General features: G+C 64.9%; 50 protein-coding genes (1 of these 50 running past the window's edge). 24 read left to right on the forward strand and 26 right to left on the reverse strand.

Annotation, left to right across the window (positions count from 1 at the left end):
• Positions 1-120 precede the first annotated feature (120 nt).
• Entirely contained in the window at positions 121-1,614 is a 1,494-nt protein-coding gene (locus N7650_RS00005) for a CoA-acylating methylmalonate-semialdehyde dehydrogenase (RefSeq protein WP_009400834.1), read from the reverse strand.
• 62 nt (positions 1,615-1,676) lie between these two features.
• Positions 1,677-3,023 (reverse strand): aspartate aminotransferase family protein, encoded by a 1,347-nt coding sequence (locus N7650_RS00010; protein WP_009400833.1) that lies wholly within the window; start codon positions 3,021-3,023, stop codon positions 1,677-1,679.
• Positions 3,024-3,140: 117 nt separating this feature from the next.
• Between N7650_RS00010 and N7650_RS00015 the strand changes: the two genes are divergently transcribed.
• The 3 genes from N7650_RS00015 to N7650_RS00025 all read left to right on the forward strand — a co-directional run bounded on the left by N7650_RS00015 (position 3,141) and on the right by N7650_RS00025 (position 5,412).
• Positions 3,141-4,058 (forward strand): LysR family transcriptional regulator, encoded by a 918-nt coding sequence (locus tag N7650_RS00015; RefSeq protein ID WP_009400832.1) that lies wholly within the window; start codon positions 3,141-3,143, stop codon positions 4,056-4,058.
• 99 nt (positions 4,059-4,157) lie between these two features.
• Entirely contained in the window at positions 4,158-4,817 is a 660-nt protein-coding gene (locus tag N7650_RS00020) for a TetR/AcrR family transcriptional regulator (RefSeq protein ID WP_064304412.1), read from the forward strand.
• Positions 4,818-4,827: 10 nt separating this feature from the next.
• Entirely contained in the window at positions 4,828-5,412 is a 585-nt protein-coding gene (locus N7650_RS00025) for an IMPACT family protein (protein WP_279896367.1), read from the forward strand.
• 276 nt (positions 5,413-5,688) lie between these two features.
• Here N7650_RS00025 and N7650_RS00030 read toward each other — a convergent pair whose 3' ends face one another.
• Positions 5,689-6,114 (reverse strand): hypothetical protein, encoded by a 426-nt coding sequence (locus tag N7650_RS00030; RefSeq protein WP_009400829.1) that lies wholly within the window; start codon positions 6,112-6,114, stop codon positions 5,689-5,691.
• 85 nt (positions 6,115-6,199) lie between these two features.
• Here N7650_RS00030 and N7650_RS00035 point away from each other — a divergent pair, with 85 nt between their 5' ends.
• The 3 genes from N7650_RS00035 to N7650_RS00045 all read left to right on the forward strand — a co-directional run bounded on the left by N7650_RS00035 (position 6,200) and on the right by N7650_RS00045 (position 8,329).
• On the forward strand, positions 6,200-6,565 hold the full coding sequence (locus N7650_RS00035) for a MerR family transcriptional regulator (protein WP_009400828.1): 366 nt from the start codon (positions 6,200-6,202) through the stop codon (positions 6,563-6,565).
• Positions 6,562-7,245, forward strand: coding sequence for an SDR family oxidoreductase (locus N7650_RS00040; RefSeq protein WP_279896372.1), 684 nt, complete (start codon positions 6,562-6,564; stop codon positions 7,243-7,245). The genes N7650_RS00035 and N7650_RS00040 overlap by 4 nt, the downstream gene beginning before the upstream one ends.
• Before the next feature lie 130 nt (positions 7,246-7,375).
• Entirely contained in the window at positions 7,376-8,329 is a 954-nt protein-coding gene (locus N7650_RS00045) for an adenosine deaminase (protein ID WP_009400826.1), read from the forward strand.
• Positions 8,330-8,336: 7 nt separating this feature from the next.
• Here N7650_RS00045 and N7650_RS00050 read toward each other — a convergent pair whose 3' ends face one another.
• Together N7650_RS00050 and N7650_RS00055 are read right to left on the reverse strand one after the other, a co-directional pair.
• Positions 8,337-9,056, reverse strand: coding sequence for a helix-turn-helix domain-containing protein (locus N7650_RS00050; protein ID WP_009400825.1), 720 nt, complete (start codon positions 9,054-9,056; stop codon positions 8,337-8,339).
• A gap of 430 nt (positions 9,057-9,486) precedes the next feature.
• Positions 9,487-10,392, reverse strand: coding sequence for a LysR family transcriptional regulator (locus N7650_RS00055; protein ID WP_279896375.1), 906 nt, complete (start codon positions 10,390-10,392; stop codon positions 9,487-9,489).
• Positions 10,393-10,508: 116 nt separating this feature from the next.
• Between N7650_RS00055 and N7650_RS00060 the strand changes: the two genes are divergently transcribed.
• On the forward strand, positions 10,509-11,522 hold the full coding sequence (locus N7650_RS00060) for a zinc-binding alcohol dehydrogenase family protein (RefSeq protein ID WP_279896377.1): 1,014 nt from the start codon (positions 10,509-10,511) through the stop codon (positions 11,520-11,522).
• A gap of 111 nt (positions 11,523-11,633) precedes the next feature.
• Positions 11,634-11,801, forward strand: coding sequence for a hypothetical protein (locus N7650_RS00065; RefSeq protein WP_009400822.1), 168 nt, complete (start codon positions 11,634-11,636; stop codon positions 11,799-11,801).
• On the opposite strand, the gene N7650_RS00070 is transcribed toward N7650_RS00065, so the two are convergent.
• A complete protein-coding gene (locus N7650_RS00070) occupies positions 11,785-12,966 on the reverse strand; it encodes a multidrug effflux MFS transporter (protein WP_279896379.1) in 1,182 nt (393 codons plus the stop codon). The genes N7650_RS00065 and N7650_RS00070 overlap by 17 nt on opposite strands.
• 196 nt (positions 12,967-13,162) lie before the next feature.
• A complete protein-coding gene (locus N7650_RS00075) occupies positions 13,163-13,360 on the reverse strand; it encodes a cation transporter (RefSeq protein WP_009400819.1) in 198 nt (65 codons plus the stop codon).
• Positions 13,361-13,506: 146 nt separating this feature from the next.
• Between N7650_RS00075 and N7650_RS00080 the strand changes: the two genes are divergently transcribed.
• From N7650_RS00080 to cueR, 3 genes are read left to right on the forward strand one after another with little or no spacing between them, the layout of a single operon-like run.
• Positions 13,507-13,893, forward strand: a complete 387-nt coding sequence (locus tag N7650_RS00080; RefSeq protein WP_279896382.1) for a hypothetical protein — start codon at positions 13,507-13,509, stop codon at positions 13,891-13,893.
• Positions 13,894-13,947: 54 nt separating this feature from the next.
• On the forward strand, positions 13,948-16,152 hold the full coding sequence (locus tag N7650_RS00085) for a heavy metal translocating P-type ATPase (RefSeq protein WP_279896383.1): 2,205 nt from the start codon (positions 13,948-13,950) through the stop codon (positions 16,150-16,152).
• Complete coding sequence (gene cueR / locus N7650_RS00090; protein ID WP_279896385.1) at positions 16,149-16,547, forward strand: Cu(I)-responsive transcriptional regulator; 399 nt, start codon at positions 16,149-16,151, stop codon at positions 16,545-16,547. Before N7650_RS00085 ends, cueR begins: the two co-directional genes overlap by 4 nt.
• 289 nt (positions 16,548-16,836) lie before the next feature.
• On the opposite strand, the gene N7650_RS00095 is transcribed toward cueR, so the two are convergent.
• Together N7650_RS00095 and N7650_RS00100 are read right to left on the reverse strand one after the other, a co-directional pair.
• Positions 16,837-17,730: a PA4780 family RIO1-like protein kinase gene (locus N7650_RS00095; RefSeq protein WP_279896387.1), complete on the reverse strand. Its 894-nt coding sequence runs from the start codon at positions 17,728-17,730 to the stop codon at positions 16,837-16,839.
• Between the two features lie 130 nt (positions 17,731-17,860).
• The gene (locus tag N7650_RS00100) at positions 17,861-18,652 is read right to left on the reverse strand and encodes a helix-turn-helix transcriptional regulator (protein WP_279896389.1); all 792 of its coding nucleotides are present in this window, start codon (positions 18,650-18,652) and stop codon (positions 17,861-17,863) included.
• Between the two features lie 85 nt (positions 18,653-18,737).
• On the opposite strand from N7650_RS00100, the gene N7650_RS00105 reads away from it, so the two are divergent.
• Positions 18,738-19,763, forward strand: coding sequence for a bile acid:sodium symporter family protein (locus N7650_RS00105; RefSeq protein WP_009400812.1), 1,026 nt, complete (start codon positions 18,738-18,740; stop codon positions 19,761-19,763).
• Here N7650_RS00105 and N7650_RS00110 read toward each other — a convergent pair.
• Positions 19,750-21,033: an acetyl-CoA C-acetyltransferase gene (locus tag N7650_RS00110; protein ID WP_279896392.1), complete on the reverse strand. Its 1,284-nt coding sequence runs from the start codon at positions 21,031-21,033 to the stop codon at positions 19,750-19,752. The two genes, N7650_RS00105 and N7650_RS00110, sit on opposite strands and share 14 nt — an antisense overlap.
• A gap of 119 nt (positions 21,034-21,152) precedes the next feature.
• On the opposite strand from N7650_RS00110, the gene N7650_RS00115 reads away from it, so the two are divergent.
• From N7650_RS00115 to N7650_RS00140, 6 genes are all read left to right on the forward strand, one after another.
• A complete protein-coding gene (locus N7650_RS00115) occupies positions 21,153-22,505 on the forward strand; it encodes a 3-oxoacyl-ACP reductase (protein WP_279896394.1) in 1,353 nt (450 codons plus the stop codon).
• 2 nt (positions 22,506-22,507) lie between these two features.
• The gene (locus N7650_RS00120; protein WP_279896395.1) at positions 22,508-23,359 is read left to right on the forward strand and encodes a MaoC family dehydratase; all 852 of its coding nucleotides are present in this window, start codon (positions 22,508-22,510) and stop codon (positions 23,357-23,359) included.
• 197 nt (positions 23,360-23,556) lie between these two features.
• Positions 23,557-24,306, forward strand: coding sequence for a methyltransferase (locus N7650_RS00125; RefSeq protein WP_009400808.1), 750 nt, complete (start codon positions 23,557-23,559; stop codon positions 24,304-24,306).
• Positions 24,307-24,317: 11 nt separating this feature from the next.
• Positions 24,318-24,959, forward strand: coding sequence for a DUF4136 domain-containing protein (locus N7650_RS00130; RefSeq protein WP_279896397.1), 642 nt, complete (start codon positions 24,318-24,320; stop codon positions 24,957-24,959).
• A gap of 17 nt (positions 24,960-24,976) precedes the next feature.
• Positions 24,977-25,537 carry a DUF4136 domain-containing protein gene (locus N7650_RS00135; protein WP_009400805.1) on the forward strand — a complete coding sequence of 187 codons (561 nt, stop codon included), beginning with the start codon at positions 24,977-24,979 and terminating at the stop codon, positions 25,535-25,537.
• A 103-nt stretch (positions 25,538-25,640) separates the two neighbouring features.
• A complete protein-coding gene (locus N7650_RS00140) occupies positions 25,641-27,590 on the forward strand; it encodes a pilus assembly protein TadG-related protein (protein ID WP_279896400.1) in 1,950 nt (649 codons plus the stop codon).
• On the opposite strand, the gene N7650_RS00145 is transcribed toward N7650_RS00140, so the two are convergent.
• Positions 27,575-30,160, reverse strand: a complete 2,586-nt coding sequence (locus N7650_RS00145; RefSeq protein WP_279896401.1) for a PAS domain-containing sensor histidine kinase — start codon at positions 30,158-30,160, stop codon at positions 27,575-27,577. The genes N7650_RS00140 and N7650_RS00145 overlap by 16 nt on opposite strands.
• Positions 30,161-30,228: 68 nt before the next feature.
• Positions 30,229-30,672, reverse strand: a complete 444-nt coding sequence (locus N7650_RS00150) for a TadE/TadG family type IV pilus assembly protein (RefSeq protein ID WP_037060614.1) — start codon at positions 30,670-30,672, stop codon at positions 30,229-30,231.
• Between the two features lie 76 nt (positions 30,673-30,748).
• Here N7650_RS00150 and N7650_RS00155 point away from each other — a divergent pair, with 76 nt between their 5' ends.
• Positions 30,749-31,219, forward strand: a complete 471-nt coding sequence (locus tag N7650_RS00155) for a prepilin peptidase (RefSeq protein ID WP_279896403.1) — start codon at positions 30,749-30,751, stop codon at positions 31,217-31,219.
• A gap of 135 nt (positions 31,220-31,354) precedes the next feature.
• Entirely contained in the window at positions 31,355-32,137 is a 783-nt protein-coding gene (locus tag N7650_RS00160) for a response regulator transcription factor (RefSeq protein WP_279896405.1), read from the forward strand.
• Between the two features lie 131 nt (positions 32,138-32,268).
• Here N7650_RS00160 and N7650_RS00165 read toward each other — a convergent pair whose 3' ends face one another.
• Genes N7650_RS00165 through cpaB form a run of 8 tightly spaced genes read right to left on the reverse strand, consistent with a single transcriptional unit; the run spans position 32,269 to position 39,650 of the window.
• Positions 32,269-32,550, reverse strand: a complete 282-nt coding sequence (locus N7650_RS00165) for a DUF3613 domain-containing protein (RefSeq protein WP_279896407.1) — start codon at positions 32,548-32,550, stop codon at positions 32,269-32,271.
• Positions 32,547-33,224 carry a tetratricopeptide repeat protein gene (locus N7650_RS00170; RefSeq protein ID WP_064301598.1) on the reverse strand — a complete coding sequence of 226 codons (678 nt, stop codon included), beginning with the start codon at positions 33,222-33,224 and terminating at the stop codon, positions 32,547-32,549. Before N7650_RS00170 ends, N7650_RS00165 begins: the two co-directional genes overlap by 4 nt.
• A 14-nt stretch (positions 33,225-33,238) precedes the next feature.
• A complete protein-coding gene (locus N7650_RS00175; protein WP_279896410.1) occupies positions 33,239-34,123 on the reverse strand; it encodes a type II secretion system F family protein in 885 nt (294 codons plus the stop codon).
• Position 34,124: 1 nt separating this feature from the next.
• Complete coding sequence (locus N7650_RS00180) at positions 34,125-35,006, reverse strand: type II secretion system F family protein (RefSeq protein WP_064301596.1); 882 nt, start codon at positions 35,004-35,006, stop codon at positions 34,125-34,127.
• Positions 35,003-36,271: a CpaF family protein gene (locus N7650_RS00185; protein WP_009400785.1), complete on the reverse strand. Its 1,269-nt coding sequence runs from the start codon at positions 36,269-36,271 to the stop codon at positions 35,003-35,005. The genes N7650_RS00180 and N7650_RS00185 overlap by 4 nt, the downstream gene beginning before the upstream one ends.
• Positions 36,258-37,460 carry a hypothetical protein gene (locus tag N7650_RS00190; RefSeq protein ID WP_009400781.1) on the reverse strand — a complete coding sequence of 401 codons (1,203 nt, stop codon included), beginning with the start codon at positions 37,458-37,460 and terminating at the stop codon, positions 36,258-36,260. Before N7650_RS00190 ends, N7650_RS00185 begins: the two co-directional genes overlap by 14 nt.
• Positions 37,457-38,698: a type II and III secretion system protein family protein gene (locus N7650_RS00195; RefSeq protein ID WP_279896413.1), complete on the reverse strand. Its 1,242-nt coding sequence runs from the start codon at positions 38,696-38,698 to the stop codon at positions 37,457-37,459. The genes N7650_RS00190 and N7650_RS00195 overlap by 4 nt, the downstream gene beginning before the upstream one ends.
• 22 nt (positions 38,699-38,720) lie before the next feature.
• Positions 38,721-39,650 (reverse strand): Flp pilus assembly protein CpaB, encoded by a 930-nt coding sequence (gene cpaB, locus N7650_RS00200; RefSeq protein WP_009398752.1) that lies wholly within the window; start codon positions 39,648-39,650, stop codon positions 38,721-38,723.
• 318 nt (positions 39,651-39,968) lie between these two features.
• Here cpaB and N7650_RS00205 point away from each other — a divergent pair, with 318 nt between their 5' ends.
• A complete protein-coding gene (locus N7650_RS00205; RefSeq protein ID WP_279896417.1) occupies positions 39,969-40,154 on the forward strand; it encodes a Flp family type IVb pilin in 186 nt (61 codons plus the stop codon).
• A gap of 74 nt (positions 40,155-40,228) precedes the next feature.
• Positions 40,229-40,645 (forward strand): response regulator, encoded by a 417-nt coding sequence (locus N7650_RS00210; RefSeq protein WP_009398748.1) that lies wholly within the window; start codon positions 40,229-40,231, stop codon positions 40,643-40,645.
• 45 nt (positions 40,646-40,690) lie between these two features.
• On the opposite strand, the gene N7650_RS00215 is transcribed toward N7650_RS00210, so the two are convergent.
• From N7650_RS00215 to pbpC, 3 genes are all read right to left on the reverse strand, one after another.
• On the reverse strand, positions 40,691-42,361 hold the full coding sequence (locus N7650_RS00215) for a ShlB/FhaC/HecB family hemolysin secretion/activation protein (protein WP_037060013.1): 1,671 nt from the start codon (positions 42,359-42,361) through the stop codon (positions 40,691-40,693).
• A gap of 106 nt (positions 42,362-42,467) precedes the next feature.
• Positions 42,468-44,492 (reverse strand): collagen-like triple helix repeat-containing protein, encoded by a 2,025-nt coding sequence (locus N7650_RS00220; RefSeq protein WP_279896419.1) that lies wholly within the window; start codon positions 44,490-44,492, stop codon positions 42,468-42,470.
• A gap of 295 nt (positions 44,493-44,787) precedes the next feature.
• Positions 44,788-47,142: a peptidoglycan glycosyltransferase PbpC gene (gene pbpC, locus N7650_RS00225; RefSeq protein WP_279896420.1), complete on the reverse strand. Its 2,355-nt coding sequence runs from the start codon at positions 47,140-47,142 to the stop codon at positions 44,788-44,790.
• An 80-nt stretch (positions 47,143-47,222) separates the two neighbouring features.
• On the opposite strand from pbpC, the gene N7650_RS00230 reads away from it, so the two are divergent.
• On the forward strand, positions 47,223-47,516 hold the full coding sequence (locus tag N7650_RS00230) for a hypothetical protein (protein ID WP_064301586.1): 294 nt from the start codon (positions 47,223-47,225) through the stop codon (positions 47,514-47,516).
• A gap of 73 nt (positions 47,517-47,589) precedes the next feature.
• Here N7650_RS00230 and N7650_RS00235 read toward each other — a convergent pair whose 3' ends face one another.
• Positions 47,590-52,488, reverse strand: a complete 4,899-nt coding sequence (locus tag N7650_RS00235) for an alpha-2-macroglobulin (RefSeq protein WP_279896422.1) — start codon at positions 52,486-52,488, stop codon at positions 47,590-47,592.
• A 197-nt stretch (positions 52,489-52,685) separates the two neighbouring features.
• On the opposite strand from N7650_RS00235, the gene N7650_RS00240 reads away from it, so the two are divergent.
• Positions 52,686-54,035 carry an MATE family efflux transporter gene (locus N7650_RS00240; protein WP_279896423.1) on the forward strand — a complete coding sequence of 450 codons (1,350 nt, stop codon included), beginning with the start codon at positions 52,686-52,688 and terminating at the stop codon, positions 54,033-54,035.
• 203 nt (positions 54,036-54,238) lie between these two features.
• Here the strand turns inward: N7650_RS00240 and speA are convergent, their stop codons facing one another.
• Both speA and N7650_RS00250 read right to left on the reverse strand, forming a co-directional pair.
• Complete coding sequence (gene speA / locus N7650_RS00245; protein ID WP_009398734.1) at positions 54,239-56,152, reverse strand: arginine decarboxylase; 1,914 nt, start codon at positions 56,150-56,152, stop codon at positions 54,239-54,241.
• A gap of 136 nt (positions 56,153-56,288) precedes the next feature.
• Positions 56,289-56,627: the 3' portion of a translation initiation factor Sui1 gene (locus N7650_RS00250; protein ID WP_279896425.1), read on the reverse strand. 33 nt of this gene lie beyond the right edge of the window; only the last 339 of its 372 coding nucleotides appear in the window; its start codon lies beyond the right edge, outside the window; its stop codon occupies positions 56,289-56,291.

Genomic DNA, 56,627 nt, shown 5'->3' on the forward strand with positions numbered 1-56,627 from the left:
GATAAAACCGCGCGTCAAGCACTTATTGCAACAAAATTGTCATTCCGGTCAAAAACGCCCTGAAAGCAGAGCGGGAGGCCCAAAGGGCCTCCCGCTTCTTCTATATAGAAGAGAACGCGCTTACAGACTCGGGAACGCGAATTGCGAAGCCTCATGGCTGGCACGCTGCGGCCAGCGCTGGGTGATCGCCTTGCGACGGGTATAGAAGCGCACACCGTCCGGACCGTAGGCATGCAGGTCGCCAAACAACGAACGCTTCCAGCCGCCGAAGCTGTGGTAGGCCACCGGCACCGGCAGCGGCACGTTGACGCCGACCATGCCCACTTCGATCTCGTCGCAGAACAGACGCGCCGCTTCACCGTCACGGGTAAAGATGCAGGTACCGTTACCGTACTCGTGATCGTTGATCAGTTGCATCGCCTCTTCCAGGCTGTTGACCCGCACCACGCACAGCACCGGCCCGAAGATCTCTTCCTTATAGATGCGCATCTCCGGGGTGACGCGGTCGAACAGGGTACCGCCAACGAAGTAGCCGTCTTCATGGCCGGCAACACGCAAGCCACGACCATCCACCACCAGCTCGGCGCCAGCCGCCAGGCCGTCGTCGATATACCCCACCACCTTGTCGCGAGCCGCTGCAGTCACCAGCGGGCCCATGTCCAGGCCGCATGAAGTACCGGCACCAATCTTCAGGCCCTGGATCTGTGGAACCAGCTTGGCCACCAGCGCATCGGCCACCTGGTCACCCACGCACACCGCCACCGAGATCGCCATGCAGCGCTCGCCGCAGGAACCATAGGCCGCGCCCATCAGTGCACTGACCGCATTGTCCAGGTCGGCATCCGGCATCAGCACCGCATGGTTCTTAGCGCCGCCCAGTGCCTGGACACGCTTGCCGCGCTTGGTGCCCTCGGCATAGATGTACTCGGCGATCGGCGTCGAACCCACGAAGCTCAGGGCTTTCACCTCCGGCGCTTCGATCAGCGCATCCACCGCTTCCTTGTCGCCATGCACCACGTTCAGCACGCCCTTCGGCAGACCGGCCTCATGCAGCAACTGGGCGATCAGCAGTGTCGAGCTCGGGTCACGCTCGGACGGCTTGAGGATGAAGCAGTTACCGCAGGCAATGGCCAGTGGATACATCCACAGCGGCACCATGGCTGGGAAGTTGAACGGGGTGATACCGGCCACCACGCCCAGCGGCTGGAAATCGGACCAGGCATCGATGTTGGGACCGACGTTGCGGCTGTACTCGCCTTTCAGCACTTCAGGCGCGGCACAGGCGAACTCGACGTTCTCGATGCCACGCTTGAGCTCACCGGCAGCGTCTTCCAGGGTCTTGCCGTGTTCTTCGCTGATCAGTTGGGAAATGCGCGCCTCGTTCTGCTCCAGCAGTTGCTTGAAACGGAACATCACCTGCGCACGCTTGGCCGGCGGGGTGTTGCGCCAGGCCGGGAACGCGGCCTTGGCTGCATCGATGGCCTGCTGCACGGTAGCGCGACTGGCCAGTGCCACCTTGTGGATCGCCTGGCCGGTAGACGGGTTGAAGACATCGGCGCTGCGCTCGCTCGGGGAAACCAGTTCGCCATTGATCAGGTGTGCAACGGTGCTCATGCAATAACTCCAATAATCAGGTTCGGGCGAGCCAGACGGCCCGCCCCGGAAAGAGAAAGAGATCAGTCGATGGCATTCAGCGCTTCGCCCACCGCGTCGAACAGGCGGTCCAGTTCCTGCGCCCTGGTGTTGAAGGTCGGGCCGAACTGCAGGGTGTCGCCGCCGTAGCGGACATAGAAACCGGCTTGCCACAGCTTCATCGCCGCTTCGTATGGACGGACGATCGCATCACCATCACGCGCGGCAATCTGGATCGCGCCAGCAAGTCCATAGTTGCGGATATCGATGACGTTCCTGGTGCCCTTGATGCCGTGCAGCGCGCTCTCGAAATGCGGCGCCAGTTCCGCGGCGGACTGCACCAGGTTTTCCTTTTGCAACAGATCGAGTGCAGCGATGCCCGCCGCGCAAGCCACCGGGTGCGCCGAGTAGGTGTAGCCGTGGGGGAATTCCACCGCGTACTCCGGAGTCGGCTGATTCATGAAGGTCTGGTAGATCTCGCTGCTGGCGATCACCGCGCCCATCGGGATGGCACCGTTGGTGACCTGCTTGGCGATGCACATCAGGTCAGGCGTCACGCCGAAAGCGTCGGCACCGAACATCGCGCCCATGCGGCCGAAACCGGTGATGACCTCGTCGAAGATCAGCAGGATATTGTGCTGGTCGCAGATTTCCCGCAGGCGTTTCAGATAGCCCTTGGGCGGCGGCAGTACGCCGGCGGAACCGGCCAGCGGCTCGACGATCAACGCTGCGATGTTCGAAGCATCGTGCAGTTCGATCAGCTTGAGCATTTCATCGGCCAGGGCGATCCCGCCCTCTTCCGGCATGCCCCTGGTGAACGCATTGCCTGGCAATACGGTATGCGGGATGTGGTCCACGTCCAGCAACTGGCCAAACAGTTTGCGGTTGCCGTTCACGCCGCCCAGGCTGGTACCGGCGATGTTCACCCCATGGTAGCCACGAGCGCGACCGATCAGCTTGGTCTTGGTGGCCTGGCCTTTCAGCCGCCAGTAGGCACGCACCATCTTCACCGCAGTGTCACAGCACTCGGAACCGGAGTTGGTATAGAAGACGTGGTTCAGATTACCCGGGGTCAGTTCGGTGATCTTCTCAGCCAGCTGGAAAGACAGCGGATGACCGAACTGGAACGCCGGCGAATAATCCAGCACGCCCAACTGGCGAGCGACGGCTTCCTGGATTTCCTTGCGGGTATGGCCTGCACCGCAGGTCCACAGGCCGGACAAAGCGTCGAAAACCTTGCGGCCCTTGTCGTCGACCAGGTGATTGCCTTCGGCGGCGACGATCAGGCGCGGATCACGCTGGAAGTTGCGGTTGGCGGTGTAGGGCATCCAGTGCGCATCCAGCTTCAGCTGGCTGGCCAGACCGACAGGAGCGTTTTCAGGCAGATTCATCGACAGGACCTCGCGAGGCAGGTTGAACAGCGTTCGGTGTATTGCCGATAACTTGTCACGCCTATAAAGTCTGGAAAACTCTACTTTTCCAATCTTTGGATTACCGGTCACTAAACTATGAGCCGTCGTCCCGAACCGCTTTCCCAGGTCAGCGATTTCGATATCCGCCTGCTGAAGATTTTCCGCAGCGTGGTCGAGTGTGGCGGCTTCTCGGCAGCGGAAAACGTCCTGGGCATCGGCCGCTCGGCAATCAGCCAGCAGATGGGCGACCTCGAACAACGCCTCGGCCTGCGCCTGTGCCAGCGGGGGCGCGCCGGTTTCTCCCTGACCGAAGAAGGCCGCGAGGTCTACCAGTCGGCCCTGCAGTTGCTCAGCGCGCTGGAAAGCTTCCGCACCGAGGTCAACGGCCTGCACCAGCATCTGCGTGGCGAGCTGAACATCGGCCTGACCGACAACCTGGTGACCATGCCTCACATGCGCATCACTCACGCCCTGGCCCAGCTCAAGGACCGCGGCCCCGATGTGCGCATTCGTATCCGCATGATTCCGCCCAGCCAGGTGGAACAGGGCGTGCTCGACGGTAGCCTGCATGTTGGCGTGGTCCCACAGGCCAGTCCGCTGTCGGGCCTGGAGTACCAACCGCTGTACAGCGAACGCTCGCTGCTCTATTGCGCCGTCGGCCATCCACTGTTCTACGTGGACGACCGGCAACTGGAAGACCAGCGCCTCAATGCCCAGGATGCGATCGCCCCGACCTATCGCCTGCCGGCCGACATCCAGGCCCTGCACCAGGCGCTCAACTGCACGGCCAGTGCCTCGGACCGCGAGGGCATCGCCTTCCTCATCCTCACTGGACGCTACATCGGCTACTTGCCGGATCACTACGCCACCTTCTGGGTCCAGCAGGGACGGTTGCGCGCGCTCAAGCCTGGCGAGCGCTTCTACGACCTGTCGCTGGCCTGGGTCACACGCAAGGGGCGACGTCCCCACCTGGTCCTGGAAAGCTTCCTCGAGAGCCTGGCTGCGACACGTTAGGAGCCAATTGCGATATTCTCGCGTCTTCGCGCTTGCCCACCCGCCGTGCCTGGGGTATCAACGCATGTGCCTTAATTTCCTTGCTTGCCGGAATTGCCCATGACCCTTGAAGTGCCCGCCCACCGCACCCTCGCCGCCAAGCCCGCCGGGCGTATCCGCCAGAAGAACGAGCAGGCCATCATCCAGGCCGCCGAAGATGAATTCGCCCGCCATGGCTTCAAGGGCACCAGCATGAACACCATCGCCCTCAAGGCCGGGCTGCCCAAGGCCAACCTGCATTACTACTTCACCAACAAACTCGGGCTGTATATCGCTGTCCTGAGCAACATCATCGAGTTGTGGGACAGCACCTTCAACGCCCTCAGTGTCGAGGACGACCCAGCCGAGGCGCTCGCCCGCTACATCCGCGCGAAAATGGAATTCTCCCGACGCAACCCGCAGGCTTCGCGGATCTTCGCCATGGAAATCATCAGTGGCGGCAACTGCCTGACCGACTACTTCAGCCAGGACTACCGTGAATGGTTCAAAGGCCGGGCAGCGGTATTCCAGGCCTGGATCGACGCCGGCAAGATGGACAAGGTCGATCCCGTGCACCTGATCTTCCTGTTGTGGAGCAGCACCCAGCACTACGCCGACTTCGCTACGCAGATCTGCCAGGTCACCGGCCGTAGCCGCCTGACCAAGCAGGACATGGAAGAAGCCGGCGACAATCTTATCCACATCATTCTCAAAGGCTGTGGCCTGACCCCGCCGAACTGAATACCCGCTTATGCCTTCTACGCTGCTGGAAACCTGCGAATACCGCGAAGAAATTCGCAAGAGCCGTTTCATTACCCTCGCGGCCCCCATCGACACGCCCGCCGACGCCCAGGCCTTTCTCGAACGACACAGCGACCTGGCCGCAACCCATAACTGCTGGGCCTGGAAAATAGGTGCCCAGTACCGCAGCAGCGACGATGGCGAACCCGGCGGCACGGCCGGCCGGCCGATCCTGGCGGCAATCGAGGCGCAGGATTGCGATCAGGTGGTGGTCCTGGTGATCCGCTGGTACGGCGGCATCCAGTTGGGCACCGGCGGCCTCGCCCGAGCCTACGGCGGGGGCGCCAACAAGTGCCTGCAACAGGCGCCGAAACGCCTGTTGATAAGTCGAACCGAACTGAAATGCAGTTGCTCGTTCAGCGAACTGGCTCTGCTCAAGCTACGGATCGCCGAAGCCGACGGCTTGATCCTCGATGAAGCCTTCACCGCGAATGGCGTCGATATACAACTGGCCCTCGGTGCCGAACACATCGACAACGTGCAACGCCAACTGGCCGATCTCAGCCGGGGACGCATCCTGCTCGAACGCTGCTGAACACTTGCTCACACCTACTGTGGGCCCGCCTGTGGATAACCTCTGGGCAGGCCGCTGCAAGCCTTCTGCCACAAGGCTTGCAGCGCAACGATCATATTTTGATCAACATTTGATGACAGGCGCTTATTCGTTGAACAATCAGCCGCTTAACCTGGCTTATCGCGTTTCGAAGAGCATGAATCTGCACTTATACCCAGCCAAGCGGCTTGCCCACAGATACTGTGGAGCAAGCTGTGGATAAACCGTGCACGCCTGCGCCAGGCGCTTGCCTGGCCGTCATGCGAGAGAATTGATCATTTTTTGTTCGGCCTTGTTCACTGGCAACAGCTGCAGGATGCCCCAGATCACTTCCAGTACCAGGAAGCCCCAAAGCAGTTGCGTGGCCCCGTGCATCAACGCGTACCCCTGCCAGGTGGCGAACAGCAAGCGCCCAACCGCGTCGTAGCGGCCGAATTGCTGTTGTGGATCGCGGATACGCAGGACCGACCAGACGCAAACGATCGACCCCATCAGGTTGCCCATCAGCATGTGCAAGGGCGAGAAATCGGGCAGGTCGCCAGCCAGCCCCAGGAAGGCACTGACCTCGCCCAGCAGCCCGTGCAACAACATGAAGCTCCAGGGGGTGACGAACGCTGCTGCAACCAGCAAGTCATACCAGCCACTGGCCCTGACCAAACCACGATAACCGCTCTGGCTCCACATATACCGCTCCTTGTTGGAAAGTGAGAGCGGCAGGCTAAAGCCTGGAGTATGCTCCAAGGTCAACCCCTCTCCACAGGAATTGATCGTGCGTATCGGAGAACTGGCGCAAACCTGCAGCGTTAGCCGCGACACCCTGCGGTTCTATGAAGAACGCGGCCTCATCCGCTCCAACCGCAGCGCCAACGGCTATCGTGATTACCCGGTGGAAACCGTGCAGTTGGTGCTGCTGATCAAGACCGCGCAAAAACTCGGTTTCAGCCTCGGCGAAATCAGCCACAACGTCGCCGAGCTGTGGCAGGCGCCGGACCCCGAAGCGCTGATAACGCGCTTTATCCACAACAAGCTGGAACTGGTCGAGGCGCGTATCGATGCCCTCGTCGAACTGCGCCAGGCGCTCAGGCAGCGCCTGGAAGAACGCTGCCCCCTCACATTGAAAGGAGCCCTCGCATGACTGTGAAAACCGCCCTGATCATCGGTGCCTCCCGCGGCCTTGGCCTCGGCCTGGTGGAACGCCTGAGCGAAGACGGCTGGCAGGTGATCGCCACCGTGCGCGATATCGCCAACGCCACTGCGCTAAAGACGCTAGCGAACGTCCAGGTGCGTACCCTGGAAATGAACAGCTCCGAGCAACTGGATGCCCTGGCGCAACAGCTTGCAGGCCAGACCTTCGACCTGTTGTTCATCAATGCCGGAGTGAAGGGCCCGGACAACCAGAATGCCGAGGCCGTACAACTGGCCGAAATCGGCGAGCTGTTCATGACCAACAGCGTGGCGCCGATCCGTGTCGCCCAGCGCTTCGCCGGACAGCTGCGCCAGGACGGCGGTGTCATTGCCTTCATGAGTTCGGTGCTGGGCAGCATCGCCATTCCCGATGCTCCGGAACTGGCGCTGTACAAGGCCAGCAAGGCAGCCCTCAATTCGATGATCAACAGTTTCGTGGTCCGCCTCGGCGATACCCGCCTGAGCGTCCTGGCAATGCACCCGGGCTGGGTCAAGACCGACATGGGCGGCGACGGCGCGGATATCGACGTTGCCACCAGCACCCGCGGCATGCTCGAACAGGTCAAGGCGCACAGTGGCAAGCCCGGCGTGCATTACGTCAACTACCGGGGCGAAGCACTGACCTGGTGATGTTCCCTGCCTGAACGACCGGTGCCGGGGCTGCATGGCGCCTGCATAGTCAACCTGTCGGTCAGGTTTCACCGCACCGGCCTGGCAACCTCTGTAGAATGCGCCGATTGCACCTGATGAGATTCCTCCCATGTACGACTGGCTTAACGCGCTGCCCAAGGCAGAACTGCACCTTCATCTGGAAGGTTCGCTGGAGCCCGAGCTGCTGTTCGCCCTGGCTGAACGCAACAGGATCGCCCTGCCCTGGAATGATGTCGAAACCCTGCGCGCGGCCTATGCCTTCAATAACCTGCAGGAGTTCCTCGACCTGTATTACCAGGGTGCGGACGTCCTGCGCACCGAGCAGGACTTCTACGACCTGACCTGGGCCTACCTGCAACGCTGCAAGGCGCAAAACGTCGTGCACACCGAACCCTTCTTCGATCCACAGACCCACACCGACCGTGGCATCCCCTTCGAAGTGGTACTCGACGGCATCACCCGCGCCCTGAAGGATGGCCGTGAACAGTTGGGTATCGAAAGCGGCCTGATCCTCAGCTTCCTGCGCCACCTCAGCGAAGAAGAAGCGCACAAGACCCTCGACCAGGCCCTGCCCTTCCGTGACGCCTTCGTCGCAGTCGGCCTCGACAGCTCCGAAATGGGGCACCCGCCGAGCAAGTTCCAGCGTGTCTTCGACCGCGCCCGCAGCGAGGGCTTCCTGACCGTCGCCCACGCTGGCGAGGAAGGCCCGCCTGAGTACATCTGGGAAGCCCTAGACCTGCTGAAGATCCAGCGCATCGACCACGGCGTGCGTGCCATCGAGGACGAACGCCTGATGCAGCGCATCATCGACGAGCAGATCCCGCTGACGGTGTGCCCGCTGTCCAACACCAAGCTGTGCGTGTTCGACCACATGAGCCAGCACAACATCCTCGACATGCTCGAGCGCGGCGTGAAGGTCACGGTGAACTCGGACGACCCGGCCTATTTCGGCGGTTATGTCACCGAGAACTTCCACGCCCTGCACACCCATCTGGGCATGACCGAAGACCAGGCCCGCCGTTTGGCACAGAACAGCCTGGACGCCCGTCTGGTCAGGGCCTGAGGCACCTTCACCCCATCCGCAGGGGAAGCGGCATCCGGGCGATCTGCTGGATGCCGCGCAAGCCCGCCGCGGTCACCTGGGCGGCCCGGGTTTCGTCGGTGATTCGCACCCACCCGGATTGCACGAACAGCTTGAGCACACTGCTGCCCAAGGCGCCCCCCAGGTGCGGTCGGCGCTCGTCGACTTCACTGCAGCAACTGCACAAGCTGCACAGGCGGCCATCGCGCTGCGCCAGGGCATCGATGAAAATGCCATGGCTGGCGAACTCCTCGCGCCCGGTCAGGGTGATGTCCAGTTGCTGCTCGGTCTGCTGCAGCCATTGCGCGTCCAGCAGGCGCTGGAGCAGGTCGGCCGCCACTTCTCCGCCGAGGTGATCGCGACACAGGCGCGCCTTGCGCATGGCCAGCGGCACGCTTATGGCAGGCTGCCTGGTCAGCGGCGTCTCGTGCTCGCGGATGGTCACACTGGCAAGGGCCTCCACGGCCGTGCCGATTTCCGGGGCCGCCAGGCGGAAGTAGCGCTTGCGCCCGCGGGCCTCGCGCTTGAGCAGCCCGCAGGCCGACAGCCGGGCCAGGTGGGCGCAGGCCGAAGAAGGCGTCAGCCCGGCCAGCATGGCCAACTCCTCCGACGGGCGTGCCATTCCATCGATCAGCGCCCAGAGCATGGCACTGCGTTTCGGGTCGGCCATCAAACTGGCGACCTGGCTGATACTGGCTATCGGTTGCATGTCTCCACTCCCTGCGTAGTTTCATTGATGAATAAAGTTTCCTCATATCCAGGCCGGACCAAAGTTGGCCGGCAACTCCAGATATGCGTCGGGTCGAACAGCGCATCCGGCGCTGTTTCAGCCTGGGAAACTTTATCTTGATGGCGGCAATTGCCCGGCCCAGTATAAGCATGCTCCCCGCGATAATCGTCGGCGTTTTGCCAGTGATCGCCCAAGGTTTGCCTGGCCTTACAAAGTTTGGACACTGGCTTTCATGGCAGCCGGGCCCTGCGAAATCCCGGCAGATGCCCATGAATGACCGGATGCATCGACACGCTGAATATCCGTCTTCAAGTTCGCTCAGGTAATACGCCTACATTGAAAGTAATAATGCCTTTCAAGCAAATGCGCAGGGGATGTAAGACCTTGCCAATAATCAAACACGCTGCGTTTAAAGTTCATCGAGAACTGTACGACAACGCGCCTTGAGCAAGTCACCCAGGAGTTGTACCGGCTTGCCCAGTTGAGCGCGGTGAGTACACAACAGGTTTAGTGGTGCAGCCTCGCCCCGGTAATGGCCGAGCAGCACCCGCAAGCGCCCGGCACGCACGTCGGCGGCGACATCGAGCCAGGATTTATAGGCGATCCCCGCTCCTGCCACAGCCCAACGCCTGACGACATCGGCGTCGTCGCAGAAGCGATCGCCACTGACCAGCACATCCTCTTCCCGCCCATCCAGGTAAAAGCGCCAGTGGTCATGCACACCACTGCCCAGGCGGTACAGCAGGCAATTGTGCTCTGTCAGCTGGGCCACGCTACGCGGCTCGCCATGCCGAGCCAGGTAGTCCGGCGACGCACAGACCACCCGACGGTTGTCCGGACACAGCGGTACCGCTACCAGGCTGGAATCCTCGGGCGCACCATAGCGCAGGGCGATATCCACGGGCTGGCGGAACAGATCGGCATTTCGGTCGCCCAGCAGTAGACGCACATTGAGCAGCGGGTGCTCGCGCTGCAGTTCGTCGAGCCAGGGCAGCAGCACATTGCGACCGAAGTCGGACGGCGCCGACAGCTGCAACACGCCACTGATTTCGTCACGCTCCCGGGCCAGCAGGCGCCGCCCCTCATCGAGGCTGGTCAAGGCCGCGCGGGCATGGGCAAGAAAGCCCTCGCCCTCGGCGGTCAGGCGCAGGCTGCGGGTCGAGCGTGCCAGCAGACGCGCGCCGAGCTGCGCCTCCAGGCGCTTGAGCGCCGCACTGGCCACCGCTGGCGAAAGGTCCAGCAGGCGTGCCGCCGCCGACAGGCTGCCGTGCTCCGCTGCACGGACGAAGAGCTGCAGATCATCGAAACGCAACATGTGCACCGCCATGATTTTCAAAATTGTTTTGAAAGTTTCTGCGGTTTTAGCGGCTTTTAACCAGAAACAAAAGGATCAATGATGGCGCTCATCCACTTCTCAATTAGGAATCACCGATGAAAGCCATTGCTTACTACCAGTCGCTGCCGATCGAAGACGCCGCCGCCCTGCAAGATATAGAACTGCCCGCTCCGCAACCGGGCCCACGCGACCTGCTGGTGGAGGTCCGGGCGATCTCGGTCAACCCGGTGGACACCAAGGTCCGCCGCAACGTCCAGCCGGAAAACGGCACGGCCAAGGTGCTGGGCTGGGACGTAGCCGGCGTGGTCAAGGCCGTGGGTAGCGAAGTCAGCCTGTTCCAGCCGGGCGACAAGGTGTATTACGCCGGTTCCATCGCCCGCGCCGGCGCCAATAGCGAGTTGCATGTGGTGGACGAGCGCATCGTCGGTCATATGCCGAAAACCCTGGGCTTCGCCGAGGCCGCGGCACTGCCCCTGACCGCCATCACCGCCTGGGAACTGCTGTTCGAACGCCTGCAGATCGCCGAAGGCAAGGAAGACCTGGGCCAGAGCCTGCTGATCGTCGGCGCCGCCGGCGGCGTCGGCTCGATCCTGACCCAACTGGCCAGCCAGCTCACCGGTCTGCGCGTGATAGGAACCGCGTCGCGTCCGGAAACCCAGGAGTGGGCCCGCGAACTGGGCGCCGACCTGGTGGTGGACCACCGCCAGCCACTGGCCGAGGCCCTGCGCAGCGCAGGGGTGCAGCACGTCACCCACGTCGCCAGCCTGACCCAGACCGACCAGCACCTCGATCAACTGGTCGAGGCCCTCGCTCCGCAAGGCAAGCTGGCGCTGATCGACGATCCGCAACAGCTCGACGTGGCCAAGCTCAAGCGCAAGAGCCTGTCGTTGCATTGGGAGTTCATGTACACCCGCTCGCTGTTCGAAACCCCGGACATGCTGGAGCAGCACAAGCTGCTGGAGCGGGTCGCCGAACTGATCGATGCGGGCACCCTGAAGACCACCCTGGGCGAGCACTTCGGCACCATCAACGCAGAGAACCTGCGCCGTGCCCACCAGTTGCTGGAAAGCGGGGCGGCCAAGGGCAAGATCGTGCTCGAAGGCTTCTGACCACCCGACGCATGGCATGACCGCCAGTCCGCGATTTGCTCCAGGTCATGCCGCAGCCGGGAAACTCGCGCCTACAATCCAGCGACCTTTGCCAACCGGAGGTATGCCGCGATGAAAGTAGTGCTCGAGGCAACAGGCAAGAAACCGGACCGCCCCTGGCAGGTCCGGCTTGACCAGCATGTCGTGGGTTTTCGCAGCGAGGCCGAGGCCCGTGCCTTCATCGATACCTTGCAGGCGCGGATCCGCGCACCGCACCCCTTGTTCAGGCAGGCCGGCTGAGCGGGAGGCGACGGGTCAGCGTCGCCGCCGTGACCGCAGCCGCCCCGCACAGGGTAATGACGATGGCCATGGGCATCGCGCTGCCGTCGTGCAAAACACCCACCAGGGCCGCTGCGCCCGCAGCGACGCTGAACTGCAGGCATCCCAGCAATGCCGAGGCACTCCCGGCCCTCGCGCCCTGCCCGTTCATGGCGCAGGCCGAGGCATTGGGGATGATGCCGCCGAGGCTGGCAATGCACACGAACAGCGGAATCAGCAGCGGCCACAATGCTTCGGTATGCAGCGCACTGATGCCCAGCAGCACCAACCCTGCCGCCAGGTACAACCACACCATCCGCGCCAGCAGCAAGGCCGGGCCACGCTTGGCAAGCAGGCGCGCGTTGATCTGCGCCACCAGGATGAAGCCAGCCGCATTGGCGCCGAACAGCCAGCCATAATGCTCGGCCGGCACCCCGTAGAGCTTGATGAAGACGAACGGCGAACCGGCGATATAGGCGAACATTCCGGCCATGGAGATGCCGCCGGTAATGGCATGGCCGAGGAAGCGCGGATCCTTCAGCAGGCGCCAGTATTGGCCCAGTGCACCGGACAGCGGCGGGCGCGGCTGGTTGGCCGGCAGGCTTTCCGGCAGGCCGAGGGCCACGGCCAGGGTGCACAGGGCGCTGAACAGGGTCAGGGCGATGAAGATCGACTGCCAGCCATACAGGTTGACCAGCAGCCCGCCCAGCATCGGCGCGAGGATCGGTGCCAGGCCCATCACCAGCATCAATTGCGAGAAGACCTTGGCCGAGCCCACCGCATCGCATTTGTCGCTGACGATGGCACGGGACAGGACCATTCCGGCGCAGCCGCCAAGCGCCTGGACGAAGCGGGCAATGACCAGGGCATCGAGGGTGGGAGCGTAGGCGCAGGCCAGGGACGCGGCGGTGAACAGCACTACCCCGCCGAGCAGCGGAATGCGCCGGCCGAAGCGGTCGGCGATTGGCCCGTAGGCGAGCTGGCCGATGGACAGGCCGAGGAAATACGCGGCCAGGGTGCTCTGGACATGTTTCTCGTCGGTGCCGAAGGCCAGCGCCATGGCCGGGAAGCCAGGCAGATAGAAGTCGATCGCCAACGGCCCGAACGCACTGAGGGCGCCGAGGATCAGGATGGTACGCAGGTTCATGGGAATCCGTAGCTAGCTAAGCAAGTTGGCTAGTCTACCGGGGCTCCAAGGGAAAGAGGTGAAAATTCGAAAGGCTGATCGCGCACCTTGTGGGAGCGGGTTCATCGGAGCGCCGAACCGCCGCGATTGCAGTAGTGAATCCACCGACGTCATCGCGGGTGAACCCGCTCCCACAGGGTATGTGATCGCTCCCGGATCAGATCACCCGGGCCTCATACCCCTCGTCGCGGATCAGTTCGAGAATCTGCTCCGCTGGCAATTCGCTTTTCACCGAGACCTGCTTCTGTGCCAGATCCACCTTGACCTCCGCCGCCGCGTCCTCGCGCTGCACAGCGTTGGTCACGGCCTTGACGCAGTGACCACAGGTCATTCCTTCCACGTTGAATACTTGCATCGTCGTGACTCCTGGTTGGGTTTGTCCGCAGTCTCAAGCTTGCCACCGGGGCAAGGTCAAGTTTGCCGTGATGCTGCCGGGCTGGAAATCCTTGCCCGGGTCGGCCAAGCTGCGTGCTTGTCGATTTATCAGCAGGAGTTTCAGCCATGGGCAAGGCAGCACTCGGCCTTCTCGCTCTGCTCGGATGGTCCAGCCAGGTTCCCCTGGCCAGCGCCGCAGCTCCCACCGATTACAGCGTGATGATCATTTCCCGGGAACGCCTGGAGGTCGCCACGTCCTGCGAGATCGGGATCTACCTCAACGACCAGCTCACCGGACGTCTGTTCCAGGAAGAGTCCACCTCCTTCAACCTGCCTCCGGGCGATGTGGAAGTGCGCCTGCGCCTGTTGCCGGGCCAGGCCCCGGGTTGCAACAACGGCGTCGAGAATCAGAGGTCCCAGCGCTTCACCCTCAAGGCCGGGCAAGTCATCAAGTACCGCATCGCAACGAGCCAAACCGGCCTTTACCTGAAACAGGCCGCCCTGGGCTATTGACCTTGCCAGCATGGCAAGGTTGATGCTGGAGGCCAGTCCACGGAGGAGAGCCCCATGCCCGAGTCAATCACCTTCGACCTGCCGATCGGCGGCATGACCTGCGCCAGTTGCGCCGGTCGGGTCGAACGCGCGCTGAAGAAGGTCCCCGGTGTGCAGTCGGTGAGCGTCAACCTCGCCAACGAACGCGCCCATATCGAAACCGCCCCAGGTCTGGAAGGCAACACGCTGATCGCCGCCGTCGAGCGCGCAGGCTACAGCGCCAGCCTGGCGCAAAGCGAAACAGCCAGCCGTGACGACAGCGAACGACGCCTGCGCAACGAGCGTTGGGCGGTGGCCCTGGCCGTCCTGCTGGCGCTGCCGCTGGTACTGCCGATGCTCCTGCAGCCCTTCGGTATCAGCTGGATGCTCCCGGCCTGGGCGCAGTTCGCCCTCGCCACGCCGGTGCAATTCATCCTCGGCGCGCGCTTTTACGTCGCGGCCTGGAAAGCCGTACGTGCCGGGGCCGGCAACATGGACCTGCTGGTCGCACTGGGCACCAGCGCCGGCTATGGCCTGAGCCTGTACGAATGGTCCCGGGCCATGCCGGGGATGATGCCGCACCTGTATTTCGAAGCGTCCGCAGTGGTGATCGCCCTGGTCCTGCTGGGCAAGTACCTGGAAAGCCGTGCCAAGCGCCAGACCGCCAGCGCCATCCGCGCCCTCGAAGCGCTGCGCCCCGAACGGGCCGTGCAGGTAGTGGATGGCGTCGAACGCGATGTACCGATCAGCGTCCTGCGCCTGGAGGACCTGGTGCTGGTCAAGCCCGGCGAGCGTTTCCCGGTGGACGGCGAAGTGGTCGAAGGCCAGAGCCATGCCGACGAAGCCCTGATTAGCGGCGAGAGCCTGCCGGTGCCGAAACGGCCCGGCGACCGCGTCACCGGCGGTGCGATCAATGGCGAAGGCCGGTTGCTGGTGCGCACCCTGGCACTGGGCACGGAAACCGTGCTCGCCCGGATCATCCGCCTGGTGGAGGACGCCCAGGCGGCCAAGGCGCCGATCCAGAAGCTGGTGGACCGGGTCAGCCAGGTGTTCGTCCCGGCGGTGCTGGTCCTGGCCCTGGTCACCCTGGTCGGCTGGTGGCTGGCCGGTGCCCCGCTGGAAGTGGCGCTGATCAATGCCGTCGCCGTGCTGGTCATCGCCTGCCCCTGCGCCTTGGGCCTGGCTACGCCGACTGCGATCATGGCCGGCACCGGGGTCGCCGCGCGCCACGGCATCCTGATCAAGGACGCCGAAGCCCTGGAACGGGCCCATGCGGTCAACCGCGTGGTATTCGACAAGACCGGCACCCTGACCTCCGGCAGCCCGCGCATCGTCCACCAGCACGCGATGGACGGTGACGACGCCGGCCTGCTGCAACTGGCCGGGGCCCTGCAACGTGGCAGCGAACACCCGCTGGCGAAAGCCGTGCTGGACGCCTGCGCCGAACGAAACCTGAACGTCCCTGATATCCGTGATAGCCAGTCCCTCACCGGTCGCGGTATCGCCGGCACGCTCGACGAACGAGCCCTGGCCCTGGGCAACCGCCGCCTGCTCGACGAAAGCGGCCTGCAACCCGGCGCGCTGGCGGACGACGCCAAGGCCTGGGAAGCCGAAGGCCGCACCCTCTCCTGGCTGATCGAGACCGCCCCGCAGCCCCGCGTACTGGGCCTGTTCGCCTTTGGCGACAGCCTCAAGCCGGGCGCGGAGCAAGCGGTCAGGCAACTGGCGCAAACGAACATCACCAGCCACCTGCTGACCGGCGACAACCGTGGCAGCGCCAGCGTGGTCGCCAGGGCCCTGGGCATCGACGACGTGCACGCCGAGGTGCTGCCAGCGGACAAGGCCGCGCACGTGGCTTCATTGAAAGCGTCCGGTGTGGTGGCCATGGTCGGCGACGGTATCAACGACGCCCCGGCCCTGGCCGCCGCCGATATTGGTATCGCCATGGGCGGCGGTACCGACGTGGCCATGCAGGCGGCCGGCATCACCCTTATGCGCGGCGATCCGCGCCTGGTCCCGGCGGCGCTGGACATCAGCCGCAAAACCTACGCAAAGATCCGCCAGAACCTGTTCTGGGCCTTTATCTACAACCTGATCGGCATCCCCCTGGCCGCCTTCGGCCTGCTCAACCCGGTGCTGGCCGGCGCGGCCATGGCCCTGTCCAGCGTCAGCGTGGTGAGCAACGCCCTGCTGCTGAAAACCTGGAAACCTGAAACACCAGCGGAGGAACACAAGGCATGAACATCGGTCAGGCAGCCAGGCGCACCGGCCTGAGCGCAAAGATGATCCGCTACTACGAATCGATCGGCCTGCTCAAGCCCGCCGCACGCAGCGACAGTGGCTATCGCCTCTACAGCCAGGACGACCTGCACAGCCTGACCTTCATCAAGCGCTCGCGGGACCTGGGGTTCTCGTTGGAGGAAGTGGCTAAGCTGCTGACCCTGTGGCAAGACCGCCAACGCGCCAGCGCCGATGTAAAGGCCCTGGCCAGCGAGCATATCGCCGACCTCAACCGGCGCATCGAGGAACTGGTAAGCCTGCGTGACACCCTGAGCGAACTGGTCGCCCACTGCCACGGCGACGACCGCCCCGACTGCCCGATCCTCAAGGATCTGGCAGCCGGTTGCCGTCACTGAATACTGCACTCCAGTGCGCCGCGGATACTGTCTGGGCCCGGCCCGGGCAATGATGTGGTCAGATCGGGCCAAATCGCTGGCAAGCCAGCTCCCACAGGGTCTGCTGTGGCCCGGACCTTCTCTTCCGGCAACTGATCGGCGATGAACACCATCACGCTTTCCCTTGCCTCGCCCTCGGCCCACGCGGGATCCCTGTGGGAGCTGGCTTGCCAACGATTGCGATAGTGAGCCCACCGCCGTGGTCGCTGGCAAGCCAGCCCACAGGGGGCCGCGTTCATGCTTTAAAGGGTTACTGCGCCCAAGGTGGCGGCGGCTCTTCGCCCTTGACCGGGCCGCGTTCGGCGTCCTCGCGGCCGGCGCGGCGCCGGGCGTCCTCGAACTTCGCCGCTTCGATCTCGCGCATCACGCCCCCCACGTCGGCAACATGGTCATCGTCCTTCCAGTTGCCGGTCAGGACGCTGTCCGGCTGCAACTTGCCTTCCTGGTACAGCGCCCACATTTCCCTGGCGTAGCGGGTCTGCTTGAGTTCCGGGGCGAACCGCCCGAAGTAGTGGGCCATGTTCGCCACGTCCCGCTCCAGCATGCTGAAGGCGTGGTTGTTGGCCGCCGCATCCACGGCCTGGGGCAGGTCGATGATCACCGGCCCGTCCGGCCCGAGCAGCACGTTGAATTCGGAAAGGTCGCCATGCACCAGCCCGGCGCAGAGCATCAGCACGATCTGGCGAATGATGAAGGCGTGATATTCGCGGGCCTGGTCGGCTTCCAGGTGTACATCGTTGAGTCGCGGCGCGGCCTGGCCGTCTTCGTCGGTGACCAGTTCCATCAACAGCACGCCGTCGAGGAAATCGTAGGGTTTCGGGACCCTCACCCCGGCACTGGCGAGGCGGAACAGGGCCGCCACTTCGGCGTTCTGCCAGGCTTCCTCGGCTTCCTTGCGCCCGTACTTCGAGCCCTTGGCCATGGCCCGGGCCTGGCGGCTGTTGCGCACCTTGCGTCCTTCCTGGTACTCGGCGGCCTGGCGGAAGCTACGCTTGTCGGCTTCCTTGTAGACCTTGGCGCAGCGCAACTGACGCCCGCAGCGCACCACGTAGACCGCTGCTTCCTTGCCGCTCATCAGCGGGCGCAGCACTTCATCGACCATCCCGTCTTCGATCAGCGGTTCTATCCGTTTGGGAGTCTTCATCGGCTTTTGTTCTTGCTCCTGTATGCCACTGAATTGGGGTGCCTCTTTAGGCGAGGCGCACACGATATATCAAGCGCCCTGCCGGTATCGGTGCCGAAGCGAAGGCCACATGGTTTCAATTTACGTCAGCTCATTCCCGGAACAGTTCCCCGGGGGTCGCGCCGAACAGCCCCTTGAAGGCGGCAATATACGCCGAGGTTGAATCGTAACCGCATCCCAATGCCGCCTGCGTGACACTCTGGCCTTGTTCCAGGAACTCCAGCGACGACAGCAGGCGCATGCGCTGGCGCCAGGCGCGGAAGCTCAGGCCCGTCTCGCGCTGGAACAGGCGCATCAGGGTCTTTTCCGAACGCCCCAGGCGCTGCGCCCAATGCTCCAGGTTGTAACCCTGCTCGGGGTTTTCCAGCAATTGGTTGCATACCTCCAGCAACCCCGGATGCTGCGGCAACGGCAGGGAAAAGCCGACCTCGGGCAAGGTGCGCAACTGATCGAGCAAAACCTGGACCAGATGGGCTTCGTCACTGTCGCCTTGCGCATAGTCCACCGGGTATTGGCAGAACTGCTTGATCAACTCCCGGGCCAGCGGCGTCACCTCCAGCACCCGGCAATGCCCCGGCGCCCAGGCCGAATCGCTGCGGCGCACATACAGGCTGCGCATCTCCGCGCGAGTCGAGGTGATCACCTCGTGCTCGACCCCGGCCGGTATCCACACGCCCCACTGCGGCGGGGCGAAGTAACTGCCCTCGGCGGTGTACACCCCGAGCACGCCACTGATGGCGTAGGAAAACTGCACCCAGTCATGCCGATGCCGTGTCGTCCACGACCCCGCGCCGAGGCTTTCGGCCCGCGCATACAGCGGTCGGGGCAGCTCGCTCAGGTCGGGAATCCGACGGGGAGCGCCGTTTTGTCCGTTAGTCGGCATCGCTTGGCCTTATGTCGCAAGACGGAAAATCCCTTGCAGGTTAACGTCACGGCTGATTATTACAAGATGATTCGAAGGTCCGCCTATGCAAGCATTCAAGCACCTCAAGCGCGTGGTCACCGACTGGTTCCTCTGCGGCATGTTCCTCGCCACCTTCCTCGCCTGGCTGTTCCCGCATTTCGGCGCAGCAGGCGGGGCCATGCACGCCGAATATGTGATCAACATCGGCGTGTTCGTGGTGTTCTTCCTCCATGGCATCAACCTGTCCAGCGAGCAGATTCGTCACGGCCTGAAGAACGTGCGCCTGCACGTCATGGTGCAGGTCTTCACCTTCGTGGTCTTTCCGCTGCTGTGGCTGCTGGGCAAAAGCGTCATCGGCAGCCAGCTCCCGGCCTTGCTGATGCTCGGTTTCCTCTACCTGTGCGCCCTGCCTTCGACCATTTCGTCTTCGGTGGCGCTGACCGGCAGCGCCGGTGGCAACGTACCGGCGGCGATCCTCAACGCCAGCCTGTCGAGCGTGCTCGGCATCTTCATCACCCCATGGCTGTGCAGCCTGGTGGTAGGCAGCGGCAGCGACGGCATCGACCTCGGCGCGACCTTGCTCGACCTTTGCGCCCTGCTGCTCGCGCCGCTATTGCTGGGCCAGGTGCTGCGCCCCTGGCTGGGCAGCTTCTTCGCCAGGCACAAGCGCTACACCAACGTGATGGACAAGGTGGTGATCCTGCTGCTGGTGTATGCCGCGTTCTGCAATTCGATGATGTCCGGCATGTGGCAGCAACAGGGGCTGTCGGTGCTGATCACTGCCTTCGTCGGCAGCGCGCTGATCCTCGCCCTGGTGCTCTGGCTGACCACCCGCACCGCACGCGCCCTGCACTTCAACCGGGCCGACGAGATCGCGGCGGTGTTCTGTGCCAGCAAGAAGTCGCTGGCGGCGGGTGCACCGATGGCCGCGCTGATCTTCGGCGCGCACCCGGGCCTGGGCCTGATCCTGCTGCCGATCATGATCTACCACCCGCTGCAGTTGATCGTCTGCTCGATCATGGCCGAGAGCTATTCCAGCCAGGCCAAGGCCGCCGCCGCAAAGAGTCCGGAGCTGGTCAACGCTCGATGATTGCCGTCACGCCCTGACCGCCCGCGGCGCAGATCGAGATCAGCCCGCGACCGCCTTGACTGCCGGCCTGATCGAGCAGCTTGGCCAGGTTGGCCAGGATGCGGCCACCGGTCGCGGCGAAGGGGTGCCCGGCGGCCAGGGAGCTGCCCTTCACGTTCAGCTTCGAGCGGTCGATGGCGCCCAGCGGCTGTTCCAGGCCGAGGCGGTCGCGGCAGTACTCGGGGTCTTCCCAGGCTTTCAGGGTGCACAGCACCTGGGCGGCGAAGGCCTCGTGGATTTCGTAATAGTCGAAGTCCTGCAGGGTCAGGCCATGACGCGCCAGCAAGCGCGGCACGGCGTAGACCGGCGCCATCAGCAAACCTTCGTGGCCTTTGACGAAGTCCACCGCAGCGCTCTCGCCATCCAGCAGGTAGGCCAGTACCGGCAGGCCGCGCGCCCTGGCCCACTCCTCGCTCGCCAGCAGGACCACCGACGCGCCATCGGTCAGCGGCGTCGAGTTGCCAGCGGTCAGGGTGCCGTTGCCGCCGCGCTCGAACGCCGGCTTGAGGGCAGCGAGTTTTTCCAGGGTCAGGTCGGGCCGCAGGTTGTTGTCGCGGGTCAGGCCCTGGAATGGCGTAAGCAGGTCGTCATGCCAGCCCTCGTCGTAGGCTGCGGCCATGTGCTGGTGACTGAGCAGCGCCAGTGCGTCCTGCTCCTCGCGGGGGATGCCCCAGTGCTGCGCCATCAGCTCGCAATGCTGGCCCATGGACAAGCCGGTACGTGGCTCGCCATTGCGCGGGAACTCCGGCTTGAGGTCGGACGGGCGCAGCTTGAGCAGGGCCTTGAGCTTGTCGGCGTTGGTCTTGCCGCGATTGGCGTCCAGCAGCACCCGACGCAGGCCCTCGCCAACCGCGATGGGCGCATCGGACGTGGTATCCACGCCACCTGCGATGCCGCATTCGATCTGCCCGAGGGCGATCTTGTTGGCAACCAGCAACGCCGCTTCCAGCCCCGTTCCGCAGGCCTGCTGGATGTCGTAGGCCGGGGTCTGCGGCGACAGGCGCGAACCGAGCACGCATTCACGGGTCAGGTTCAGGTCCCGCGAATGCTTGAGCACCGCTCCCGCTGCCACCTCGCCCAGGCGCAGGCCATGCAGGCCGAAGCGTTCGATCAGGCCTTCGAGCGCGGCAGTCAGCATGGTCTGGTTGCTGGCCGTGGCATAGGCGCCATTGGAGCGGGCGAAAGGGATTCGATTACCGCCGATGATCGCGACCCGACGCAGACTTCGCATGAAAGACATTCCTTTTATCCCCGAAATAGACGCATAGAGCGTAGGACTTTTTTCCCGCTTCGAACGACCAAAGGCCGATCATGGTCCACACTCTGATGCTTATTTCAGGGAGACGTGCCATGAGCGACCGCTATATCGACTTCGCCAACTCCGATCTGGGCCGGCGTGTGGTAGGGGCTGTCGGGCTGCCGCAGCCTGCCCGCCTGGAGCGCTGGCAAGCCGGCCGGCTGCGGCCCGTGGAGGGTACGCTGTTGCTCGGTGGCGGGCCGCTGGCGCTGAAGGTCGCGGAGTTCGGCCAGCGCCTGACCGGCGAAGTGGTCAGCTTCGCCGATGACGCCCTGGGCCTGCCGGCGTGGGTCGCGGGGCTCGGCAGCAAGCTCAAGGCGGTGGTCTTCGATGCCAGCCACCTGGGCGACATCGATCAGCTCAAGCAGTTGCGCGAGTTTTTCCAGCCGCTGCTGCGCAGCCTCGATCGCAGCGCCAAGGTGGTGATTCTCGGGCGCGCCCCGGAGCAGCTCGACGACGTACTTGCCCGGGTCGCCCAGCGCGCCCTGGAAGGCTTTGCCCGCTCCCTGGCCAAGGAATTGCGCAGCGGCGGCACCCTGCAGTTGCTGTACGTGGCGAAGAACGCCGAAGACCAGCTCGAAGGCGCGCTGCGTTTCTTCCTGTCGCCGAAAAGCGCCTTTATCAGCGGCCAGGTCCTACGCCTGGAAGCCTGCGCCAGCCAGGTGCAGGATTGGACCCGCCCGCTGGCCGGACGCAGAGCGCTGGTAACCGGTGCTGCCCGCGGGATCGGCGCCGCCATTGCCGAAACCTTGGCCCGCGATGGCGCCGAGGTGGTGCTGCTCGACGTACCCCAGGCCGCGGATGACCTCAAGGCCCTGGCCGAGCGCCTCGGCGGACGCGCGCTGGACCTGGATATCTGCGCCAGCGACGCGTCCGCCAGGTTGCTCGAAGGGCTGCCGGACGGCATCGATATCGTCGTGCACAACGCCGGGATCACCCGCGACAAGACCCTCGCCAACATGACCCCGGAATACTGGGATTCGGTCCTGGCGGTGAACCTCAAGGCACCGGCCTTGCTGACCCAGGCGCTGATCGACGGCGGCGCCCTGCGCGATGACGGGCGCATCGTGGTCATGGCATCCATCAGCGGCATCGCCGGTAACCGTGGTCAATCCAACTATGCGGCGAGCAAGGCCGGGCTGATTGGCCTGGCCCAGGCCTGGGCGCCGTTGCTGGCCGAGCGCGGTATCAGCATCAATGCCATCGCGCCCGGCTTTATCGAAACCCGCATGACCGCGGCCATCCCCTTCACCTTGCGCGAGGCCGGGCGACGCATGAGTTCGCTGGGCCAGGGCGGGTTGCCGCAGGATGTCGCCGAAGCGGTTGCCTGGCTGGCGCAGCCGGGTAGCGGCGCGGTCAGTGGACAGGTGCTGCGGGTTTGCGGCCAGGCGGTAATGGGAGCCTGACCATGACCCAGACCTGGCACGACCTCGGCAGCACCGCCAGCCTCTCCGGGCTGTACATGAAGGCGGCGAGCAAACGCAGGATCACCGGCGACAGCCTGCCGCGCTACGGACTGCGCTGCGGGATCAATGTCGACGAGCGCAACCTGGAGGCTTATCGCAGGCTCTGCCTGTTCGTCCAGGATGGCCGCCTGCCGCCGACCTATCCCCATGTCATGGCCTTTGCCTTGCAGTTGCAATTGCTCACCGCCAAGGAGTTCCCGGCACCGCTGCTGGGCATGGTTCATCTGGGCAACCGGATTCGCGTGTTGCGGCCACTGGGCGGCATTTCGCGGCTGCGCTTCTCGGTGTCGGTGGATAACCTCCAGCCCCATGAAAAAGGCGCCACCCTCGACCTGCGCACCGATGCCGAGGACGGGCTCGGGCTGATCTGGTCCGAGACCAGTCGCATGCTTTGCCGTGGCATGAAGGTGGCAGGAGAAGTACCGCTGGAGGCACCGCCCGAGCCACTGGAGATGAGCGAGCTGGCCCGCTGGTACGCGGACAGCGATATCGGTCGGCATTACGCCAAGGTATGCGGCGACTACAACCCGATCCACCTGAGTGCGGCCAGCGCCAGGCTGTTCGGCTTCCCCCAGGCCATCGCCCATGGCATGTGGAGCAAGGCCATGGCCATGGCCCATCTGCGCGGGCACCTGCCGCGCAGCGGCTATGAGGTGGCGGTGGAATTCCACAAGCCGGTGCGGTTACCGAGCGAGGTGATCCTCGATGGCAGCGAGGCCGCGGCGAACGGGCAGTTTCGCTTGAGCGGACATAGTGGGCTGGTGCACATGACCGGCACTTGGCAACCAATCTGAGGCCGTCATCCAGGTAACACAAAACCTGTGGGAGCTGGCTTGCCAGCGATTTGGCCCGACCTGACAACATCAATTGCCCAGGCCGCCCTCATCGCTGGCAAGCCAGCTCCCACAGGGTCCTTCGCCAGCCATACGATCCCCCTTGCCAGCCCGAACTTTCCCCCTGAAGCTATACCGCCTCAGGAGACCCGAAACCAATGAACGACCGTCATTTCGATGCCCTTGCGACCCGCTTCGCCGAGAAGATCTACGGCGGTGCCAAGGGTGCGATTCGCCTGGCGGTGCTCCAGGCCGACCTTGCCGAGTGCCTGCCGGAGCGCCCGCTGCGCATCCTCGATATCGGTGCCGGCCTGGGCCATATGGCGCTGTGGCTCGCCGAACGAGGCCATCACCTGACCCTCGCCGAACCCGCCGCGCCGATGCTCGATGGCGCACGCGAGCGCTTCGCCGCTGCCAGCCAGCCGGCCACCTTCATCCAGGCGCCCTGGCAGGACCTGCTCGGCGAACTGACCGAACCCTACGATCTGGTGCTGTGCCATGCGGTGCTGGAGTGGCTGGCCGAACCCGAGGCGATCCTGCCGGTGCTGCACCAGTTGACCCGCAGCGACGGCCTGCTGTCCCTGGCCTTCTACAACCGCGATGCACTGGTCTATCGCAACCTGCTCAAGGGCCATTTCCGCAAGATGCGGCGCAATACCCTGGCCGGCGAGAAACAGAGCCTGACCCCGCAAAAACCCGTCGATCCCCGCGAACTCAGGACCTGGCTCGAAGGTCTATGGCAGGTAGAGGCCGAGAGTGGCGTGCGGGTGTTCCACGACTACATGCCGACCGAGTTCCAGGCCCGCGCCGAGTTGATCGACCTGCTGGAAATGGAACTGGCCCACCGGCGCCATCCAGCCTTCGCCGGCCTTGGCCGCTACCTGCACTGGATCTGCCGTCCCCTTTAGGGAGAGCCCCAATGCGATACCCCGTCGTTCTCGCCCTGACCTGCCTGACCCTGACCGCCTGCCAGGGCAGCAATCCCTATGTCGCCAGCTCAAATCCCCTGCCCCCGGCGCCGCCACAGGCGGCGAACACCTTCGATCGCAGCGCCTACCCTGCCCCCGCCCGGGATTACGGGCGCTACCGCAACTGGAGCTGGCGCGACGGCCGGTTACCGGCGGGCAGCGCGTCGATCGACCCGGCGCAGTTGGCCGAGGCGGTGAGCAATGCGCTCGACCAGCGCGGCCTGCGTCCGGCCCGCAATGGCCTTGGCGATCTGCTGGTCAGCGCCGACATGCACCTGGAAAGACGCCTGCGCCAATACCGCGACGATGATTACTATCCATATGGGCCATACGGTCCCTATGGTGGCTACGGCGGCATGGGCTATGGCCGCGGCCCTTACGGCAGCGGCTACGGCATCTACGGCAGCGTGCCTGTGGTGCGCACCTATGAAGTCGAGGTCATGGTGGTGCGTGTCGATCTGTTCGATGCCGGCAGCGGCCAGCCGGTCTGGAGCGCCAGTGCCGAGACCGCCAGCCAGGGCTCCCTGGCCGAGCGTGCCGATGCCCTGCGCGAGGCCGTCTATAAAGCCATGAGCGGCTATCCTCCCAGCTAGGCCTTTGGAGAATCATCATGTTTCGACGTCTCGCTTTGCTGTCCCTTATGGCGCTGCTCGCTGCCTGCCAGAGCAACAACGTGTCCCAGGACTTCGACGCCAGCCGCGATTTCGCCGGCTACCGCAGTTGGAGCTGGCAGGAGCCTGCGCTGCAATATCGCCCGGACGATCCACGGATCAAGAGCGACCTGACCGAACAGCGCATCCGCCAGGCGGTCAGCGGCGAACTCGACCAGCGTGGCCTGCGTCCGGCCCCGGCCGGTAGCCGCGGCGACCTCAAGGTGCAGACCTACCTGATCGTGGAAAACCGTCACCAGCAAATCACTACCCAGTACGGCGGAGGCTGGGGTGGTTATTACGGCGGCTACTGGGGCGGCCCGGCCTTCAACGAAACCCGCACCGTGGAGTACAAGGTGGCGACCATCCAGATCGACCTGTTCGACGGTCGCGACGGCAAGCTGGTCTGGCGCGGCAGTGCCGAGCAGGTGATGAACCACTACCCGCCAACGCCGCAAGAACGCAATTCGGCGATCCAGAAGACGGTGGCGCAGGTGCTGGCCAACTATCCGCCGCATTGACCCGGCACCGCGGGGTCAGGGGCTAGAGGCGACTGGCCATATCCTTGGCTACACTCCTTGAACGCACGCGACGTGCACGGCATGTGCCGGCAAAGGAGTGCTCGTGTCTCCCCGATTCGCGAAACGCCAGCGCGGCGCCATCGGCCTGGCGGCTGTCCTGACCCTGGCCATGGCCCTGGTCTTCGGCCTGGTGGCCGTGGACGGCGGGCGCTTGTACATGGAGCAGCGCAAGTTGCAGCGCGTGGTCGATATGGCCGCCCTGGAAGCGGCCGGCCAGAGCGCGACCTGCAACGGCGTCGGGCCCCAGGCCGCAACCCTCGCCAACGTCAGCGCCAGCCGCAACGGTTTCAGCGTCGGCAATGGCCGGACCCTGGTCACCACCTGCGGCAGCGTCACCACAGGCGCCGCCAGCCGGCGCAGTTTCAGCGCCAATCCAGCCATCGCCGAGGCCATCAAGGTGGACGCCACGAACAACGTCGCCACCAGCATCGCCTCCGGCATTCGCAGCCTGGTCGCCGGCCAGGCGATCCCCGCCACCACCCAACTCCACGCCCACGCCGTGGCCGCCGCACCGCTGCCGCCACGGGCCATGCTGCGCCTGCGCTCGACCCTGGCGACGGTGGACTCAAGCAAATCGGCGCTGCTCAATGCCCTGGTCGATCCGCTGGGCGGCCGGGTAAGCCTGAACGCTGCGGGCTGGCAGGGCATCGCCAATACCGACGTCAAGCTCCTGGATTTCCTCGATCAACTGGCGATCGACGTGAACGTCGGCGCCGGCCGTTACGACGAGTTGCTCAGCAAGAACCTGCACGCCACCGATCTGATCCGCGCCACCGCCACGGTGCTGTCGCGCAGCGGCGCAGCGGCGGACGTGATCACCAACCTGGGCAGGGTGGTGGTCGGGGCCGACAACAGCACGCTGATCAAGCTCGGCGATATTCTCGACCTGCAGAACGGCACCTCCACATCCGGCCTCGATGCAACGCTCAAGGCCATCGACCTGGTCCAGGCAGCCGTGATGCTGGCGGCGAAGAACAGCGCGGCCGTGGTGCAGATACCGCTGAGCCTGCTCGGCCTGGTAAACGGCACGATCCGGGTGAAGGTGATCGAGCCGGAGCAGCTTTCCGCCATCGGCAATCCGGCCACGGACGTGATCGAGGTGCATACGGCGCAGGTGCGCGTCCTGGCGTCGCTCGACCTGCCCGTGCTCGGCACCATCGCCGGGCTGGCCAACGCCGTGCTCAACCTGGCAACGCCGCTCACCAACATCATCAATCCGCTGCTCGGCCTGAACCTGCAAGGCACCCTGCAATCGGTGGGCTGCCTGATCCTGGTGCCCTGCAAGGTCAGCGATATCCAGTTGGTGCCCGACGCACCGCCGCACTTGGATATCGGCCTGGAGGTGGCTTCGGCGACCAGCCAGGTCACCGGCTACAGCTGCGCCCCGAACAAGACGCTCACCGCCGCCACCCAGACCGCCACCGCCCGGGTGGCGATCGGTAAGTTCGCCACGCCGAACGATTTCTTCGTCACCGGCAACGCGGCGGTGCAGGCCATCCCGTTGATCGACTTCGGTACCAATGTCTGCACCAAGCTGACGCTGCTGACCCTGGGCTGCGGAACCCGGGTGCCGTTCGCCGGCGGCGGGGTCGGCATCAAGGTGAACAGCAGCGTGGTCGGTTCACCGGCCAACAGCGCGTCGCAGTTCTGGAGCGGAGCCACCGCGCCGCCCAACCTCAACCAGCCGGCGGTCTACCAGAGCACACCGGGCGCCTCGAATGCCGTCACCAGCCTCGGCGCCACCTTCAGCGGCATTCAGCTCCTGGCCTACCAGCCACAGGGAGGAAACCCGCTGGGCCAGGTGGTCACCGCCGCCACCAGCACCCTGAGCAATGTGGTGAGCATCCTCGTGCCGCAGATCACCACCCTGCTCGGACGCATCACCGATCCGCTGATCAATGCGCTGCTCAAGGTGCTGGGCATCGATCTGATGGTCACCGACGTCGGCGCCAACCTCGATTGCAGCAACAACCGGGCTCAGCTGGTGCTGTGAAGCGGCAAGGCGATCACGAAGCGCGCGCCATGGGCACCGTTATCGACACTCAGGCTGCCGCCCATGCTCTCGACGATGCGGTAGCTCACCGATAACCCCAGGCCGGTGCCGACCCCGACGGGCTTGGTGGTAAAGAACGGTTCGAAAATGCGCTCCAGCAGACGCGGCTCGATACCACCACCGCTGTCTTCGACGAACAGGCGCAGCCACTGCCCGTCGCGCTCGCCCAGCAGCGAAATCCATGCCTGCGCGGGTTTCTTCTCCAGCAGCACATCGCGCGCATTGACCATCAGATTGATCAGCACCTGTTCGAGCTGGTCCTGATGGCCGTGCACCTGGCCCTCCAGCGGATCGCCAAGGCGCACGTCGATGCCCTTGCCGGCCAGGCCGTCGGCCAGCAACGAGAGCGCCCCTTCCACCGCCAGCCAGGGTTCGAACAGCGACTGCTCGACCTCCGAACGCCGACCGAACACGCGCATGTGATCGACCACCCTGGAGGCCCGTACCACCTGGGCGTCGATGCGCTTGAGTTTTTCCTGCAGGTACTCGATGTCCAGGTCGCCGTTTTCCATGCGCTTGAGCGCATTGACCACGGCCATGCGCATGACATTGAGCGGCTGGTTGATCTCATGGGCCAGGCCCGTGGACATTTCGCCCAGGGTCGCCATCTTGGCGCTCTGCAGCACCAGTTGCCGGGCGCGCCGGACCTCGGTGTTGTCGCGGCCCACCGCCTGGATCTCCAGCAGTCGCCCCTGCTCGTCGAACAGGCCGCGGTCGGACCAGATCCACCAGGCATGCTGGCGCCCCGGCAGTTGCAGGCAGACTTCGTCGCTGCTCACCGGCGCCTGCGGGCTGAGCGCGGCGATACGCTGCACGAACAGCTCGCGCTGCTGCGCCGACATCCAGTCGCCGAGGTTCATCCCCGGCAACCGGGCCGGGGTGCACTCCAGGTAATCGGCCAGCGGCTGGTTGCCGTAGAGCAGTTCCAGGTCGGGTCGATAGCGGCAGATCATCGCCGGCGAGTCCTCCACCAGCACCCGGTAGCGCTCCTCGCTCTGGCGTATGCGCTCCTGGGCCTGGGTAGCCTCGGTGACATCCAGCCACAGGCCCACCGCCTCCACCGGCAGGCCCAGGTCGTTGCGCAGCAGGCGCGCCTCGTCGAGCACCCAATGCCAGCCACCGTCGCGGTCGCGCAGACGGTAACGGCTGCGCACCTGCCCCTCGCGCAGCAGGGTGCGGGTGCGCTCCAGCCACAGTGGCTGGTCGTCCGGGTGCACCCATTGCGCCGGCTGCAGGCGCTCGTCCGGCGCAGTGCGCCATCCGAGCAAGGGTTGCAGGCTGGCGCTGAAGAATTCCGCGAGCAGGGCCCCGTCTTCGTAGCGCTGGATATAGATCACCGCCGGCGAACTGGCGATCAGGTTTTCCAGGCGCGCCTGGGCGGCGCTGGCCTGCTGCTCCTGCTGCTTGATGTCGCTGATGTCGAGCATGAAGCCGTGCAGGCGCCGGTTATCACCCTGGCCGGTGATCTCGCCGCACAGGCGGTACCAGCGCCCCGTTTCGCCGAGCAGGCGCAGGCACAGTTGCAGGCTGTCGCCCTGGCGTTGCAGGGCGCTGAAGGCCAGCAGCGTCGCTTCACGGTCGGCAGGATGGACCAGGGCCAGCCAGTCGGCCAGGCTGATCCTTAACGGCACGCCAAAACCGGCTGCCAGGCCCGGCGCCAGGTGCAGGGTCGAGTCCTGCGGCGTCCATTCCCACCAGCCGGCGCCGAGCAGGCCCTGGACGGTGTCCAGGCGCTGCTGGCTGGCGTGCAGGCGATCACCGGCAAGGCGTGCCAGCAGCGGTTCGAGCAGCGCGTCGGCAAGCAGCAACGCATCGTCGTCCAGGCGCTGGCCACCGGCGTCCTCGCAGAGCAGCCAGGCGCGCACTTGATGTTGTTGGGTATGGGGCATCAGGTAGAACGGCAGTTGCAGCGCCTGCAATGCCGGCTGGCCGGCACTGTGGGAGAGATGTGCAGCAGGAAGCGCGTCGAGCAGCGGGCTCAGGCGCGATTCATTCAAAGGCAATCCGCCTCCGCTGTGGACGAACGACGTCCAGCCGTTGCCGCTCGGCAGCAGGATCACCGCCCAACTCGCCCGCCAGTGCCAGGCCAGGCGTTGCAACTGCTCAGCGGCCTCTTCGGTCAGCCGTTGCAGGCTGCAATCACGCAGGGCCGCAGCGATCGCCCCGGCCAGCAGTTGCTGCTGACGCGCTTCGGCGCCCTGGCGCTGTTGCTGGATCAGGTCGCCGATATCGAACAGTTGCAGCAACCAGCCATCGGCCTGGGCCAGCAGCCAGCCGCGGGTGTGCAGGCTATGCCCGGCAGCGGTGCGCAAGTCCAGGTCCAGCGGGTGCGCCTGCCAATCCGCCGGTTCGCCCTCAAGGGCCAGCAGGCTCTGCGGCTGCACGTAATCACGCAAATGGGCCGGCGACTGTGCGGGCAGTGCCAGGGCCGTGCGCAACGGGCCGCCCTGGCGCAATACCCGGCCTTGGACGTCCAGCCAGAGTTGCAGGCCGACGGCCGGTGGGCTCAAGGCCTGTGACCAGTCCCCGGTGTCGCCGGCGCGGGTCCGCCAACGGTCGAAAAGCCCCGGGCCGCCGTTCAAAGCTGCAGGCTCGCTTGCGAGGTCAGGGTCGCCGGCAACCGCGGCACCTCGCCGATACCCGGCAACACCAGGATCGGCAAGGTCGACGCCAGCTTGGCCTTGCTGTAGTGCACGCTGACCGTCAGCAGGCGGCTGCCGCTAAGGGTCACCGTGGCGTCCGTGGCGAACTGGAAGCCCAGCGAACCCGGCAACCACGCCAGTTGCTGTTCCAGGGTCTGTTTGGCCAGTGCGTTGACGTCGGTGGCGTAGGTGGCGCTGGCCGGGTCCAGGGCCACGCACCGGCGTACCGCCTCGCTGCTGGCCTGGTTGAACGACTGCACCATCAGCATCGGCAGGCTGTAGCTGAGCAGCCCGTAGAACACCGCGAAAAACATCAGAAACACGATGGCGAACTCGATGGCCACCGCACCTTTTTGCCGTCCAGCGAGGCTTGCTTTCATGATCGCGTCTACCCTGACAGAGACACCTCTACTGACAAATATAGAATCAATCAGACCAAGGGATGGCGATTCGCCAATGCAAAGTCTCGTCCTGCTGTTGTGGCTTGCCCTCTGCGCCGAACAGGATGTCCGTGAACGGCAGATCGCCAACACCCTGACCCTCGGCGCCGCCACCTTCGCCCTCGTCTACCTGTTCGTCACCGGCCACACCTGGATCGGTGCCGAACCCGCCGATGCCGCCCTGGCCCTGGCCCTGGTGATGGTGTTAACCCTTCCGGGCTATATCCTTGGTCGGCTCGGGGCCGGCGATGTGAAGCTGCTCGGGGCCCTGGCCCTGGCAACCGACCAGTGGTATCTGCTGGGTACGTTCATCGGTGCCGGGGTCACGGTGCTGGCCTGGCTGCTGGGGCGACGCTGGGTGTGGTCCCTGCTCAATCAAAAGCTTAAGAAGCGCCTGCGTGAACTCCAGGAGGAGATGTCAAAAAAACAGCCGTTCGCGCCGTTCCTGTTTAGTGGCTTTTTGCTCGCACTTTTATGGATCCATTAGTCGCCTGGGCCCTCTAACCCGGTGTCACTCCTTGTAAATAATCGAAAGGAGCGACTACTTTCTAGTTAGTGCCCCACCGTGACCGGGACCGCTCCTTGGCAGCATTCAGGGAGGGCACTTCAGCATGGAGTCGCGATGCAAATGCCAGCCAGCCAAGTGAAAGTCCTGGTCGTCGATGACCAGCGCGAGATCGTCGAAGAGCTCTGCGAATTCCTCGAAAGCAGCGGTTACCGTTGCGTAGCCTGTTACTCAAGCGCCAATGCCATCGAACGCTTCGTCGCCGACCCGACGATAGGCTTGGTGGTGTGTGACCTGAACATGCCCGAGTACGACGGCATCGAACTGGTTAAGGTACTGAAGAAGAAGGCGGGACAGGAGCGGATCTTCGAGGCAATCATGCTCACCGGTCGTGCCGAAAAGCAGGACGTGATCAAGGCCCTGCGCCAGGGGTTCGCCGACTGGTATCAGAAGCCGGTGGACGTGCAGGAGTTGCTGGAAGGGATCAAGCGGCAGGAAGCCGAGTTGCTGGCCAGGCAAAAGGATTACCACCAGTTGGGGCACTTGAACCAGAAGCTGAAGACCCTCTCCGAGTCCATCGAAGGCCTGTACCAGGACCTCGACAAGGCCCGCCCGCATGCCCAGGCAGACGCAGCAAGCAGCGAGGACTGCGATGCCGACAGCGATGCCATTCCCTCCATCTTCGCCCCGCTATCGCCACGCCAGCTCGACGTGGCCCGGCTGGTCGGCAAGGGCAAGACCAACTACCAGATCGCCTGCGAGCTGGGCATCACCGAGAACACGGTGAAGCTGTATGTCTCCCAGGTACTGCGCCTGACCCATATGCACAACCGCACCCAACTGGCACTGGCACTGGCGCCGAGCGGGTCGGCGTTGCGGCAGAGGGTTACCGAACACTGAGTGCTGTGGTGTGTTTGATGGCCTCATCGCTGGCAAGCCAGCTCCCACAGGTTCAGCACAGGCTTTGAGACTTGTGCAATACCTGTGGGAGCTGGCTTGCCAGCGATGAGGCCATCGGACGCAATGCAAGGCTAGTTGCTTCCTCCCCCTTTAGCCCCGCCACTGTCCATCTTCTCCCACTTGAAGACCTCCGGAATCTTGTAGTCATACACCTTCAACCAGCGCTCCATGCTCTTGTCATATTCCCGCGCCGTCTGTGTCTGCGGCTTGTCCGAGGCGTGCAGCCCGCGTGGCTGCAACTGCAGCCAGGTTTCAGTGGTGAGCTGCGGTTTCGACGACGGCCCGGGCGGCATGGCACTGGCGAGCAACGGCAGGCTGGCAAGCAAGGTCAGGGTAAGAATACGAGCCTTCATGACGGACTCCGGGGCGGCTGCGCGCCGCCAGGTTTGAGTTGCTCGGCACGGGCCTGGGCCTCGCTGAACTGCGCGGCGCTCAGCCCCAGGCGACTGACCAGGTCGGCGGCCTGCTGCCACTTGTCCTGGTAAAGCAACAGGGTGACCAGGTTGACCGCCGCGAGACGGTCGTCCTTGAGCTCGATCGCGGTGAGGAATTCGAAACGCGCCTTGTCCAGCTCACCCTGTTCGAGATATATCACCCCGAGGTCGTTGCGGATCTTTTCGTCGGTTGGTGCCAGGCGCGCGGCGCGCACCAGGTGCTGGCGGGCCTGGACCTTGTCGCCACGGTCCGCTGCCAGTTGCCCCAGGCCATGCTCCGCTTCGGCGCCCATGCAGGTGCCCAGCAAGCCGCGATACAGCGGTTCGGCCTCGCTGCTCCCCAGCAGCCGCAAGACCTTGGCCTTGCGCACCCGCACCTGGATCAGGTTGTCCTGCATTTCCTCGAGATGGGCCAGGCTGGCATGGGGACGGCCATCGGCAAGCAGTTCATCGGCCATGTTCAACCCCAGCTCCTGCGACGAATCGGGGCGGGGGCAGGCGCCGGGCGTGGTCTGTGCCAGCCAGGGCACGCCAGCCTGCCCGGCACAACCGCTCAACAACAGCACGCCAACGATCAATCCCGCTATTTTCATGCAGCTCTCCCGGTTCAGGAACTGAAGGCCCGGGCCAGGGCGGTGAGCCCGGGGCCGGCCAGAACGATCAACAAGGCGGGAAACAGGAACACCATCATGACGATGGACATCTTCCCCGACATTTTCGAAATCCTTTCCTGCAGCCGGGTCAGGCGCCGGTCGTCGAGCAGTTGCTTGAGCGCCAGCAGCGATTTCATCGCCCCGCCGCCCTGCACCAGCAGTTGCTGGAGGATCACGCAGGTGTCGCTGAACTCGTCCACCGACAGCAGCCTGGCCGTCTGCTCCAGCTCCGGCGCCAGGGCCAGGCCGGAGTCGACCCTGACCAGTATCAGCCGCAGCTCTTCGCTGAGTACCGGCAGCAGTTGCCGGCCTTCGGTACTGAGGATGCGCAGGCTCTGTTCCACGGCAAGGCCCGAGTCGAAGAGGATGCGCAGCAGCGGGATGAAGCTGGAGACTTCCTCGGCAATCTGCCGCTGCCGTACCGCCGCCGCCCAGGCGAGGATGCGCTTGGGCAACAGGTAGCCGATGCCCAGGCCGAACATCGGCAACAGCCAGGGTGTGTGGCTGGCCGGATAGGCAAGCTGCTGCACCAGCACGGCCGCCAAGGCTGCCACCAGCGGTACGCCGACCTGCAGCGCAGCGTACAGCGAACGCTGGCGCGAGCGCCGCCAGCCGATACGGTCGAGCAACATGCGCGTTTCGCCATCCAGGCTCAGCGAACGCTGGGCCAGGGCGCTGCTGCCCAGGCGCTGCAGCCAGCCGTCCTCACGGGCTTGCTCGGCCTGCTTGCCTTGCAGGCGCAGGGCGATCACACGCTCGCGGCGATGCTGCCGGGCCAGGGTCGTCAGCAGCAGCACAAAGGTGAGGAAGAACAGCACGGCACTGATCAGCAAGGCCATTTCAGATACTCCGCAACATGCGCCACAGCGCGACGCAGCCCAGCACCTGCAGGATGAACGCCGCCAGCAGCATCATCTGCCCACTGTGGTTATTCCACATCGACAGCAGGTAGCCGGGGTTGGCCACCATGAAGTAGCCGACCATGCAGATCGGCAGCAAGGCCAGGACCATCGCGGTCATCCGCGTCTCGCCGGTCATCGCGCGCAACTGGCGGGCGCCCTGCTCGCGTTCGCGGATCAGCTTGATCAGGTTTTCCAGCAACTCGCTGGCATTGCCGCCATAGCGGTGGTTGATGCGCAAGCCGAGGGCGAAGACGCGGAATTCGTCCTGGGCATACAGCTCGGCCAGGTCGTGCAGCGCCTCATCGAGGCTGGCGCCCATCTGCACGTTGCGCTGCACCCGCTGCATCGCGCTTTTCAGGGGGTCGTCGGAAATCTCCACGGCCCCCAGCACTGCGTCGTTCAAGGTGCGTCCGGCCTTGAGGCTGCGCACCGCATGGTCCAGCAGGGTCGGCAATTGTTCGATCATCCGCCGCAGCCGGCGGTGATAGCGCCAGCTCATATACAGGCGCCACAGCAGCGGGCCAAGCACCAGCATGATCGCCGCCCCCGGCCAGCCCGCCAGACCGCCCGCCAGGACAATCAGCAGCAGCCAGGCCGCACCCCAGAGCATGAAGCGGTCACCGCGCTGGTCGAAGCCGGCGCGCAACAGCAGCAGTTCCAGCGAGCCGCGGGCCGGTTCCTGCAGCGTCGCCGGCTCGGGCAACTGCCCCAGGCGCTGCAAGGTACGTTCGGCCGCGGCCTTGCGAGCGCCGTGATAGAACAGCCCGACCGACGCCGCGAGCAACGCCAGGCCGAACAGGCCAAGCACTACCGCGATCATGGCGCCGGCTCCAGGTTGTCCCGGCGCAGCTTGTCACCGGCCGGGTTGACCGCCTCACGCACGAAGCCACCACCGCCACGGCGGTCGAAGCGGAACAGGGTATTGGTGACATACACGTCGTCACGCAGGCCGACGACCTCCAGTACCTCGCTGATGCAACGACGCCCGTCGGGTAGCCGGGTCAACTGGATGACCACGTCGAGGGCGGCGCAGATCATCTGCCGCAGGGTCTTCTCCGCGACCTGGCGTCCGGTCAGGCCGACCAGGGTTTCCAGGCGCAGCAGCGCGTCCTGCGCAGTGTTGGCGTGCACGGTACTCATGGAGCCGTCATGGCCGGTGTTCATGGCGGTCAGTACGTCGATCACCTCGACGCCGCGGATCTCGCCCAGAAGAATGCGGTCCGGGCGCATGCGCAAGGCGTTACGGATCAGTTCGCTGGCCTTGATCTCGCCATGCCCCTCGGCATTCGGCGGGCGGGTTTCCAGGCGTACCACATGGGGGTGATCCAGCTGCAGTTCGGCTACGTCCTCGATAGTCACCAAGCGCTCGCGAGGGCTGATCAACTGGCTGAGGATGTTCAGCAAGGTGGTCTTGCCGGTGCCGGTGCCGCCGCTGACAAGAATGTTGCAGCGCTGGGCCACGGCGTTCTCGAAGAACGTGAGGATCGCCGGATCGATGGCACGGGTCGCCAGCAGGTCGGCGCTCTTGAGCATGTCCTTGCGGAACTTGCGGATCGACAGGCAAGGCCCGTCCAGGGCCACCGGCGGAATGATCGCGTTGACCCGGCTGCCATCAGGCATGCGCGCATCGACCATCGGCGATGATTCATCGAGACGCCGCCCCAGCGGCGCGAGGATGCGCTGCATGACCCGCTCGACATGGTGCGCATCGATGAAACGCAGGTCGGTCTGGTGCAGCACCCCGGCCCGCTCGACGAACACGCGAAACGGGCCATTGACCAGGATCTCGGTGACGCTGCTGTCGCGCAGCAGCACTTCCAGCGGGCCGAAGCCGGTGAGTTCGTCCACCAGTTCCTCGGCCATGCGCTCCATTTCATAGCGCGACAGTGCCAGGTGCAGGCGGGCGATGTACTCGCCGACCTGCTCGACCACGAACTGCGCCAGGGCCGGCCGCGAACCTTCCAGCAGGTTGCGCCCGGAATCCTCGATGGCATCGATGATGTAACGGTGCAAGGCGCGCTTGAGCGCCTGCGGATCGGAGCCAAGGTTATGCCGCGGGCCGCCGAACAGTTCATCGCTGCTCATGCTTGTGTCCCCAGAGCCGGCTCAGCCAGCCATCGGGCTTGGGCTTGACGTTCTCGGAGCGTCGCGCCAGGCGCTCGCCCAGGGTCTTGAGGCCCTGGGTCAGGTGGTCCCGCGGGGCCAGCTCGAACAGGCTCAGGCCCTGGTTGCGCGCGTTCAGGCGCACTTCGGCGCTGGCCGGCAACTCGCTCAGCACCGGCAGGGCAAAGCGCTTGCCCAGGGCCTCGGCATCCGGGATCACGCTGCGCAGGTAGCGGTCCACCAGCAGCTTGGCGTGCTCCAGGTTCATGCCCTTTTCCCGCCAGGTATTCAGGACTTCCAGGTTGCGCCGGCACTCCAGCACGTTCTGGTCGGTGTACCAGATCAGCTTGTCGCAGTGGCTGACGAAGGTGCGCAACGCCTCGCAATCCGCCTGCCCGGTGAGGTTGACGATGATGTGCTGGAAATGCTGGCGCAGGGCACTGAGCAACATGTACAGCTCGGCAGCGCTGGTGCGCTCCAGCGGCTCATCGCCCGGGGCATAGGCAAGCAGGCGCAGGCCATTGCTGTCGCGGGCGAAGGCGCTGTCGATCAAGGTGCTGTCGAGTCGGCGCAGGTGGCGCAGGGCATCACCGAAATGAAACGACGCCTCGACGCCGAGCAGCGCCAGGCTGTCGCCGCGGGGCAGGCCAAGGTCGAGCAGCAAGGTCTGCTGGCCGCTCTTCTGCACCACCTGCCCCAGGTGCACGGTCAGCAGCGCGCCGTCGGAACCGCACTGGGTGCCGTACAGCACCGTGAGGCCGCCAAGGTGCGGGTTGGTGGTTACCGGCGGCAGGCGCTTGCTCAAGCGCCGGACCAGCCCGGCCACCTCGCTGGCACGCGAGCCGTAGGCGACGAAGTCGCGCGCCCCGGCACGCATGGCATTGAGCACCAGCTGGTTATCCATGCCGTCGCCGAGGGCCACGATGGCCAGCATCGGCTTGGCCTCCAGCACCCCTTCGATCAGCGCGCACTGGTTGACCACATGCTCGCGATCGAGGCCGATGAACAGCAGGTTGGCGAAGGTCACGTCAACCAGCGCCAGCAACTCGTCGAGGCTGCCGTTGCCGGCCCCGACCACTTGTCCAAGGGGCGTCAGGGCCGACTGCAGCCATTGCAGATCGCCCTCGTTGCGCGTCAGCGCCAGGAAGGTCTGGCTCAGGCTCTCGCTCATCGGGATAACCCACTCTTGCGATCGAAGTCGCCGTTTTCCAGGAAGAACAGTCGGCCCCAGCTCGGATCATAGGTACGCAAGCGCTCGCCCGGCAGCTCGGGCAACTGCGCGTTCGCCGCCAGGGGCTGGACCAGGTGCGGGGTGACCACCATCAGCAGTTCGGTCTCCTCGCGCTGCACCGAAGACTGGCGGAACAGCGCACCCAGCACGGGGATGTCGCCAAGACCGGGAAACTTGTCCACGGCGGAACGGTTGCTGGTGTTGATCAGGCCGCTGATAACGAAGCTTTCGCCGTCGGCCAGGGAAATGCTGGTGTCGGTACGCCGGACCTTCAGCGCCGGCACGGTGATGCCGGCGATCTGCACGGCGTTGCTGAAGTCCAGTTCGCTGACCTCCGGTGCCACCTTGAGGCTGATGCGATCGCGGCTGACCACGGTCGGCGACAGCGCCAGGCGGATCCCGAATTCCTTGTACTCGATCGACAGGCTGTCGCTGCCGCTGCTGGGCACCGGGATGGGGATCTCGCCACCGGCAAGGAAGCTGGCGGTCATGCCACTGAGCACCGTCAGGCTGGGGCGCGCCAGGGTATAGGCGAAGCCGGTGTTCTCCAGGGCGTTGATAGCCGCGAGGAAGCGGCTGCTGCCCCCACCCCAGACAATATTGAAGGCGCCGTTATCAAGCGGGATCAGCGGAGTATTCACCGGTACGTTGCCAGGCGAGACCACGGTGCCCGGCACGCTGCCCGGGGAACCGATGAGCGAGTTGTTGGAGCCCTTGTAGAAGAGCCGCGCCCCGGCTTCCTTGAGCTTGGTGCGGCTGACTTCGACGAAGCGGATATCGGCCTGGATCTGCATCGGCAGGTCAGGTTCCGGCACAGGAGTGGCGAGCATGTCCGCCGAGGCCCGCCCACGCACGAAAACCATGGTCTGGCGCGGCGTGCTCGAACAGGCGGTCCACAGGCTCAGGCTGGTGGCCCCGGGCCCCATGGCGGTGAGCAGCACGGCATCGTTGCCCAGCCCATGCACGTCGGCCACCTTCGGATCGCCCACCGCGGCGCGGCTGATGCCCACCGGCAGGCGTAGTTCCTGCTGCAGGCCCTGGTCGATCTCGAGGGTCGCCGGTACCCGCGGCAGCGCCGCACAACCGCTGCTCGCTGCCAGCGCCTGGGACAGCGGCAGCAAGGCCAGCAGCGCGGCGACCAGGGTTACGGAACGGATGGGCGAGGAACGATGGTTCATCGAGGGTGCATCCTTGCTCAATTCAGTGAAGTGACTCGGACGTTTGCGCGCCGCGAATGATCTCGATCCCGCGCCTGGGCGCCGAGGCGGCCACCGGCACGGGCGCCGGCGCGGTCATTGCCAACTGGTTGAAACGGTAGAGCTGGCGATTGGCATCGTCTGCGGCACGCACCGCGGTTTTCGGATCGGCCCAGAAATCCGCGAGCGACTTTTCTTCGGCGCTACGTACTGTCAGCCCCAGCTTGCCGCCCTGGGCGGCCAGGGTCAGGCGGCTGGCGAGCACTTCGGGCACGGCCAGCACCACGGTGCGCGCCGGAGTCCGGCGTTTTTCCTCACGGGCCTTGGGATCGGGATCGACCGGCTCGGCGGAACGCCCGTCCCTGGCCACGCCGATCTGCTGGCCGACACTCAGGACCCGCAAGGCCGGCACAACTACCTGCGCGCTGGCCAGGGGGTTGTCCGTTTCTTCACGCAGGAACACCAGCACATCCACGTAGTCGCCGGGGCGTAGATAACCGGCGGCTCCGCTGACCTCATCGACTGCCACGGTCAGGGCGCGCTCGCCGGGTTCGATCATCCGCGCCAGCGGGCCGCCGGCCTCGAAGCTGCTTTCCTCCAGCCAGGTACCGGCCGGCAGGTCGCGCCGGGGGCTGCGCCCGGCAACCTGTTCAAGGGTCTGGAAACTACCGGCAGGCGCCACCAGCAGGCGCTCGACGGCGAGGTCATCGGTGTTCAGCGGCTGGTTGGCGGCGACGTCGCGGCGCAGCACCACCACGGGTTTGCGCAACTCGTCCTGGGCGTTGTTGACCACCTGGGTGACCGGCTGGGCTGCCGGTTGGGCGACGGGTGCGGAAGGTTCCGGATGTTTGCTCAGGACCATGCCCCAGTACCCGGCAATGATCGCCCCCAAGAGAAACAGTCCGGCAAGAATCAAGGTGATGCGACTGCTCATGGCTGGCCCTCCCTGCCTTGTACCGCAGCCCGTGACTTCTTGTTTAACAGGCTCACCCGCACGCTTTTGGAAGTAATTATTTTGCTATTTCACGGTAGTCCAGCTAAGACAAAACGCCATTACGGCACGGCAAAATTTTCCTTGTGACGTGCATCACGTTCTGAAAACAACGGCTTATTGACGTCGGCTTTGCGCTATCACTTTCGGGTTAATGCTTTCTTACATTTGCTCAGGTGTTATCTCTTGACGATGCTCTGATGGCGAAGGGGAATCATGTATGCCCCCGTGTTACGGCCTTCTGGCGCAAGGAGCTACATCATGTCGGTAAGAAAGATCATTCAATCCATTCGGACGTTCTGCCAGCGCACGGACGGCGCATCGGGTATCGAGTACGCATTGGTCGCGGCCATGGTCGCGGTGGCGCTGGTGGCGTTCGTACCGACCATTTCCGAGGGAGTCACCTCCATCTTCACCAGTATCCAGGGCGCCCTGCCAACAAGTTGATGTCGATGATCGTCCGGCGGGGCGAGCACGCCGTTCCCCGCCGGCTCACTGCAACTGCCTGACAGGACCGCGCCATGCCAGCTTCGCAGCCACGTGAACAGTTGCTTTTGGTGGACGATGAAGAGGAAGCGTTGCTTGAACTGGCGGAACTACTGGAAAACCAAGGCTTTCGTTGTCATGTCGCTACCTCGGTGAAGGTTGCGCTCCAGCAGTTGACCCGACACCCGGATATCGCCCTGGTCATCACCGACCTGAACATGCCGGAAGAATCCGGTATTTCCCTGATCAAACGCCTGCGCGAACACACCGCGCGCCAGCACCTGCCGGTGATCGTCACCACCGGGCATGCCGACCCCGACGTGGTCGGCGAGCTAAGGAAACTGGACGTGCTGGACCTCTTTCGCAAGCCCATCTACCACATCCGTTTGCTGGAGACGCTGGGCAATCTGTTTCCGCTGGATGTCTCCCAAGGCAAGCGGGCGGTGCACTGACCCGCTCACCGCCGGAGACCGGATCCGTAGGAGCGTGGCGATACCTCACAACTGATAACTGAAACTCACGGTAAACCGCGGCCGCCGGTTGAAGCTGTCCAGCGCGATATCGGACATCGGCTTGGCCACCTCCAGCGAGATGTTGTAGTAGCGCGCATCGCCAAAACGCAGGCCAAGCGCTGCCGAGGACATCTTCGAGTCCTGAACCTGCAATTCATTGAACCAGGTCTTCGCCGCGTCCAGCACTACATAGGGCTGAAGCAACTTTACCCACTCACCTTCACGTCGAAAGCTGTAGTTGAGTTCGTAGGCCGCCCCCCAGCCCTTGTCGCCGGAGGCCTGGTCGACCGGGTACCCCCGACCGAAGTTTTGCCCCCCAAACACCGCGCGCTCGCTGTCGGGCAGACTGTCGTCGGTCCAGTACAAAGCCGCAGAAACCACCCCCTGCCAGTTGTCGGCGAAGCGGTCGCTCTGGACGCCGGAAAGGCGCAGGCGGAAGAAATCCAGGTCATAGTCGGCGTCGGTGTTGGCACCAAAGCGGTCGAAGCCTTGGTACACCCCGGCGCTGAGGATGCGCAGTTGCCGGTCCGTGGCCTTGCGCCAGTCCCCCTCGAAGGCCAACGCACGGATATCGGTCTCGATACTGACCTTCTGCGAGCCGCGCAGCACCCGGTAATCCGTGGTGTCGTCCACCGCGTAAAAACGCGCCGACACACCTAGCCACTCGTTGGGCGACGCGATCAGGGGGTGGTTGAGACCTATCGAATAACGGTCGTTTTCCCGGTGCTGCTTGAGATCGACGCCGTTGTCCAGGCGGATCACCGCGCTGGGATCGCTACGATAGCGCGAGGCCGACAGCGCCAGTTGCGTGCCTTCGCTGTTAAGGTATTGCGAATAGTCAGCACGGAAATAGTGCTCCTTGTCCTGTCCGGGTGGCGCCAATACACTGACGCTCAGTTGTTCTGCGAGCGCCGTTTGCGCGTTGCTGCTGGCACCCAGCAGTACCTGAAGATCGTCGCGGCTGCTATCACTGAGGCTCATAGTGGTCGTGAAAGGCTTGCGCGCGGCCTGCACGAACAGTTTGCTGGCCCCATCGGTGGTCGAAGGTGGGGGCACTCGCGCCTGCAGGGTGATACCGGGCACCCGGCTCATCAGGGTGGTGTAGCGGTCGAAGGTTTTTCGGGTCAGCGGGCGCTCGGCCTTGAGCTTGGCAACGAGCTTTTCCAAGTAGACCGAGACCCGACCGATATCACCCTGCATCTCGTGATCGCGAATATAACCCTCGACCAAAACCACACGCAGGCGACCTTCGGCAAAATCCTGCACCGGCAAAAAGGCGTAGGACAGCAGATAACCATCCTGCTGGTATCGCTGGGTCAGACGCCGGGTGGCCTCGATCAGATCGGCGACGGTGACCTCGCGGTTCAACAGATCCTTGTAATTGTCACTAAGTTCGCTTAGCGGGTAGACGCTCCCCCCCTCGATACGCACTTTGCGGATCAGGACCCGGGTGTTCATCATCAGCGCCTGAGGCTGACTGGCTGCGGGGGTCGGCATTTGAAGCTGCGGTGTGGACGGCCGAAACGCATCTGCCGGCAGATTGGGTGCCGGCAGGTTGCGTTCGGTTTCGTTGCTGTTCAGAAAAGTGGGAAGTGGCTCGGCCTGTAGCGCACTTACCCAGGAAAGACTCACTAACGCGATTGCCATCGACCGCATAGGACACTCCATCATCCTGAAAAGTACGAGGGAACCAAGACGGTTCCCTCGTCAGACTCAAGCGTAGGTGTTGCCCGTAAGATCGTCTAACCAGGATGATGGCTTTTTACTTCGCCCCCCCTAATAAACCACCTGTCACGCCGTTCAGCACTCCCCCCAAACCTCCGGTACCAGTGGCGGTGGTACCGGCGCCGCCCGAGACCGCTACGCCAGCACCGGCGCCCGCGGTTGCACCACCGAGCGCACCCGTCACGGTATTGACCACGCCGCCAACCGTCCCAGTAACGGCGCCAAGACCGCCAGTGCCGCCGGTCGCACCGCCCAAGGTGCCGGTCACGCTGTTCACCACACCGCCTACGGTGCCCGTTACGGCGCCAAGACCGCCAGTACCGCCGGTAGCACCGCCCAAGGTGCCGGTCACGCTGTTCACCACACCGCCTACGGTGCCCGTCACGGCGCCAAGACCGCCAGTACCGCCGGTAGCACCGCCCAAGGTGCCGGTCACGCTGTTCACCACACCGCCTACGGTGCCCGTCACGGCGCCAAGACCGCCAGTACCGCCGGTGGTGCCGCCCAAGGCACCGGTCACACCGCCCAAGGCACCGCCAAGGCCGCCATTCCCGGTGCCCGGGCCGTTCAGCACCGTGCCCACGCTGGTGACGGTGTCACCCAGGCCACCCACACTGATGGCGAGGCGTTCGCCGACCGGGTTGGTCGGGCCAGGGTTGGTTTGCGCACCAAGGCTGGTAAGCGCACCGCCGAGGTTATTGGTCACACCGCTGACCACGGTACCAAGCCCGGTTGCAGCGCCCACCTGCTGCGTCACACCCAGCGCAGTGTCCACCACCGGCTGCACGACGCCGCCCACGGTGCTGGTAACCGTAGCAGTGAAATAAGGGGCAGGTCCGTTGTTGACGGAACCAGTACCGCCGACCACAGGCCCGGCCGAAGCCAGCAGGTTGCCCACACCTAACAGGTTCAAGGCGGTGGTACCGACCACGCCATCCGGGTCATGTACGGTCAGGCCACCGCCGACACCGGCGACCACCCCGCCCACGGTTTCCAGAACCCCGCCAGTACCTGGTGCACCGCCGCCATTGGCATTACCGCCGCCTACCAGATCACCCGCCTTGCCGGCGATATTGCCCACGGTTCCGGCCAAGCCGCCAGCCAGGTCGGTCACCGGATTGCCACCCGCACCAGCGACCTGCTGGCCGACAGAGGTGACGGCAGTACCTACGGTTTTCAGCACCGAGTTGAGCGGCGCACCGAGGCCGGTGGCTTCGCCCAAGGTCCCTGCAGTGTTTTCCACCAGCGCCACAAGTTGCACAGCGCCGGTATTCAACTGCTGGGTAACATTGTTCAGCGGGCCGGAAGAGGTAGCACCGCTGATAGTGTCGCCTAAGGCGACCACGGTGGTGCCCAAGGAACCCACGACACTGTTGACCACGGGTACTTGTTCGATCGCACCGCTGTTGGCCAGGCCCTGCACGCCGCTGCCGAGTTGCGCAACACCGGCGCCAACGCTGCCGAGCGTATTGCCGATCGCGTTGTTGCCGGTACCGAGTTGGCCCAGGCCCGAACTGACGCCACCACCAATGGTGGAGACGGTAGCCCCCACACTGCCGACCAGGCCACCGGCGCTATCGCCCAGTACCGGCAGGCCATTGACGCTCCCACCGACGCCGCCCACGGCATTGCCCAGTGCCGAAACTGCAGAGCCTGCCTGATCTACCACCTGGGCGGTAATCAGCGGATTGCTGGTGGTGGTGCCGGTTCCACCAGTGGAACCATTGCCGCCTGTACCGCCTGTACCGACCGTGCCCCCTGCTCCGTCGGTGCCGCCCGTGCCACCGATGCCACCGATCACCGTTCCTTCACCGCTGCCACCGCCACCCGAACCGCCGCTTCCGGTTCCGGCGCTGCCACCACCACTGCCGGCAGTACCGCCGGTACCGCTGTCGGTGGTGCCCGAGCCGGCGTCGCCGGTCGCTGCATCGGCCGCGGTCGGTGAAGACTCGTCAACCACGCTATGAGAACCGCCACCACCGCTGCTGCATCCCGCCGCGAGGCTTACAGCCATCACCAGTGCCAGTGCCGAACTTGCTTTCATCCACGCTTGAGTGTTCATGGCGACTCCATTGCTTTCGCTGCCGCTGCTTTATGTATGCGGAAACTCCAGTACGGAACATCCGCGTTGGTGCAGCTATCTCAGTCCGGCGGGCGTGGTGTCACAACTCTGAACTTGGTATTAACCGGATATATACGTCGGTGATGTCAAAAAAAACCCATATTTTTCAATGAGTTGAAAATGGAGCCTGGCCTCGTTGATGGCATTTCGACTTTCGCGCTATAACCATTTGACGGGTATCTGGCGTCAGGCAGCCGTGTCCTCGCGTTCCTTTTACACGGGCGCTCTACGGCGCTCAGTCGCTGACCTGGAATGTCAATCGGGCCGTTTGGCCACTAGCGTCGAGTACGCTCAACTCGTAATGCCCGGGCTCGTCGAAGCGCGTTTTCAGCGTTTCCTGGCGAGCGGTTTCACCGAGCGGAGTGCCATTAAGGAACCACCAGCGCTGCCCATCCCCACCGAGGGCCGACAGCTCCAGTTGCAGGGTCTCTTGACTGGTCGCCGGGCGCCTTAGCTGATCGCCCTGGCGCACCCCGACGATCGACAACGGCGGCGCACTGGCCGGTACCTGCGGCGGGCAGTCCGGGTCAATGGCCGGCAGCCGGGCGTCGCGCCGCTCGGCGCGGCTCAGCCAGGGCTCCAGTGGCGCCGGCCAGAGGGCGATATCCCGTGATCGGGCACCAGCACAGGTGGCATCGACCCGCAGCCCCTGTTCGTTGACCCAGACCCGCTCCAGCAACCCCACGCCCAGCGGCTGGTCCTGTGCCAGCAGGGTCGGCGGCGTGGTGCCGTCAAGGGTCCAGGCAAAACGCTGGCGCCGACAGTTGCCATCGCTGCGTGCCAGCGGCTGACCCAGCGGCCAGCAGATCGCCGCAACACCAACACTGGCAGGCACCGGCGGAACCGGCGGGCGAATGCCGCGCTGGCTGTCGCGGTTGCTCAATACATCGTGCACCTGCAGCATCAACGGCGCCGCCGAGGCCAGGCCGAACTGGCCCGGTACCGGCGTGCCGTCGGGACGGCCGATCCATACGCCGATCAGGTAACGCGGGCCGACGCCGATCGACCAGGCGTCACGGAAGCCGTAGCTGGTACCGGTTTTCCAGGCCAGTTGCGGCCGCTGCACCAGTTCGGCGTGGGGATCGCGGTCCGGTCGTGCCTGGCCGCTGAGGATGCGCCGGACGATCCATGCCGCGCCGGGGGAAAGCATGCGCCGCTGCACCAGCGGTGCATCCGGTTGCAGGCGCAGGCTGGCGCTCATGCCGTCGCGGGCGAAGGCGCTGTAGCCGGCGACCAGGTCTTCGAGGCGACTGCCGCCGCCGCCAAGGATCAACGACAGGTTGGGCTCGGCCAGTGCCGGCAGGCTGATCGCAATGCCGCCGGCACGCAGTTGCGCGGCGAAGCGCTTGGGGCCGTAGGCTTCAAGCAATTGCACCGCGGGCAGGTTGAGCGACAGCGACAAGGCCGAACTGGCCGCCACCGGCCCGCTGAACCCCATGGAGAAGTTGCCGGGGCGGTAGTCACCGTAGCGCCGCGGTACGTCCTGCAGCAGCGATTCGGAATGGATCAGACCATCGTCCATGGCCATGCCATAGAGGAACGGCTTGAGGGTCGAGCCAGGCGAGCGCCAGGCACTGACCATATCGACATGGCCGAAGCGGCGCTCGTCGTTGAGGTCGATCGAGCCGAGGTAGGCACGCACCGCCATGGTTTCGGATTCCACCACCAGGATCGCCGCCGAGGTGCGCTCGGGCAGGCGCGCGCGCCAGCCGCCGAGCAGGTCCTCGAGGCGGCGCTGCAGCGAGGCATCCAGGGTAGTGCGGATCAGCGGCGGACTGTCGGGGCGATTCAGGCGCCGGGCCAGCAACGGGGCCAGCGCCGGCTCCTGGCGCGGAGCGAGGAGCAGCGGTTCTTCCATGGCTTCACGGATCCGTTGCTGTGGCCACACCTGATAGTCGCCCAGGCGTTGCAGGACCTTGTCCCGGGCCGCCGTGGCACGCTGCGGATGACGATCCGGGCGCAGGCGGCTGGGAGCCTGGGGCAACACCGCCAGCAGCGCGGCCTCGGCAGGGGTCAGTTGTTGCGGCGACTTGCCAAGGTAAGCCCAGCTCGCCGCCGCCACGCCTTGCAAGGTGCCACCGAAGGGCGCGCGGTTGAGGTAGATCTCGAGGATCTGGCGCTTGGACAGGTGCCACTCCAGTTGCACGGTGCGCCAAAGCTGGCGCAGCTTGCCGGGCAGGGTGCGCGCATGAGGGTCGAGCAGGCGCGCCACCTGCATCGACAGGGTGCTGCCCCCGGACAGCACGCGGCCACCGCTGAGGTTCTGCCAGGCGGCACGACCGAGGGCCAGCGGATTGACCCCGGGATGGCTGTAGAACCAGCGGTCCTCGTAGGTCAGCAGGGCTTGCAGGTAAAGCGGCGAGACGTCATCCACCGACACGGGATAGCGCCACACGCCATCGGCATCGGCGAAGCGCCACAAGGGCGTGCCGTCATCGGCCAGCACCACGCGGGCCAGGTCATCGGCCGGCAGCGGCAGGGGCCAGAGGCGGTCGGCCAGCCACAGCAACGCGACCAGGCCAACCGCGGACAAGGCTGCGATACTCGCCAGCCGGGCCTTGCGCCCGCGTGGCAGGGCTAAGCTGAACATGCACGGGAACCGAGGCGGCCCGATAATGGCCAAAGGCTGGAAGGCAGCACCAATGCTGTGACGATCATCAGGACACGACCATGCAGGTAGAAGGTTTTTTCGAGTGGCTGGGGCAAGCGCTGGGCGCGGCGATCAGGTTCGTGGTGGATTTGCTGAGCGGCCTGTTCGCCATGCTGGCCAATGCCGGGACGAAGTTCATCGACGGGCTGGCGAGCACGCTGGGCATGGATACCTCGCTGATCAGCATCCTGATCCTGATCATCGGCTTGATCCTGCTGTATTCGGCGGTGCGGGCGTTCATGCGGGCATCGGTGATTGCCGGGATCATCTGGGCATTGCTGGGGTTGTGGGTGTTGAGTTGGGTGGTGCATTGAAAGGCATCGCTGGCAAGCCAGCTCCCACAGGATTTGTAGGAGCTGGCTTGCCAGCGATGAGGTCCTGACAGCCTCAGCGGCCCTTGATGATCATCTCCCCGGCACTCTCCCCCACCGCCTGCCAGTCCGGCCGGTACATCGACTCCACCTGCGCCGGCGGAATCCGGTAGCTGCCCGGGGTCACCGCCCGCGCCAGGTACAGCAGGTGGGTGGTGCCGTAGCCATCCAGGTTCAGCGCGGCGACATAGCGGTCATCGCGATACTCCTGGTGCACCACATTGGCGTTCTCCATCGCCTCGCGCCACTGCTTCACCGCGCTGCTGGCGTTGTCCAGGCTGGCGGCGCTTTGCGCCAGGTTCTGGTTCTCCAGCTCCAGGCCCGCCGGCAGCAGGTCAACCACCAGTGCATCGGGAACCCGCTCCTTGGCCTGGATCGCCAGGTGCACCAGCACCAGGTCGCCACTCTCCAGCGACTTCAGGTCCAGCGCCTGGCCATTCATGCCCAGGTATTCGCGGCGGATGCTCATGTTGTTGCCGCTGGCCGGCGGTGCCTGGCGTGGGTAACCGGACAGGGTCAGGCGCTGGTACAGGGTCTGGTCGCCGTCATTGCGCACGCTCAGCGGCGAGGCCAGCTGCGGCCCCTCCAGGTGCAGGCCGGATTGTTCCGGGCCCAGTTCACGGGTCTGCCCGGCGCTGTCCAGTTGCGCGCTCCACTTGCCTTCCGGCTGCTGCGCCAGGCCACGACCGGCAAGGAACAGGGCATTACGTTCCTGGGTCGAGAGCCACTGGCTGCCGGCCAATTGATCGGAAAGCTTGAACAGGCGGTCCGGGATGTCCTTGCTCGCCAGCTTGTATTCGTCGAGCAGGGCGATGATCAGCGCCTGATCACGCAGCGAGCTGCCGTAGTCGGCCAGCCAGCCCTTGCCGCGACCTGCGGCAAGTCCGGCAGGCAACGCCTGCTCGGCCCTCGGCTTGTCGCCCATGGTGTCGAGGGCGATCGCCAGTTGTACCAGCGGCAGGCCGGACCGGGCATCGGCACGGCGTTCGAACAGGCTGCGCAAGGCACCCAGCGGTGCCTGCTTGCTGCGCGACAGCACCAGCGCTGCGTAGGCCTGCACGGCGAAGCGGCTGTGCTCGGCATTCTCGCTGTAGTTGACCTCGATCAGGTTGCGCTCCTGCACATAGCGCAGCAGGCGCTCGCTGGCCTTCTTCAGCGCCTCGGGCGGCACGGCGAAGCCCTGGTCGCGGGCGCGCAGGAGGAAGTCGGTGACATAGGCGGTCAGCCAGTATTCTTCCTCGCCGTCGGAGCTCCACAGGCCGAAGCTGCCGTTGTAGCGCTGCATGCCCAGCAAGTGCTCGATGCCGATTTCGATCTTGCGCTTGCGCTCGTCCGCCGGCTCGCCGGTGATGCCCAGGCGCTTGAGGGTCGCGGCATCGGCGTAGAGCGACGGGTACAGGCCGCTGGTGGTCTGCTCGGCGCAGCCATAGGGGTAGGCCTTCAGTGCGCGGATCTGCTCGGCGAGGTTCAGCGGCGGACGGCTGGACAGCGCCAGGGTGCCCTCCAGGCCGGCCGGTTCGAAGGTCGCCAGGTCCTGCTCGGGCAGGGTCCAGGGCTCGCCGCCGTTCAGCGCCACACGGTAATGCTTGAGCTGCGCCGGGTAGGCCGGGCGGATGCCCAGGGTCCAGTCACGGGAGAAGCCGGTATCGGTTTCGCCCGGCAGCACCAGGCCATCGACGCGCACGGTGACACGACCCTGGCCATAGCCGCCGGTGGCCTGCACCGGGATCTTCAAGGTGACGCGCTGGCCCTGCTTGAGCTTGAGCGACTGATGCGACGAGCCGAGCAGGTCCAGTTGGCCTTCGGTGGCCAGGGCCACGGCGAGGGTCTGGTCCTGGCCGGACAGGTTGGACAGGTCCAGGGCCAGGCTGGTGCGGTCGCCACCGGCGAGGAAGCGTGGCGCCGACAGTTCGGCGATCAGCGGTGCGGCGACCACGGTCTTGGCTTCGGCCACGCCGAAGCGGTCCTCGCTCCAGGCCTGAGCCATCAGGCGCAGTTCGCCGTTGAAGTCGGGGATGTCCACCGTGGCCTGGCCCTTGCCATCGGCGTCCAGGCTCACCGGGGCGCTTTGCAGGGCGACGATGGTCACGCTGGTGTCCGGGCGCTTGCCGCCCTTGGCCATACCGGCGTCACCGCCGAAGGCCAGGCTGGCCAGGCGACCCTGGCCGGCCTCGATCAACTGACCGTAGATATCCAGTTGGTCGGCGCCATAGGCCTTGCGCCCGAACATGCCGGTGAATGGATCCGGGGTGACGTAGCTGGTGATATTGAGGATGCCCACGTCCACCGCCGCCAGCAAAACCTGAACCTGCTTCGGTACGCTGCCGTCGGCATTGCGCGCCTGGATGTTCACGGTCAGCGGATGCTTGGGACGCATCTTCTCGGGAGCTTCGAGGGTCACGGCCAGCTTGCGTTGCGCGCGGTCCAGCGGCAGGTGCAGTACGCCCACGGCACGCTTGGGCGTGACATTGGCCTTGCGTTCGCCGGGGCGGATCACCAGGGCGCTGACATAGAGGTCATGCCGGGCCCATTTCGGGTCGAGCTTGATGTCGAAGGCCTTGCCCTCTGCAGGCACGTCGATTTCCTGCCACCACAGCGGACCGTCGCCACCTTCCACCATCAGGTAACCCTTGCCGGCCGCTGGCGGGGTGACGGTGACGCTGGCAGTGTCGCCGTCGTTGTAGGCCGGCTTGTCCAGGGCCAGGCGCACCTGGTCGGGACGCACCGCGCCACCGTCGGCGTTGTCCTGGGCGCGGTATCCGGCCCAGAAGCGCAGGCTGCTGGTGACGCCGGTTTCCGGGTCTTCCACTTCGACCCGGTACGGGCCCCACTCCACCGGGAAACTGAGCTTGGTGGTGCTGCCCTTCGGCACGCTGACGCTCTGCTCGCTTTCGGTGAGGTATTTTTCGTTGAAGTTGTAGCTCCAGCCATCGCTCTGTGAATAGTTCCAGTAGTAGTCGCGGCGCTCGCGGACCAGACGCACGCGCAGGTTGTCGGCGGCCAGCTTGTTGCCGTCGCGGTCGGCCACCAGCAGTTCGACTTCCACCGGTGCATCGCCGTCGGTTTCCTCGCCATCGAACAGGCCGCGCAGGCCCGGCAAGCGGTCCGCCGGCCAGATTGGCTGCTCCAGGCGCCGGGTGATGGGACGGCCACCGGACTCCTGCAGGCTGGCCTGTACGGTGAGCTGCAGCGGCGAACGGGCCTCGGCCCATTCGCTGGCGATAGCGATGGTGGCTTCACCGTCGGCGTCGAGGGTGGATTCTTCCAGCTCCAGATCGTGGCTCAGGTCTTCTTCGGTGACCGAGCCGAACTGGTAGCCAGGCAGCGCCGGTACCGCCTCGCGCAGCGGCCGAACGTAGACCTGGCCGCTGAGGCGATTGCCCGCCGCCGGAGCGCCGTAGAGGTAACGGCCATTGACGCTGATCTCTGCGGTTGCATCCGGGCTCAGCGGGGTGTCGCTGCCCTTCAGTTCCAGGGCCAGGCGCTCGGGCAGGAAGTCTTCCACCAGCACTTCGTAGACCTGCTGATGCCCGCCGCCGAGGTCGAAGAGCAATTGCCAGCGCCCGGTCGGCGCTTCGCCGGCCAGTTGCAACTGGTACTGGTAAAAGCCGTTGGCATCCGCCTCCCAGACGAACTTGCGGCTGACCTGCTCATCCGGGCGACGCACTTCCACATTGATGGGCTGGCTCTTCACCGGCTTGCCATCCTGGTCGCGCAACAGACCGTTGAGCAGGACGGTTTCGCCTGGACGATACAGGTCACGCGGGCCGAACACGAAGAACTGCAGCGGGTTGGCCTGGGGGCCGGTGACGGTGAATTCGGAGAGGTCGAGAGCGGCGCTGTTCAGACGCAGCAGCGTGGTGTTGGCGCCTTGGCGCGCCAGCAGCAGATCGGCCTTGGGCGGCAGCGGCAGTTGCGCGTGGCCGTCACTGTCGGTCTTGCCCTGGGCGAGCACCTTGCCATCGTGGTCGAGCAGGTCGAGGTCGATCGAACCCAGCGCCTTGCCGCCTTCCAGGGCCTGGGTGAAGACATCCAGGCGGTTGCTGTAGCGGTGCACCGAGAGGCCGATATCGCTGAGGGTGAACAAGGTTGCCGGCTGCGAGTAGTTGTAGGTGCCGGCCTCGCGCATCACCGCCAGGTACACCCCGGCTTCCTGCAATGGCTTGATCCCGGCCATGGGCAGCAGCAGGGTCTCGCGGGTATTGGCCGGCGGGTTGAGGTCGAAGCGGCCGGCATAGACCAGGTCGGCCATGGGCAGCAGGTCGTTGGCTTCATAGCTCTGCAACGAGCTGTTGCGGCCCCAGGCGCCGAGGAAACTCGGCAGCGACTCGGGCTTGATACGGAAGAACTCCACCTCGACCTTGTTCACGTTCAGCGCGATCACCGGCAAGCCCTCGGCCAGGCGGGTCGGCAGCAGCGAGCCACGGCTGGCGAAGCCAATGCTCGGCTGCATGTCGCGGGTTTCCAGGCGGCTGATGTATTCGTTGGCCAACTGGTTGCCATTGATGCTGCGCAGGCCGGCGTCGATGGTCAAGACCAGCTTGCGCTGCGGCTCGAGGTGGCGCAGGCGCAACTCCATGCGGTTGTCGGACAGTTCCCAGGCGCCATCGACCTTGCCCTTGGTGGTGTCCACCAGGTGCAGGCGTTCGGCGAAGCGCTGGTCGGCTTCGAGCGGTGCGGAGAAGGTGACCGACAGGGCGCTGGCGCCATCGACCTGGACCTCCGAGACGTCCACCACGTTCAGCTCGCGGCCAGCGTAGCGCTGGGCCAGGGTCGCCTCATCGACCTTAGGCGCGCTGGCGGCCGGGCCGGCGGCTTTTTCGGCAGGCGTGGGAGCAGGTTTGTCGGGGGAAGACGAGTCGCAGGCACTCAGCAACGCCAGCGCGCAGGCCAGCCACAATCCTTTGTTCAGCATGGGAGAAAGCTCTCGGGGCAACAGGGGCAGACGGGAAACTATATATCAAGGTCCACGGTTTCACCGGGGAACGCTGCCGAGGTGAGACAGGGTTCACCGAGCAAAGTGCCGTCAGGTGGGTAGAATGGTCGGCTTGGGTTGCGCGGTGGTCCTTTTGCGGCTGCCTCGCGGTCCCGATACTCACAAGGACCTCGCGAATGTCTCTTCTGTTGACCGACTGGCGCCACCGCCCCACCCACCACAAGGTCTGGGCCCTGGCCGCGCCGATGATCCTGTCGAACATCTCGGTGCCGCTGGTGGCCCTGGTCGACAGCACGGTCATCGGCCACCTGCCCCATGCCCACCAGCTCGGCTCGGTGGCGGTCGGCGCCAGCCTGTACACCCTGCTGGTGGGGGTACTAGGCTTCCTGCGCATGGGATCTACCGGCTTCGCAGCCCAGGCTGCCGGCCGCTCGGACGGCGACGGCCTGCGCCAGGTGCTGGTGCAGGGCCTGGGTCTGGCCCTGTTCTTCGCCCTCGCCCTTGGCCTGCTGGCGATCCCCCTCAGCCACCTGGCCCTTGGCCTGATGCAACCAGGCGCGGAACTGGCACAGGGCACGCGGGACTTTTTCACCACCCGCCTGCTCGGCCTGCCTGCCGCACTGGCGACTTACGCCCTGGTCGGCTGGTTCCTCGGCACGCAGAACGCCCGGGCACCACTACTGATCCTGCTGACCACCAACCTGCTGAACATCGTCCTCAACCTGTGGTTCGTCCTCGGACTGGACTGGGGCGTGGTCGGCTCGGCGCGCGCCTCGGTGATCTCGGAATGGGCCGCGGCCCTGCTCGGCCTGGCGCTGACACGGCCTTCGCTGCGCGCCTATCCGGGGCGGGTGGTGTGGCCGCTGCTGGCGCGCTGGCAGAACTGGCGGCCGATGCTCAGCGTCAACCGCGACATCTTTATCCGCAGCCTGGCCTTGCAGGGGGTGTTCTTCCTGATCACGGTGCAGGGCGCGCGGCTGGGTGAAGCGACGGTGGCGGCCAATGCACTGCTGCTCAACGGCTTGCTGGTGACGGCCTATGCGCTGGATGGCCTGGCCCACGCAGTGGAAGCACTATGCGGACACGCCATCGGCGCGGGAAACCGAGACGCGCTGCGGCGCTCGCTGACCGTGGCCAGTGGCTGGTCGCTGATTGCCAGCCTTGGATTTGCGCTGTTGTTTCTGTTCGGCGGGCACCTGTTCATCGCCCTGCAGACCAATATCCCCAGCGTGCGCGAGACGGCGTTCGAGTACCTGCCGTACCTGGCGCTACTGCCGTTGATCGCGGTGTGGAGCTATGTGCTCGACGGTTTGTTCATCGGCGCCACGCGGGCGCGGGAAATGCGCGATGCGATGTTGCTCAGCGTGGTGATTGCGCTGCCCTTCGCCTGGATGGCGCGGGACCTGGGGAACCATGGGTTGTGGCTGGCATTCCTGTTGTTCATGGCGGTGCGCGGAGTAACGCTCGGGGTGATGGGGTGGCGGTTGCAGCGGCGGGATGGGTGGTTTGCGCAGGGCGGGAATTGAGTGTGCTGCTGATGGCCTCATCGCTGGCAAGCCAGCTCCCACAATGTCCCGCGTCGAGTCGGTTTTTGTGGCTGGCAAAACCCTGTGGGAGCTGGCTTGCCAGCGATGAGGCCGGCAGGAGCAATGCCGATCCCTGATCAGCCCACGAAAAAGGCCCGCCCCCGGAATCCCGGGAGCGGGCCTTTTTCTACATCGGCAAAGCCTTACGACGACAGGTAGGAAGACCGTGTCAGCCCCAACCGCAAGGCATCGAGGAACTGCGTGCGCTCACGTTCGCTGAGCCGGGCGCTGGCTACCTTGTCACGGTAGTGAGTCATCAACTCCTCCGGCGACAGGTGCACGTAGCGCAGCATGTCCTCGATGGTGTCGTGGGTCTCGATGCCGGCGTGGTACACGCTGCCGTTCGGGTTCTGGTAGATGTTCACCGAGTCGGTGTCACCGAACAGGTTGTGCATGTCGCCGAGGATCTCCTGGTAGGCGCCGACCAGGAACACGCCCAGCAGGTAGTCCTCGCCTTCGTTGACCGCGTGCACCGGCATGCTGGTCTCGATGCTTTGCTCATCCACGTACTGGTTGATCTTGCCGTCGGAGTCGCAGGTCAGGTCCTGCAGTACCGCGCGGCGCAGTGGCTCTTCGTCGAGGCGGTGCAGCGGGATGATCGGCAACACCTGGCCGATCGCCCAGGTGTCCGGCAGGCTCTGGAACACCGAGAAGTTGCAGATGTACTTGTCGGCCAGCTTGTCGTTGAGCTCGTCCAGCACCTGGCGGTGCGAGCGCTGGCGGGCCTTGAGCGAGTTGTGCAGGCGCCGGCACACGGCGAAATAGCACTGCTCGGCCAGGGCCTTCTCGGACAGGCTGATCTTGCCGTCGGCATACTGGGCGGCCACGTCGCTCATGTAGTGGGTGGCGCGCCAGTAGGTTTCGGTGACCATCTCGATATCGGTCGGACCGAGCAGATCGACCAGCCATTGCACGGTCTCCGGCAAGGCTTCCTTGTTCTCGATGGTCGGCACTTCGTCGTTGTGCTTCTCGACGTCGGTGACCTGGATCACCAGCACGGCATGATGCGCCGTGAGCGAGCGGCCGCTTTCCGAGAAGATGTGCGGGTGCGGCAGGCCCTGGGCGTCGCAGAACTCCTTGAGCATGCCGACCACGACACCGGCGTAGTCGTCCATGTCGTAGTTGATCGAGCTGGCATTGCGCGAGTGGGTGCCGTCGTAGTCCACGCCCAGGCCGCCACCGACGTCGATGTGGTCCACCGGCAGGCCAAGGGCGCGCAGCTCGCCGTAGTAGCGGATGGCTTCCTTGAAGCCGTGCTGGTAGTCGGCCAGGTTGGCAATCTGCGAGCCCATGTGGAAGTGCAGCAGGCGGATGCCCTGGTCGAGACCGGCATCACGGAAGCGCTGGACCACCGAGATCAGTTGCGCCGCCGACAGGCCGAACTTGGATTTCTCGCCACCGGTATCCGCCCACTTGCTCGACGCCAGCGACGACAGGCGCACGCGCAGGCCAACCTGCGGCTTGACCTTGAGTTCGGCGGCTTCCTCGATCACCAGGGCCACTTCCGACTCTTTTTCGATGACGATGAAGACATTGTGGCCAAGCTTCTGGCCCATCAGCGCCAAGCGGATGAACTCGCGGTCCTTGTAGCCGTTGCAGACGATGGTGCCGCCTTTCGGCGCCAGCGCCAGCACCGCCAGCAGTTCCGGCTTGGAACCGGCTTCCAGGCCGATGGAGACGTTCTGCGTGGCGATGATGTTCTCGACCACCGCTTCCTGCTGGTTAACCTTGATCGGGTACAGGGCGGTGTACTGGTTCTGGTATTCCAGGCGCGCAATGTTGGCATCGAAGGCACCGGTCAACTGGCGCACGCGGTCCTGCAGGATGTCGGGGAAGCGCACCAGCAGCGGCAGCGACAGGCCGCTCTTGCGCAGTTCGTCGACCTGCTCGTACAGGTCGATCGGCGCGCTGCCCGGACCGTTCGGGCGTACTTCGACACGCCCGGCTTCATTGATCGCGAAATAACCCGCGCCCCAATGGCGAATCCCGTAAACACTGCGGCTGTCGGCCACGGTCCATTGGCTGCCATCGTCTTTGCGTGTGCGTCGTACGGACATCGAAGTCCCCTATAAAGAAAGTCGGATAACACCGGCCATGCGAGATGGCGCAGTGTAGAAAATGAAAATGACGATTTTCCCTGTTCGGGTTTGGACCCTTCCCAAGGCAACGAGTTTAGACGCTGGGTGCAGGCGATCAGCCGCCGGATTTCTTCGCTTTGAAGCCCTGCTTGACCAGTTCGCCGAGCAGCAGCTCGACATGGTCGCCCTGGATCTCGATGATGCCGTCTTTCAGCGCGCCGCCGGTACCGCAGCGCCGTTTCAGGGTGCTGGCCAGTTCCTTGAGCTGTTCCAGGGGTAGCGGGACGCCGCTGATGGTGGTCACCGTCTTGCCGCCGCGACCTTTGCTTTCACGGCGCACGCGGGCGATGCCATCACCTTGGGGGATGACCGTCTGCTTGCAGGTGCAGGCATCGATGGGTTGGCTGCAGTCCGGACAGTGCCGACCTGCATCGGTGGAAAACACCAGGCCGCC

This window comes from Pseudomonas sp. GD04058 (assembly GCF_029836855.1).
GTDB classification, from domain to species: Bacteria; Pseudomonadota; Gammaproteobacteria; order Pseudomonadales; family Pseudomonadaceae; genus Aquipseudomonas; species Aquipseudomonas bharatica.

Bases quoted from the DNA above. Each gene is read 5' to 3' on its own strand.
- N7650_RS00005 (WP_009400834.1), bottom strand. From the start codon at position 1,614: ATGAGCACCGTTGCACACCTGATCAATGGCGAACTGGTTTCCCCGAGC.
- N7650_RS00010 (WP_009400833.1), bottom strand. From the start codon at position 3,023: ATGAATCTGCCTGAAAACGCTCCTGTCGGTCTGGCCAGCCAGCTGAAG.
- N7650_RS00015 (WP_009400832.1), top strand. From the start codon at position 3,141: ATGAGCCGTCGTCCCGAACCGCTTTCCCAGGTCAGCGATTTCGATATC.
- N7650_RS00020 (WP_064304412.1), top strand. From the start codon at position 4,158: ATGACCCTTGAAGTGCCCGCCCACCGCACCCTCGCCGCCAAGCCCGCC.
- N7650_RS00025 (WP_279896367.1), top strand. From the start codon at position 4,828: ATGCCTTCTACGCTGCTGGAAACCTGCGAATACCGCGAAGAAATTCGC.
- N7650_RS00030 (WP_009400829.1), bottom strand. From the start codon at position 6,114: ATGTGGAGCCAGAGCGGTTATCGTGGTTTGGTCAGGGCCAGTGGCTGG.
- N7650_RS00040 (WP_279896372.1), top strand. From the start codon at position 6,562: ATGACTGTGAAAACCGCCCTGATCATCGGTGCCTCCCGCGGCCTTGGC.
- N7650_RS00045 (WP_009400826.1), top strand. From the start codon at position 7,376: ATGTACGACTGGCTTAACGCGCTGCCCAAGGCAGAACTGCACCTTCAT.
- N7650_RS00050 (WP_009400825.1), bottom strand. From the start codon at position 9,056: ATGCAACCGATAGCCAGTATCAGCCAGGTCGCCAGTTTGATGGCCGAC.
- N7650_RS00055 (WP_279896375.1), bottom strand. From the start codon at position 10,392: ATGTTGCGTTTCGATGATCTGCAGCTCTTCGTCCGTGCAGCGGAGCAC.
- N7650_RS00060 (WP_279896377.1), top strand. From the start codon at position 10,509: ATGAAAGCCATTGCTTACTACCAGTCGCTGCCGATCGAAGACGCCGCC.
- N7650_RS00065 (WP_009400822.1), top strand. From the start codon at position 11,634: ATGAAAGTAGTGCTCGAGGCAACAGGCAAGAAACCGGACCGCCCCTGG.
- N7650_RS00070 (WP_279896379.1), bottom strand. From the start codon at position 12,966: ATGAACCTGCGTACCATCCTGATCCTCGGCGCCCTCAGTGCGTTCGGG.
- N7650_RS00075 (WP_009400819.1), bottom strand. From the start codon at position 13,360: ATGCAAGTATTCAACGTGGAAGGAATGACCTGTGGTCACTGCGTCAAG.
- N7650_RS00080 (WP_279896382.1), top strand. From the start codon at position 13,507: ATGGGCAAGGCAGCACTCGGCCTTCTCGCTCTGCTCGGATGGTCCAGC.
- N7650_RS00085 (WP_279896383.1), top strand. From the start codon at position 13,948: ATGCCCGAGTCAATCACCTTCGACCTGCCGATCGGCGGCATGACCTGC.
- cueR (WP_279896385.1), top strand. From the start codon at position 16,149: ATGAACATCGGTCAGGCAGCCAGGCGCACCGGCCTGAGCGCAAAGATG.
- N7650_RS00095 (WP_279896387.1), bottom strand. From the start codon at position 17,730: ATGAAGACTCCCAAACGGATAGAACCGCTGATCGAAGACGGGATGGTC.
- N7650_RS00100 (WP_279896389.1), bottom strand. From the start codon at position 18,652: ATGCCGACTAACGGACAAAACGGCGCTCCCCGTCGGATTCCCGACCTG.
- N7650_RS00105 (WP_009400812.1), top strand. From the start codon at position 18,738: ATGCAAGCATTCAAGCACCTCAAGCGCGTGGTCACCGACTGGTTCCTC.
- N7650_RS00110 (WP_279896392.1), bottom strand. From the start codon at position 21,033: ATGCGAAGTCTGCGTCGGGTCGCGATCATCGGCGGTAATCGAATCCCT.
- N7650_RS00115 (WP_279896394.1), top strand. From the start codon at position 21,153: ATGAGCGACCGCTATATCGACTTCGCCAACTCCGATCTGGGCCGGCGT.
- N7650_RS00120 (WP_279896395.1), top strand. From the start codon at position 22,508: ATGACCCAGACCTGGCACGACCTCGGCAGCACCGCCAGCCTCTCCGGG.
- N7650_RS00125 (WP_009400808.1), top strand. From the start codon at position 23,557: ATGAACGACCGTCATTTCGATGCCCTTGCGACCCGCTTCGCCGAGAAG.
- N7650_RS00130 (WP_279896397.1), top strand. From the start codon at position 24,318: ATGCGATACCCCGTCGTTCTCGCCCTGACCTGCCTGACCCTGACCGCC.
- N7650_RS00135 (WP_009400805.1), top strand. From the start codon at position 24,977: ATGTTTCGACGTCTCGCTTTGCTGTCCCTTATGGCGCTGCTCGCTGCC.
- N7650_RS00150 (WP_037060614.1), bottom strand. From the start codon at position 30,672: ATGAAAGCAAGCCTCGCTGGACGGCAAAAAGGTGCGGTGGCCATCGAG.
- N7650_RS00155 (WP_279896403.1), top strand. From the start codon at position 30,749: ATGCAAAGTCTCGTCCTGCTGTTGTGGCTTGCCCTCTGCGCCGAACAG.
- N7650_RS00160 (WP_279896405.1), top strand. From the start codon at position 31,355: ATGCAAATGCCAGCCAGCCAAGTGAAAGTCCTGGTCGTCGATGACCAG.
- N7650_RS00165 (WP_279896407.1), bottom strand. From the start codon at position 32,550: ATGAAGGCTCGTATTCTTACCCTGACCTTGCTTGCCAGCCTGCCGTTG.
- N7650_RS00170 (WP_064301598.1), bottom strand. From the start codon at position 33,224: ATGAAAATAGCGGGATTGATCGTTGGCGTGCTGTTGTTGAGCGGTTGT.
- N7650_RS00175 (WP_279896410.1), bottom strand. From the start codon at position 34,123: ATGGCCTTGCTGATCAGTGCCGTGCTGTTCTTCCTCACCTTTGTGCTG.
- N7650_RS00180 (WP_064301596.1), bottom strand. From the start codon at position 35,006: ATGATCGCGGTAGTGCTTGGCCTGTTCGGCCTGGCGTTGCTCGCGGCG.
- N7650_RS00185 (WP_009400785.1), bottom strand. From the start codon at position 36,271: ATGAGCAGCGATGAACTGTTCGGCGGCCCGCGGCATAACCTTGGCTCC.
- N7650_RS00190 (WP_009400781.1), bottom strand. From the start codon at position 37,460: ATGAGCGAGAGCCTGAGCCAGACCTTCCTGGCGCTGACGCGCAACGAG.
- N7650_RS00195 (WP_279896413.1), bottom strand. From the start codon at position 38,698: ATGAACCATCGTTCCTCGCCCATCCGTTCCGTAACCCTGGTCGCCGCG.
- cpaB (WP_009398752.1), bottom strand. From the start codon at position 39,650: ATGAGCAGTCGCATCACCTTGATTCTTGCCGGACTGTTTCTCTTGGGG.
- N7650_RS00205 (WP_279896417.1), top strand. From the start codon at position 39,969: ATGTCGGTAAGAAAGATCATTCAATCCATTCGGACGTTCTGCCAGCGC.
- N7650_RS00210 (WP_009398748.1), top strand. From the start codon at position 40,229: ATGCCAGCTTCGCAGCCACGTGAACAGTTGCTTTTGGTGGACGATGAA.
- N7650_RS00215 (WP_037060013.1), bottom strand. From the start codon at position 42,361: ATGCGGTCGATGGCAATCGCGTTAGTGAGTCTTTCCTGGGTAAGTGCG.
- N7650_RS00220 (WP_279896419.1), bottom strand. From the start codon at position 44,492: ATGAACACTCAAGCGTGGATGAAAGCAAGTTCGGCACTGGCACTGGTG.
- pbpC (WP_279896420.1), bottom strand. From the start codon at position 47,142: ATGTTCAGCTTAGCCCTGCCACGCGGGCGCAAGGCCCGGCTGGCGAGT.
- N7650_RS00230 (WP_064301586.1), top strand. From the start codon at position 47,223: ATGCAGGTAGAAGGTTTTTTCGAGTGGCTGGGGCAAGCGCTGGGCGCG.
- N7650_RS00235 (WP_279896422.1), bottom strand. From the start codon at position 52,488: ATGCTGAACAAAGGATTGTGGCTGGCCTGCGCGCTGGCGTTGCTGAGT.
- N7650_RS00240 (WP_279896423.1), top strand. From the start codon at position 52,686: ATGTCTCTTCTGTTGACCGACTGGCGCCACCGCCCCACCCACCACAAG.
- speA (WP_009398734.1), bottom strand. From the start codon at position 56,152: ATGTCCGTACGACGCACACGCAAAGACGATGGCAGCCAATGGACCGTG.